The sequence below is a fragment of the Dyadobacter arcticus genome (assembly GCF_011762185.1).
Taxonomy (GTDB): Bacteria; Bacteroidota; Bacteroidia; order Cytophagales; family Spirosomataceae; genus Dyadobacter; species Dyadobacter arcticus.
In genome coordinates this window covers 230,686-288,356 of sequence record NZ_JAASQJ010000001.1, presented here as the reverse complement: position 1 = coordinate 288,356, position 57,671 = coordinate 230,686, and the positions used below count along the sequence as shown (strand labels likewise).

Below are 57,671 nucleotides of genomic sequence, written 5' to 3'. Positions count from 1 at the left end.
AAGCGCATTGGGACAAATGTTCCATGTTAAAGATTCGCTATCAATAAAAACCGGGGTAGCGCCCACGTAAACGATGGGATTAGCACTGGCGGCAAATGTAAGTGACTGACATAAAACGAAATCACCTTCGCCAACACCTAAAACAAGCAAAGCCAGATGAATGGCAGCGGTGCCGGATGAGAGCGCAACTGCGTAGCTGCTTCCAGTATAGGCGCACAGATCGTTTTCGAACGCCTTAATGTTCGGACCAGTCGGGGCTATCCAATTTGTGTCGAATGCCTCCTTAATATATTTTATTTCCGTTCCTCCCATGTGCGGAGGAGAAAGAAAGATTCTTTGGTTCATAGTATGTGCTAAAATTTTATTAGTCTTGCCGGATTTCCGCAAACGGTAACATTATCTGGAATGTCTTTGGTAACCACACTACCCGCTCCAATTATACAGTTTTTTCCAATTCTAATGTTTGGAAGAATGATGGTTCCTGCTCCGATCAAGGTTTTCTCCCCAATCCAGACACTTCCGCAAATAATTGCCCCGGGTGCTATGTGAACAAAATCCCCTAGCCCGCAATCATGTTCTACAATAGCTCCTGTGTTAATAATCACATGGCTGCCGATTGTGGAGCCAGCATGCACGATGGCTGCGTGCATAATAACAATTCCCGCATTCATCCGTACACTTGAATCAATATGAGAAGACGGATGTATAGCATTACCAAAGCGATGATTAATCTTTTCAGATACCTGGCAACGGGCTAAATTATCGCCGATAGCAATGATAATTAGTTCCTCTGACAAAATGGATGGATCATAGGGAATGCTTTCATGGAATCCCTGCTGGCCCTTTTTTGAAATATCATCATCGAAAATTGCTTTCACAGTTTCTCTGCATGCGTGTAAAATACTGAAGACCACCTTCGCGTGACCGCCTGCGCCAAATAGTATCATTGCATGTATATTAGCCTTGAAATTTCTTTACGTAGCCATTATCAGGGTCATTAATCCCCCGCCGAGTTATGATCCTTTCTATTGTCAAAAACAGGATTTTTAAGTCTAGTAAAAAGGATTGATTTTGAACATATTGAAGATCGTATTCGAATTTTTCAGCCCAGCCGATCGAATTTCGTCCGTTAACCTGAGCTAAACCAGTTATGCCAGGTAACACCGAGTGACGAAGACGTTGATAAGGACTATACATTGGGAGATATTCTGTTAACAGTGGTCTTGGACCAACAAAACTCATATCTCCTCGCAGCACATTCCAAAGCTGGGGCAATTCATCCAATGATGTTTTTCTCAAGAAATTGCCAATTGCAGATATTGCGGAATCACCAGATTCTGTGACATGTTCTGGTATCGAGCGGAATTTTAATAATGTGAAGACCTTTTCATGAAGACCTGGCCTGGGCTGACAAAAAAATGGTTTTCCCTTGAAATGAACCCAGAGAATAGGACTGATTAAAATAAAAAGCGGTAGCAGGATGGTCAATCCTGTTACCGCTAAAATGATGTCAAAAGTTCTTTTTCCTAATTTTTGATACATGAAAATCAATGACGTTAAAACAGCTCCGGGAAATGTTCGGGCTCTGCTTCACGCATGATTCGATAAACAGTTTCAAAAATATCGTCCATGTTAGGTTTCGAAAAATAATCACCATCAGACCCATATGGCGGACGGTGATCCTTTGCTGAAATGGTTACCGGGGCCGAGTCAAGCCAGCGATAAGCATCCTGCTTTTCTACAACCTGTTGCATCATAAAAGCTGATGCGCTGCCGGGTAAATCTTCATCTGCAAATACAACCCGGCTGGTCTTTTTAATGGATTCAAGAATACTGTTGTTAATATCAAATGGCAAAAGTGTTTGCACATCAATCACTTCGACGTCAATGCCCACATTTTGCAACTGAGAAGCGGCCTCTATTACTATACGACACATGGAGCCATAAGTCACAATAGTAATATCATTTCCTTCACGAATTATTTCAGGAATGCCCAGCGGAACGCAAATTTCACCAATATTATCAGGAAGTATTTCCTTCAGACGGTAGGAATTAAGGGGCTCAACAATCAATGCAGGATCATCCCCTTTCATAATTGTGTTATAAAAACCGGCTGCTTGTGTGAAATTTCTTGGTACAATCACGTGCATTCCACGTAAACTGCTCAACATCGTCCCCATTGGAGATCCCGAATGCCAGATCCCTTCCAGCCGATGTCCCCTGGTTCGCACAATCACCGGGGCTTTTTGGCCGCCAGCTGTTCGGTAGCGAAGCGATGCCAGATCATCGGTCAATGTGGCCAGTGCGTAGTAGATATAATCAAAGTATTGGATCTCAACAATCGGGCGCAGGCCGCGCATAGCCAAACCTATTCCCTGACCAATGATCGTCGCTTCCCTAATACCGGTATCTGTAATTCTTAATTCACCATATTTTTCCTGAAGTCCAGCAAAACCCTGGTTTACATCTCCAATCATCCCAATGTCTTCGCCCAAAGCCACGACTCTCGGATCTTGTTCGAAAAGAGCATTGAAATAGGAGCGGATAACTTCACGGCCATCAACCATCGGGCTACCCTCTGAAAAAACCGGCGCCACGGCTTCCACCAACATTGGAGAATCGGCTGTGTCACTGTAAAGGTGTGTATTGAAGCGGGCCACATTTTCCTTCAAATGACTACTCAAAAAGTCTTTTAAGGTATCTTTTAGAATGTTATCCTCTCTCCCAATAATCCGGAGCGCTTTACGAACGCTGGCAATCATATCTCTGCGAACCGGCAAGTAAGTTTTGGACAGCTCCAAAACGACATTACTTAATTCACTCGCAAATTTACTTTCACGCCCCGTCTCCTGGATAAGCTGAATCGTTTCCAGATATTCCTTATCAATGTCTTTTCGATATGCTTGCCAGGCCTGGTTTCTTGCCTGCGAAGCTTTTTCCTTCGATTCCGATTCAATTTGTTCCAGCTCTTCGTCCGTTGCGTAACCGTTTTTTAGTATCCAATCACGGAAACGAACATTGCAATCGTGTTCCACTTCCCAATTAAGACGTTGCTTGGATTTGTAACGTTCATGCGATCCGGAGGTTGAATGACCCTGTGGCTGTGTGAGTTCGGTGACGTGAATAACAACGGGAACGTGCTCTTCCCGGCACATATCTGCCGCTTTTTGATACGTTTCGATCAATGCAGGATAATCCCAACCGCTCACTGAGATCACCTCGATACCAGGCTCGTCCTCATTACGCTGAAAACCAGCAAGTGCTTTTGAAATGCTTCCTTTTGTAGTTTGATATTCAATTGGAACCGAAATCCCATATCCATCGTCCCATACCGAAGTTAGCATTGGGATCTGTAAAACGCCTGCTGCATTCATTGCCTCCCAGAACATGCCCTGTGAGGTGGAAGCGTCACCAATAGTCGCAAATACTATTTCATTTCCCTGGCGGGAGAATGTATCCAGGTAATGTAGTTCCTTATTTTCGCGGTATAATTTTGAAGCGTAAGCCAATCCTACGGCGCGGGGGATCTGGCCAGCAGTGGATGAAATATCGCAAACAGAATTGAATAATTTGGTCTGATCAAGCCACTCCCCGTTTTCATCCAGCCACCTGATCGAGAAATGACCATTCATGGATCGCCCGCCTGTACTGGGCTCATGCGCCAGATCGGGATGGGCATACATTTGTGCAAAAAATTGCTGCCATGTAAGATTTCCAAGTGCTGCCTCGATCGTCTGGTCCCGATAATATCCGGATCGAAAATCACCCTGTTTAAAAGCCCGGGAAAGTGCAATTTGAGCTACTTCTTTACCATCCCCAAAAATGCCAAACTTAGATCTCCCGCCCATGGTATCCTTTCGCCCCAGCAAACTTACCTGTCGACTCTCGCACGCAAGACGGTAGTCATTGGTAATATTTTCCTTCGTCAACACATTGGAACCGGTCAAACTATCATTTTCAAGCATAAGCAAAAGTTACTGGTATGAATCCGTAGTTAAATTACATTTTTTTGAATGCAAGCCAAAGTTACGCAGGAAAATGATTGTGCCGCACTCGCGTTTGCAACTTTACAACCACTGTTAATATTGGTTAACGATTATTATATTTAGTTTTTATGCCTTAATCTTGTTTGCTAATTATTTGTTTCACCACTAAATGTACAGTTACAGTTATGAAAGTATTTCTTTCGACATTGGTTCTTCTGGTAGGCCTTACCACCGCTAGCTTTGCGCAAAAAGGTGTTTTGAAATTTAAAGAAGAAACACACAAATTTGGTAAGGTGCCACAAGGAACTCCTGTTACGCATGAATTTACATTCGTTAATACAGGCACTGATCCCGTTGTTCTTTCCAATGTTACGGTGTCTTGCGGATGTACGACTCCGGTTTGGTCAAAAGACCCGGTATTACCAGGAAAGACAGGTTCTGTTAAGGCTACTTTTAATGCGGCTGCTTCGGGTCCGTTTAACAAGCCAGTTACGGTTTTTAGTAACACAGAAGGCGGCTCAATTACTTTATACCTGAATGGCGAAGTGGTTCCAAAAGCTGCCAAGGCCTCCTCAAAGTAATTTCGCCAAAGACATTTCACTGGTCAGTCCTTTTTAGGGCTGGCCTTTTTGTTTATAAAGGGATGTTAATAAGCAGACCGGTCGTAGAATGAACGGCGGCGGGTCACTTTCAAATCCTGCAGAATGGCAGATTTCACTTTTAATGTGAAATTGTAGTTACTGACCCGGGAAGCGGCACCGGCAAAAGGTGTCCAGCTGAAACTCATATCCCAGCAATGCAGATCGCGGTATAAGGTTAAGGAAGTAATGGTTGGAGAAAAAGCCGTGAAGTCAAATCCTGTATTAATGCTGATCTTGAAATTTTTGGATAAGCTCAAATCCCCCGTTGCCTGCACAGCCTGGATGAGCGTCGCTCTTGAAAGGCCCGGTTTGCTCAGGCCGAAGTTATAGTTCAGCGACACGTTCCAGGGAATGTTGAAATCCACGTACAATTCCGGATTTTGCTGAACGAATTCCCGTTGTTCTTGGGTAGCAGCCGAGTTGTTTGCATTAGGATTGTTGGGATTATTGGGAGGCGTTTTATCCTTGTCCGAACTTTTAGGCGAAAAGCTGGTACCCAATGTAAAGCCCAGACTTTGCAAATTGGCCAACCCCTGCCCTTGGGTGATGGCATATTTATTCACCTTATTCCCGACCTGATTGGTCAATATCCTTGGATTTGCTTCGTATGAATATGGATCCAGGTTCATATTGAAATTCAGGTTCAGGTTCCGCCCAATACGTGCATTGGCATTAATGTTGATGTTCGAAAGATTGAGTGAATCGGCCAGCAGGTTATAACTTCCGCCCAAACTTAAATTGTCCAGCAAAGAGACTTTCTCAAACTGGGCAGCAGCCGTATCGCTTTTGGATTTCAGCTTCATTTCAAAAGAATTATTCAAACTGAACGAAACAACGCTGGAAGCCAGTCCATTCCCAACGCCGGAACCGACTCCACGAAACCTTGATAAAGAGTATTCTTTAATTTCGCCCTCCCGACTCAGCACATTGATTTTTTGATAAAAGCCAAAAGCGTCACCCGTGAAATCTGGCGTGTAAGTGAATGATAGTGAGGGTATAACTGTATGGCGAATTGCTTCTAGACGTTTGCCTCCGAAGAAGAAAGTCCCGTAAAAACGCGTGTTCATCCCTGCACCAAAATTATAGGAATACTGTGTTCCCGCCTGGTTTAATGTGTCAATGGTAACCCGGTTATCTTCGCTAACTGAATAATTGTATTGTTTGGTAAAAACTTCGCCTTGTAACGATATGCTCGGCGTAATGTTAACAAAACGCAATACCTTGAAGTTAGGAAGTGAAATTGGCAGGCTATAACGGCCGGTAAATTGTGCATCCCTAAGCATTTCCGGAAGATTTCCTATGTTGAAGGGAACAACTTTGGTGGTGTTCAGGCGGGTGGTGTCAATGTCATTTGCAATGGTAAAGCCCAAGCGGCTATACGTGGTATCAATGGCAGTCAGCGAGTTAGTTAAGGTGTAATTTCCGCTGAAATCAAGACCAAGCCGGAAGCTTTCATACCAGCGGCCTCTACCGCCTTTCAGGGCAAATGGGGCAATTTGGTTTACGCCAAAACTAAAATCTGAGGATACGTTTGTTTTACCACCTTTCCGCTTATTCCCGTCATTCGGATCGGCCTGTCCAAAGTTTTGGTTAACCCGCAAACTGGCCGCCGCACGCATATATTGACCAAAAGTCCGGTTGTACTGAACAGATGAGCTGGCTACGTTAGAAATGTATTTTTGTGTGTCAAACTCCTGAAATTGGTTGTAACTGTTGCTGCTGACATTCACATTGGCGGAGAATGTCGAATTCCCACGCGCCTTAGGTGCATGCGACCAAATGACGCTGAAATCATTGGTTACCCCACGTCCTAAAAGCCTGTCAACTTCATCACTTGACTTGTTTTTGTTAAACCGTAAAGCAAGATTTCCGCTGTATTGGTAACGCCTTATATAAGTGGATTGGAGTCCCAAGCCCCAGCTTCCCGTGGAGTAAATCTGCCCTGTAACAATCGCATTGACATATTCACTGATCGCAAAGTAATAGCCTCCTTCACGAAGATAAAATCCTCGTCCGTTTGGTTCCTCACCATAAGTCGGGAAAATGATACCGCTGGTACCGCTTTCTTTTTTCTTTGGAAAAGGGAAAAAACCAAATGGCAATGCAATAGGCAACGGAACGTCGCTGATCACAAGATTGAAAGGCCCGGAAATCACCTGTTTCTTGTTGACCATTTTTATCTTTGGCGCATTGATGAAGTAATGCGGGTGGGTGAGGTTACAAGTTGTGTAAATCGAATGACGAATGTAAAAGTTGCCTTCCGCATCCTTCTTCACTTTCTCACCCCTGATATTGCCATCGCCTTCCTGCGTTACAATACCCTGGATCAGCGCTTTTTTAGACTGGAAATTGTACCTGATTTCTTTGGTATTATAGGTCTCGCCGCCATCCTGAAAGATGGGCTCGCCAGCCATTTTTTTTGCCGTCGAATCATAAGTTCCGATCGCATACACCTCATTGGTGACCCAGTTGAGCCTGATGTAGTTTGCCTTTAAATTGATCGTACCATAGTTAACCTCTGCATTTCCGTACAAATGCACTTGTTTCAAAACCGCGTCCATAATGGTAGAATCTTCTGCAGTATATTCGACTGCATTTTGAAGGTCATCCGGATTAGAAAGGGTATCAGCAGCGGTTGAATCCGAGGAAGCTAACCCTTTGTTTATGAGAGAAGTATCACCTTTTGCGAAGGATGCATTGGACGTACCTGCCTTACCGGTACCTGAGGTGTCTGTGCCAGCCTTTTGATTTGCTTTAAGAAGAGCATCCGCTGATTGCTTTTCAGAAGCTGAAACATTCTGCTTTCCCTGATTTTTCCCGGACCTCTTGGAGCCCTGCCGCACGCAAGCTAAAGTGCTGAACAGGAGAAACACCACAACTACGGACGATATAATAATCGCCTTTCTTTTCAGTTCTAACAAATAGAGTATTTTTGCATATCGATTTCAAAATTAGCAGAGAAACCTCTAACGAGTTACGCCCCAATAAAAAAATAATGTTAAAAGTTCTTAAATTAGTAATTGCAGCAAGTTTTCTGCTAATAAGCCTCTCTTTTGCAATCCGACAAGAACCGGATACTTCTAAATCTTCCAGCAAAGTTAATACCGTAGTCATCGATGCCGGACACGGCGGTAAGGACCCTGGCACGAGGGGGCGTACGACAAAAGAAAAAGATGTAGCATTGAAGGTGGCCCTGGAACTTGGGCGAAAAATTAAAGAAGAAACACCTGAGGTTAAAGTTCTTTTTACCAGATCAACAGATGTTTTTATAGAACTGGGGGAGCGCTCCGCTTTTGCAAATCGCAATAATGCCGATCTGTTCATATCAATTCATTGCAATGCTACCCCCCGATCCAAAACAGTTCACGGTACGGAAACCTTTGTAATGGGTTTGCACAAAACAGAAGGTAACCTCGAGGTTGCGAGAAGGGAGAACTCAGTAATTTTGCAGGAAACGAACTATAAGCAGAAGTATAAGGGTTTTGATCCCAATTCCCCCTTAGCCCACATCATGCTTGCCAATTATCAGAGTGCTTTTATTTCAAGCAGTCTCCGTCTGGCTGATCTGATAGAAAAGAAATTCCAATCTGTATCTGATCGGGAGAGTCGGGGTGTGAAGCAGGCTGGATTTTTGGTACTTTGGCGCTGTGCAATGCCCGCAGTTTTGATAGAAACGGGTTTTTTGTCCTCTCCTGACGAGGAAGATTATCTTAGTTCGGACGACGGACAGACTGAGGTCGCCGAATCCATTCACCAGGCGTTTACGGCCTATAAAAAAGATATGGATCGATAAATAGTGAATACCAATTAATTTTAGTCCATGAAAATATCAAGAGAAGCAAAAGTCGGGATCATGGCAATTTTGGCTATGGTCATGCTCTATTTTGGCTTTCACATCCTCAAAGGCTCTGACGTTTTTTCCAGAACCTATAAATATTATGTGGTTTACGATAATATTGATGGTCTCACAGCATCCAATCCAGTGCTACTCAATGGTTTAAATGTAGGAAGGGTTCAGGAAATAAGGTTATTGCAAAATCGCAAAAATCATTTGCTGGTCTCGCTGGATGTTCAAAAAGGTGTAGCTGTTCCAAAGGGAACAACGGCAGTACTCGCTGACGGTGGCCTTCTGGGAGGAAAAGTGATCCATTTAACATTAGGTAATGGGGCAACATTGCAAGACGGCGATACCCTACTTGCAAACAAAGAATCAGGCATTTCAGCGGTTTTGCAAGAACAAGCGTTGCCTCTGGTAACCCACGCAGATTCACTAATTAAAAACCTGAGCCAGGTTGTGGCAGGATTTCAGGAAACTGGATTGATCCTCAATCAGGTACTCAGGAATTACAATCAAACGGGAAGTAATCTGCAGGGATTATTAGATGAGAACAGAAGTAACCTGCTCGCGATGACGTCCAACCTGAACAAACTATCCACTTCACTAATCGAAACCGAGAAGGAATTGAAGCCGCTTCTGGCAAAAACAGGTACACTCGCCGATTCCCTGAGTGCATTGAAGCTTGGAGAAACAGTTCAGAACGCAAACCGCACAATTGGAGAATTGCATACACTTCTTGCCAGCGTTGAATCGGGGAAAGGGACTGCGGGGAAATTGATCAAAGATGAAACACTTTATACCAACATTGACCGGACTATTGTAAGCCTCAACAAGCTTCTGACCAACCTCAGGGAACATCCAAAGCGCTACATTAACATTTCTGTTTTTAGTAAAAAAGACAAAGGTCCTTCGGAATCAACGTTAGATACCGCTACAAAAGTCAATTAAGACATACCAAGACGGTCACGTCAAATAAAAATTCAAGTCGTTTGCTTACCGGTGAACGACTTTTTATTTTTGACAACAACACTTCCACATCTTCATCGCAACCCTATGACCAGCCAGGAAAGCTTACCGGAACTAATCCAGACACTCAGGACCAAATATGAAGAAGTCAGACTGGGTGGAGGCATTAAAAAAATCGAGGCACAGCACAAAAAAGGTAAATTAACCGCCAGGGAAAGGATCAATTACCTGACTGATTCGGAATCATACTTTCTGGAAATAGGGGCTTTCGTAGGCGATGGTATGTATGTGGAAGAAGGCGGTTGCCCGTCTGGGGGCGTGGTCGTGGGAATTGGGTATGTGGCCAATAAGCAATGTATGATCGTCGCCAATGATGCGACCGTGAAAGCCGGTGCCTGGTTTCCGATTGCTGCCAAGAAAAATTTGCGCGCGCAGGAAATAGCAATGGAAAATCGGCTGCCTGTCATTTATTTGGTAGATAGCGCTGGCGTGTATCTTCCCATGCAGGCAGAGGTTTTCGCTGATAAAGAGCACTTTGGCAGGATTTTCAGGAACAATGCGCAAATGTCCGCAATGGGAATTGTCCAGATTGCTGCAATCATGGGCAGCTGCGTTGCTGGTGGTGCATATCTCCCTATTATGTCGGACGAAGCTTTTATTGTGGAAGGAACCGGCTCATTGTTTCTGGCAGGGCCATTTTTGGTTAAATCCTCAGTAGGCGAAGATATAGACGCTGAATCGCTGGGCGGGGCAACCATGCATTGCGAAATTTCCGGCGTGACGGATAACAAATTTCCTGACGATAAGTCATGCCTGGACGCAATAAAAAGACATATTGATAAAATCGGCAAACCAATGTCAGCGGGTTTTGATCGGAAAATTGCTTTAACACCAAATCGAAATCCTGATGAAATTTACAACCTGCTGCCAACCGATCGCCTCAAACCTTACGATGTACTTCCAATTTTAGAATGCATCGTCGACGCTTCTGAATTGGACCAATATAAACCGGATTATGGAAAAACATTGATTTGCGCTTATGCCAGGGTCGATGGCTGGGCAGTAGGGATTGTAGCCAATCAGCGGAAAATAGTAAAATCCGGAAAAGGCGAAATGCAGATGGGCGGCGTCATTTATGGAGAATCTGCCGATAAAGCAGCCCGTTTTATTATGAATTGCAATCAAAAGAAAATCCCACTCCTGTTTTTTCACGATGTGACGGGCTTTATGGTGGGAAGCCGCGCAGAACAAAGTGGAATCACAAAAGATGGGGCTAAAATGGTCAATGCCGTAGCCAATTCAGTGGTACCCAAATTCACATTTATCATCGGCAATTCTTATGGCGCAGGTAATTATGCGATGTGCGGAAAGGCGTACGATCCGAGATTGATATTCTCCTGGCCAACCGCGCAAATGGCAGTTATGAGCGGCGCTACCGCAGCGAAAACGCTTCTACAAGTACAGACTGCCACATTGAAAGGGAAAGGAGAAACCTTGACCGAAGCAGCCGAGAATGAGTTGCTTAAACAGATTACAGATCGCTACAATCAGGAGTTATCACCTTATTATGCCGCAGCCCGACTTTGGGTAGACGGCATCATTGACCCTGTGGAAACGCGGCGCATTATTTCAGCGGGTATAGAAGCCGCAGATCAGTCGCCCATTGAAAAGCCTTTCAATGTGGGGATCATACAAGTTTAAAATCACTTAAATATTCGACGTATGTCTGAAAAAATTTCATTTCTTGGTTTGGGAAATCTGGGTATGCCTATCGCCGAAAGTCTGATCAATTCGGGATACGAATTGACAGTTTGGAACAGAACGCAGTCCAAAGCAGAACCTCTTGCCATACTTGGAGCAAAGGTTGCCGCTGAGCCGATGGACGCGATTATTCCAGGTGGTATTGTCATTTCCGTACTGGCCGATGATGCGGCATTGGAGGAAATTTTCTCAATGGAAGTGGTTGAAAAGCTTGGGAAAGGCGGCATCCATATTTCCATGAGCACCATTTCGCCTGAAACTTCCAGGCAGCTTAGCCAAATTCATGAATGGTATGAAGCCACTTATGTTTCAGCCCCCATTTTCGCGAGGCCGGAAGCTGTTAAGGCCAGAATAGGTAATATTTGCATTTCAGGAAATGTGGCGGCGAAGGAACGTGTGAAGCCGATTTTGCAAACATTCGTAAAAGGGATCTTCGATTTTGGGGAAGAAGTGGGTGCAGCAAATGTGGTAAAGTTGGCAGGGAATTTCATGATTGCAGCAAGTCTGGAAATGATGGGAGAAGCTTTTACATTGGCAGAGAAAAATGGCATTTCAAGACAGGGTATTTACGAAATGCTAACCCAAACCTTATTTGCGGCTCCAATTTTTCAGAATTATGGGAAAGTAGTAGCCAGCAATATTTATGAGCCAGTTGCTTTCAGGTTACCACTGGGATTGAAGGATATTAATTTGACATTGAAAACGGCATCTGACTCCAATGTGCCGATGCCGATGGCTGACCTGATCCGCAATCGGTTTATTTCCGCAATCGCTAAGGGAAGGGATAATCTGGATTGGGGAGCGCTTGCGATGGGCGCTTCTGATGATGCCGGGTTGTAAAAAAAGAAACATGACTTACAAAGTTTTCAAAACTTGGCATGTCATGTTTCTTTTTTACTTGGTTATCCTACGCCTCTCTTAATTCTAATAACATCTCATCAGTAATATTATTCTTGGTTTTGAAATCTGCGACCGTTTCAGTAAACGAAGTTTGCAGTCCCTCAACAAGCTCCAAATTTTTATATACTCCGTCGTAAATTTCATTCAAGGTTTTATCAAGATTCTCGACATTGACATTCATATTCTCTGTCTCGATTTGACCTATTTTCTTGATCACGGCTGTCTCACTATTTTTCAAATCTTCTATTTCACGAAGAATCTTCTCCATGGTCTTGAACTTTTCGATCTTATCCATAAGTCAATGTTGTCTGGTTTATAAAGTAAAACCATCAAATATCATACCAGGCATATAGATCTTATCGGTAAATTTTATCCAAAGACTTCTTTGAAAACAATGATGACAAAACATTTAAGGTGCGTTGCAATTGCGGTTTTCTTGATAGTAAATACCTCTTTGCTGGCTCAAGCCCAGGAAAAAACAACATCCTGGAAAGGTTTTGAAAAAGTAGAATTCCAATTCGAAGACAGAGATGCGTGGTATGTTAAGCCACAAAAAGCAATAGCTGGAAATCCGTGGGTTTGGCGGGCACATTTCCCCACTTGGCACACAGAAATGGACAGTATCTTACTTTCCAGAGGTTTTCATATTGCTTATGTCAATACCAATGATTTATTCGCACATCCCATTGCGATGCAGGTTTGGGATCATTTCTATGATTACCTGGTTACGCAGAAGCAATTTGCGCCGAAAGTAGCTTTGGAAGGCGTGAGCCGTGGAGGATTATATGTTTACGGTTGGGCCAAAAGAAATCCAGATAAGGTAAGCTGTATTTATGCCGAGGCTCCGGTTTGTGATCCGAAAAGTTGGCCCGGTGGAAAAGGCAAGAGTAAGGGTTCGGATGAGGATTGGGCGAAATGGCTGAAACTATTTGGTAAAAAAGAGGATGAGATCGCCGATTTTAAGGACATACCCATCAATGACCTGGCTGGACTTGCGTCTTTCAAGGTTCCGATTGTTCATGTTATAGGTTTAACCGACAAGCTTGTTCCTCCCGCCGAAAACAGCGACATACTAGTAAAGAACTATCAAGATTTAGGCGGTCCGATCAGCGTGTATCCGATGACCCGCGGTGAGCAAACTTTGGAAGGACATCATTTCCCGATCGAGCATCCCGAATTCTTTGCCAATTTCATTGAGCAACATAGTGTTCCGGTTGTGAAGCCGATATCTCATCAGCCTTACATTGAGGCCAATAAGGGATTAGGTCATGCTTTTGAAAAATTCAAAACTGCAAAAAAAGGTACAGTAGCATTTCTGGGCGGATCAATCACACACAATCCAGGCTGGCGTAATAAAACAGCTCAATACCTCGAGGAACATTTTCCAGAAACAGAATTCACATTTATTGCAGCGGGTATTCCATCGTTGGGCAGTACACCGCATGCATTCCGGTTTAGCCGGGACGTTCTGGAAAAAGGTACGCCCGATTTGCTATTTGTGGAAGCCGCTGTGAATGATCGGGGAAATGGGTTCAGTGAAAAAGCGCAGATACGAGGCCTGGAAGGTATTCTCCGCCAAATGTATTTAAAGAACCCCAATGCAGATGTAATTCTGATGGCGTTTGCGGAACCTGCTAAAAATGCGGACTACAACAAAGGCAAGGAGCCAGTTGAAGTTTCAGTCCATCAAAGAATTGCCAAACATTACGGTGCGGCTTACATTAACCTGGCAAAGGAAGTTTACGACAGAATCGAAGCAGGAGAGTTTAACTGGAAATACGATTTTAAAGATCTCCATCCGTCGCCGTACGGACAGGAAGTTTATTTCCAAACTATAAAAGAATTGCTTAGAATGGAGGCGGCTCCTTCCAAAGAAGTCAGCCTGCCAGCTCCAATCGATAAATTTCCCTATGAAAAAGCGAGTTACCACGCATTGGGAGAAGCGAAGAATTTAAAGGAATTCACTTTGGTAAATGATTGGAAACCAACAGATAAAGTTTCCACCAGACCGGGTTTTGTAAATGTTCCAATGCTGGTAGCTGAACAGGCTAACGCATCTTTTGACCTGGAATTCAAAGGCCGCGGTGTGGGAATCGCGATCATTTCAGGGCCGGATGCTGGGAAACTTACCTATACCATCGATGGTAAAAAACTGCAAACGCTTGACCTATTTACCCAATGGAGCACGCAATTGCATTTGCCCTGGTACCTGATGTTAGCCGACGAATTAAGTGCTGGAAAACATAGGTTGCATTTAACCATCGATTCAAAAAAAAATGAAGAGAGCGTAGGGAATGCTTGCAGAATTGTGCATTTTTTGGTTAACGAGTGATGGGGAATGAGAGAATGAGTCCGCCGTGGAACGGGAATGAGTGAATGATTGAATGAGTGAATGTGGTCTTACCAATTGATTTTAAAGTAATATGGCTATGAATGATGACGAAGGTGAAGATTTTTGGTTGAGTTTGGATGAGAAAACCAAGGCTAAAGATGAGAAAACCAAGGCTAAAATAGAAGAAGGATTAAGGGATTTTGACCAAGGTCGTCATGTTGATTTTTTTGAATATATGAAATTAACTTACGGCATTAGCAGAACTGAACGCAATGATGAATCCCAGAATTAAAGAGATACTATCGATTGACCCTTTCATTATCAGCATCCTATGGAGCGATGATAAGGTAAGAGTGATTGATTTGGGAGAATTTCTTGGGGAATATTTCGGGAAAAAAGAAAGTCTGTTTTACAAAATACTGCAACCCGATACCTTTGTCAACGCCAAAACAGATGGCAAAACCATATACTGGGAAAATATCACCAAAATGGAAGATTACAATGGAGCGCTTATAGATGCTCCACTGGATTTCGATCCAGATGTACTATTCGAACAATCGGAACTTATATCCTGAAATCACCTCGAAGTCTGCGTCGTGTAAGTACTTTCAAAAATCTTGTCAGCATTAGCGGCTTCGAAACCATCCCTGCGGTGTTTTCTTTTAATTTCCTCGACAGATAAGTCTTTAAATTCTGGTAAAACTTTCCGTTCCGCGAATTCAACATAGGAGCCGGAGATTTTTAAATGTTCTCCATTTGCAAATTCAGCATTGATCATTTCTGCTACCGTGGCACTTTGCAACAGGCCTCCATCCGGACTAATTTTTATTTTCCCTCCCGAAGTATTCAGCTTAATGCCATTTTTCTCCAAAAAGTCATTGAATTGCGCCACAGTATTGTATCCTTCCGGCAAGTTGTGGACACTGATGGTGAAATGGTTGAGATAATATCGGTTGTAGATCACCCAGGCGGCATATTCGCTTTCTTTGAGCAAAGTTTGATAATCTGAAACTGAGGGAGTGCGCCAAAGCGGCCGATGCAGAAATGCATCTACTTCCAATCCATTGTCTAAATCCAGAGAATCTACCGGATCAGTTGCTACTTCATCGGTATAGCTCCTGATGATTTGCTGGCTTTCTCCTGAAAGATCTCCTACACGCAACTCGCTTACGAAAATCCGGGGATCAGTCTCCCGCGGAGGGCTATACCACCAGGCATCCAGCTTTTTACCTTCGAAAAAATAATGATCGCGCTTTTCGTAGCCGTAGTACTGAAATATTTTTTCAAAAGACTGCACCCCCAATTGCGGAACACCCATGGTACGGAATGCAATGTGATCATTTTCAATATGATCCGCATTTGCAACGATTCCTTCACGCACCATCGAATCAAGAATAATGCTGACATCCGGAACCCGCTGTTTGTAGCGGCGCATTAATCCATTCAAAACAATGTCGAGCGTTGCCAATTTATCTGATGAAGTGTTCATGTTCTAACCTTTTGATAATTCAGTCGACCTTACTTGTGCTGCGAGAATACCTTCCTTTAATGTATCATCCAAATGCCCGGCTTCAAATCGCCTCAATGCCGCTTCCGTTGTTCCTCCTTTCGAAGCGACTGCATTGATCAATTCGTCCAATGATTTGTCAGCTGTATTGATTAAATGATAAGATCCCAGCATGGTCTGCTTCACCAGCAAAGCAGCAACCGATTCTTCAAAACCCATTTGCTTCCCAGCCTCAATCATTGCCTTTACAACATAAAAGAAATAGGCAGGCCCGCTGCCGCTCAGGGCCGTAACCGCATTCAATTTATCTTCATCTTCCAAAAACACCGAGCGTCCGGTGGCATTAATCAAGTTTTCGATTTTCCGTAATTGATTCATATCCACCTCGGGAGATGCAGAATAAGCAGTGATGCCCATTCCTAGCATAGCGGGCGTATTGGGCATGGCCCGGATCACCGAATTGTGGTTCAATGCATTTTGAATAATCTCAATTGTAATTCCGGCCATGATCGACAATACAACCTGGGTAGGTTTTATAACAGCTTTCAATGCTTCAGAGACAGATAAGAAATCCTGCGGCTTTACGGACAGAATGATCAGATCGTATTCACCAATTTGAGGTCCGATAATACCAGTCAATACGCCTGGCTGAAAGTTGGTGAGACTTTCCATACGGTCGGTGCTTTTTTCAACCAATAAAAAGTCTTCTTTTTTAACAAGGTCAAATTTCAGGAACGCCCTGGCGAAGGCCATTCCCATATTGCCACAACCGATGATTGCAATTTTCATTACAGATTAATAGATATAGTATTGTAAGGATTTTGGCGAATTACGTAACTTTTAAAGAATAATTAAGTAATATCCCTTTTTTTGGGAACAGGATTTTCTTTTCCATCAAACTATCCAAGTTTATTGTAATACTCCTATTATGGCTATAAAAGTTGCTATTTCACATAAAACAAAATATAAGTACGACCGGAGTGTTTCACTTTCACCGCATATTTTTCGCCTTCGGCCTGCTCCACATTCCAGGACGCCGATCGAAGGTTATTCATTAAAAATTACACCCGAAAATCATTTCATTAACTGGCAGCAGGATCCCTTCGGTAACTATCAGGCGAGGGTCGTGTTTCCTGAAAAAACGACCGAATTAAGCATTGAGGTAGAGGTGATCGCCAAGTTGCAGGTAATTAACCCTTTTGATTTTTTTGTCGAAGACTACGCCGAGAAATTTCCATTCTATTATGAGGATGGACTAAAAAAAGAACTTACGCCCTATCTGGAACCAAGAGAATCGGGGCCGCAGCTCATGCAATGGATTGCCGAAAATAGACCTGAAAATGGCATTAAAATCGTAGACTTTCTGGTACATCTGAACCAGCGGATTTTCAATTCCATCGGCTACAACATTCGTATGGAAGTGGGTGTACAGACTTGTGAGCACACATTATCCATTAAAAGCGGCTCCTGCCGCGACTCTGCCTGGATGTTTGTGCAGGTGTTGAGGCATTTGGGAATTGCCGCCCGCTTTGTCTCCGGATATCTGGTGCAGCTAACGTCGGATATTAAATCCCTGGACGGCCCCTCGGGACCGGAAGAGGATTTTACTGACCTTCATGCCTGGGCGGAAGCTTACGTGCCGGGTGCGGGATGGATTGGTCTAGATGCTACGTCTGGGTTATTTGCAAGTGAAGGGCATATCCCACTTTGCTGTACGCCAGATTATGCGAGTGCCGCGCCAGTTTCGGGCGCTGCGGATGTAAGCGAGGTAACATTTGAATTCGATAATAAGGTTTTCAGGATTCACGAAGACCCACGGGTGACCAAACCATATACCGAGGAGCAATGGGCTGCGGTGATGAAGGTAGGTCATGATGTTGAAAAAGACTTGCAGGAAGGTGACGTACGGCTGACAATGGGCGGCGAACCTACTTTTATTTCCATAGATGACTTCGAATCTCCGGAATGGAACACCGCCGCAGACGGGCCACTGAAAAGACAGTTGGCTTATGATCTTGCGCTGAGGCTGAAAAAAAGGTTTGCGTACGGTGGCCTGCTGCATTTCGGTCAGGGTAAATGGTATCCTGGTGAACCATTCCCGCGCTGGCAATATGCTTTGTATTGGAGAAATGATGGACAGCCTATGTGGCGTAATGATGATTTGATCACCAAAGAAGGGCAAACGAAATATACATTTCACGACGTCGAGCTCTTTACCACCGAGCTAACCAAATACCTGGGTATTGACACCAACAACATTACCCCTGCCTATGAAGACCCGATTTATTGGGCAATGGAAGAGGGGAAAATTCCGGTTAATGTGGATCCTTTGAAGGTTAACCTCAAAGATTCTGTTGAAAGAAGGACATTGGCCAAATTGCTTGAAAAAGGGCTGAATAATCCTGCGGGATTCATAGTACCGATCAAATGGGACGAAGATGGAGGCTATTGGGCGAGTTCGGAGTGGCAGTTTCGCCGAAATAACTGTTTTCTGATCCCTGGAAATTCTGCTATTGGTTACAGGCTTCCGTTGACCGCCCTTCCTGAAATTGCAAAGGAAAGGCGCGAGCGGCCGATTGACCGGAGCCCGTTTGAAGACTTACCTGCACTTGGAGATTACAAATCAACTGTCCAAACCCGCTACGGATCGGTGGCGCCCGCTTACGAATTGCCTTTTAATGCAGAACCGGAAGAAGAGGAGGAAGAGGGAGCGAAAGCGAAAAAGAAAAAAGAGTATGAAAAGGCATTGCTGTTTGACCTGCCTATCATCAAAACTGCCATTTGCTTGGAGGAACGCGATGGTATCATTTACATTTTCCTTCCTCCGACCGATTATCTGGAGCATTACCTGGATTTGATGGCTTCTATTGAGGCTACCGCCGAAAAACTGAAAATGCCTGTGCGGATAGAAGGTTATCCTGCACCTTCCGATCACCGCGTCCAGAAATTGATTGTCACGCCTGATCCGGGCGTCATTGAAGTGAACATTCACCCTGCAAAAAACTGGCAGGAGCTGGTGGATAATATCAGCGCACTTTACGAAGAAGCATTTTTTTCTCGTTTGGGTACTGATAAATTTATGGTGGATGGGCGTCATACCGGGACCGGAGGAGGTAACCACGTTACCATTGGAGGCGCAAAGCCTGCGGACAGTCCTATCCTGCGCCGGCCCGATTTGCTGAGAAGCCTGCTGACTTACTGGCAGCATCATCCCGCATTAAGCTACCTTTTTGCAGGTCCGTTTATTGGCCCGACCAGCCAGGCGCCAAGGATCGATGAAGGCAGGGATGAACGCTTGTATGAAGTTGAAATCGCTTTTGACCAGATTCCAGATAACGAGGAAGTACCATTCTGGATGGTCGACCGGATTTTCAGGAATTTGCTGGTAGATATTACCGGCAATACCCACCGTTCGGAATTTTGCATGGATAAGTTGTATTCTCCCGATTCTTCAACCGGAAGGCTAGGGATACTCGAATTTCGCGCATTTGATATGCCGCCTCACAAGCATATGAATTTGGTCCAGACATTGCTGGTGCGCGCTTTGATTGCAAAGTTCTGGAAAGAACCTTACAAGCATAAGCTCATTCGCTGGGGGACCGAATTACACGACCGTTTCCTGCTGCCCCATTTTGCTTATCTGGATATGGTAGATGTGGTCAATGACCTGAAAGATGCAGGATACCAGTTTGACATTAGCTGGTTTGACCCATTCTTCGAATTCCGTTTTCCACATTACGGAGGAATTAAGGTAGATAACATTCAACTGGATTTGAGGCTTGGGATCGAGCCATGGCACGTTTTGGGGGAGGAATTGTCCAATTCAGGTACAGCCCGTTTTGTTGATTCATCTTTGGAAAGGTTGCAGGTGAAAATTAGCGGGTTTATAGAGGGTAGGCACATTCTTGTTTGCAATGGATGCCGCGTTCCACTCCGTAGTTCCGGTATCAAAGGGGAATATGTTTCGGGAATTCGTTATAAAGCATGGAATCCGCCGTCTGCACTACACCCTACAATCGGAGCGGACGCACCACTCGTTTTTGACATTGTCGATACCTGGAATAACCGTATATTGGGAGGATGTACCTACTTCGTGTCGCATCCGGGCGGTCGCAGTTTTGATACTTATCCGGTGAATAGTTTTGAGGCGGAATCGCGCAAAATCAGCTTATTCCAGGGTTTTGGCCACACGCCTTCTTCTAGACAGGAAGTGCCGATTATGGAGAATACAACCGGTAGTGTGTCAAGATTTATTGCGGAAACCAAGAAGGAAATGAGGGCTGATACGCCTATTGAACTAATTAATCCTGAGTACCCCAATACGCTGGATTTACGCAAATACTGGAAATCAAAATAGATTTTCAGCAAACCCTACTGATTGAAACATGCTTACCGAGGCTTCCGTGAATCTTTTAGAGTCATATACCAGTGGACTGAATTCTTATGACGAGGTTCTGGATTCGAAAGGAGTTGTAAAGCCTCACTGGAAGGCGCTTTTCTCTACCCTTGAAAAATTGGGCATTAGAGAACTCAACAGCAGAAATCAGGAAATCATTGGAAAGCTTCGTGAAAATGGGGTTACCTATAATGTGTATGGTACCGCTGACGGTTTAAATCGTCCCTGGCAGCTGGATCCCATTCCTTTTTTGATTGAACAAAAAGAATGGAATGAGATCACAAAAGGTCTTCAGCAACGAGCTGTCCTTTTGGATCTGATGTTAAAAGACTTGTATGGGCCACGGGATCTGGTGAGGGATGGCATTATTCCCGCAGAATTGGTTTTTGATAACACCGGGTTTTTCAGGCCATGCATTGATATCAGGCTGCCTGCGAGCCAGCAGCTGACATTGTTTGCCGCAGATATGGCCCGCGGGCCAGACGGGCAAATGTGGATTGTAGACAACCGCACACAAGCGCCTTCGGGCTCAGGTTATACACTCGAAAACCGGGTGGTGATGAGCAAGCTGCTTCCGGAACTGGCCCAGGGAATGTATGTAAGTAAACTGGCCCCCTATTTTAATAGTCTTCAAAATACCGTTCTTAGGCTTTCGGATAAAAGTAAAGATGCCCCAAACATTGTTTATCTGACGCCTGGCCCAAACAATGAAGCTTACTTTGAACACGCCTATTTGGCATCCTATCTCGGTTATACATTAGCCCAGGGTGATGATTTGCTCGTTCGAAATGGCTGTGTCTGGCTAAAATCCATTGATGGTTTACAAAAGGTCGATGTGATCATCCGCCGTATCGATGACGACTGGTGTGATCCGCTTGAACTTCGTGAGGAATCCCGCCTGGGCGTTCCTGGATTATTACAGGCAATCCGATTAGGCAATGTGCAGGTACTTAATGCACCAGGTACAAGCGTATTGGAAAATCATGCGTTTTTGGCATTTATGGAAAACATATGTCAGTATTTCTTAAATGAAAAGCTCATTATGCCGTCTGTCGCTACATGGTGGTGCGGGCATGCAAAAGAGCTTCGTTATGTGCTCGCTAACCTGGATGAACTAATCATTAAAAAGGCGAACCGGAAAACCAGGTTCAGGTCCATATATGGAAGGCAGCTCAGTCTTGAGCAAAAAGAGGAGGTAAAACGGATGATTTCGCTCTCCCCGCATGAATTCATTGCGCAACAGGAAGTGAGCCTTTCAACAACTCCATCATTGATCGACGGAAATATTGAGCCGCGATATGCCGTATTGCGGGCTTTTATGGTAGCGGATGAAAATGGTTACCATGTTATGCAGGGAGGTTTGACCCGCAGTTCAGCGGTTAAGGACCGTTTTGTGATTTCGAACCAATATGGTGGGTTTTCAAAGGATACCTGGATCGTTTCAAATAAAACGGAGGAAATTCAGGAAAAGATCATCCTGTCCACACCTGCGACGGTTAACAAGCACGTGTCGCTGCCGAGCCGGAGCGCTGAAAATCTTTTCTGGGTGGGTCGTTATTGCGAGAGAACGATGGCAATCATCAAGTTCATGAACATAACCATCAATGTTCTCAATCTGGACCGGAATTTTGGCGGGTCTGCCAAGCAGGAACACATTAAGGTTTTATTGCAATCATTAACCCATCTGTCAGCGACTTATCCTGGTTTTTTGGATGAGGAAGAAGATAAATTTCTAGATCCCTACAAAGAGATTATTGATATGATTTCCAATACTACCAGACCCGGGTCGGTATCTGCAAACATTGGCGCTTTTTTAAATGCAGTAGGCGCGGTGCGAAATCAATGGGACCTTGAAATCTGGCGGATTGTGGATCTAATCGATAACGGTTTTCACGAAATCCGGAATGCGTCGAGTATGAATAGTAATAACATTCAGAAGACGCTTGACGGGCTGTTTAACAATATGTTTACTTTCCTGGGAGTCATCGCTGAAAGCATGCCACGGGACAATAGTTTCCTTTTGTTGGAAACCGGCAAGCTCATCGAAAGGATACTGTCAAGGATTAGCGTGATACAATCCAACTTTGGTGTACGAAATACGCTTGCTATTGAAAACGAGCTGATCGAAGCCACATTGATCAATCATCATTTGCTGGTTAATTACAGGCAGGTCTACAAGTCTCATTTAAGTGTAGAAGCCATGCTGGATATGGTGCTATTAGAAAAAAACCTTCCTTACTCGCTGGCCTATATGCTGGACGAATTGAGAAAGAATCTCAGCCAGTTACCCTCGACCACAAGAGGCGAAAGGTTGAATGAGGCCGAAAAATATGTTCTAAAAGCGTCTACACTGATAAAACTGGCCAACATTGCGGATCTCAGTAAGAGCAATTTTGAATCAGAGAGGGAGGAGCTTTTTGAATTGTTATCAGAGGTTTCAAAACTGATCAGCTCGGTATCTACGACGTTGACCAACATGTATTTCAGCCACACGTTAATGCAACACTCCTTTTTCGAACCTGTGGATTACGACACCAATGAGATATAAGCTGATCCATAAAACGGAGTATAAGTATGCCCAGGCGGTCAATAACTACCACAGCCTGCTTTGCCTTACGCCGAGAACGCTGAATAATCAGTTCTGCAAAGATTTCAGCATTGAAATAACCCCTGAGCCGTCCCAAATAATCAAAAGGACCGACTTTTACGGAAATACCACACATTACTTTTCATTGCATTCTCCGCACAAGGATCTTACTGTACTTACAAAAGGTATGGTGGAAAGGGTCAGTGAAAGTACCGGCTCACTGTTTATGCCTTCCGATATTACGTGCGCTGAGGTTCGCCAAAGGCAGCGGAATGACCGCACGCTAAAAATCGCATTGCTGGAATATCTGCTTCCCAGTCCTTCGGTGAAATGGGACCTGGAGATTATCAACTATGCCCAGGATTGTTTTCAGGATAACAGGCCGCTTTATGAATGTGTGCAGGCCCTTTGCAGGAAAATTTATAAGGAATTCGACTTTGTACCTGATTTTACAACTGTGAATACGCCAATTAAGGAGGTACTACATGCCAGAAAGGGCGTTTGTCAGGATTTTTCACACCTTGCCATTGCATGTGTCAGGAGTTATGGTTTTGCAGCACGGTATGTAAGTGGTTATCTTGAAACACTTCCGCCGCCCGGAAGACCGAAGTTGCAAGGCTCAGATGCTTCGCATGCCTGGATTTCGGTTTTCATTCCGGATTATGGCTGGTGCGATTTTGATCCTACCAATAACATCATTCCGGGTGAGAGGCACATTGTTACCGCTTGGGGAAGGGATTATAGTGATGTGCCGCCTTTAAAAGGCATTATATTCAGTTATGGAAAACATACATTGAAAGTAGAAGTGGACGTAATTCCGGTTTGAGAATTGGGCTCGTTTCTCTAATTTTACGAGACATTTTGAAATAAGTACACAAAACTTCTTTTGATGTAACCGCGAATGTTCAATCCAACAACAGAAAGCAGGGTTTTGCAATGGGTTCTTCTAAGAATTAAATAATCATAAAATTACGAATGAAAGAATTAGCATTCAGAGATGCCATTCGCGACGCTATGTCGGAAGAGATGCGCCTTGACAAAAGTATTTTTCTGATGGGTGAGGAAGTTGCAGAATACAACGGCGCTTACAAAGCCAGTCAGGGAATGTTGGACGAATTTGGTCCCGAGCGCGTGATCGATACGCCCATTGCAGAGCTTGGATTTGCGGGAATTGCGGTTGGAGCTGCCGGAAACGGACTTCGCCCGATCGTCGAATTCATGACATTTAATTTCTCCCTGGTTGCTATTGACCAAATCATCAACAGCGCCGCGAAAATTCTTTCTATGTCGGCAGGACAATATGGCTGCCCGATCGTGTTTCGCGGGCCTACCGGTAATGCAGGACAGCTAGGAGCGCAGCATTCACAAAATTTTGAAAACTGGTTTGCCAATACCCCCGGTTTGAAAGTGGTTGTTCCGGCTAATCCTTATGATGCCAAGGGACTTCTTAAATCTGCCATACGTGATAATAACCCGGTTATTTTCATGGAGTCCGAAGTAATGTATGGAGATAAAATGCAGGTTCCGGAAGAAGAATACCTGATCCCGCTTGGCAAGGCAGATGTGAAACGTCAGGGAAAAGATGTGACGATCGTTTCTTTTGGTAAAATGATACCTCGCGTTGTGATGCCAGCTGCATTGCAATTAGAGAAAGAGGGTATTGATGTGGAAGTCGTGGATTTAAGAACCGTCCGCCCGATTGATTATCCTGCTGTTATTGAATCTGTTAAGAAAACCAACCGCTGCGTGATCGTGGAAGAAGCATGGCCGCTGGCATCTATTTCCTCGGAAATTACCTATCATATCCAACGTCACGCGCTCGATTATATGGACGCGCCCGTGATAAGGGTTACCAACCGCGATGTTCCGCTTCCCTATGCCCCTACACTCATTGAAGAGATATTACCCAATATAAAAAGAGTGGTTGAGGCAGTTAAATCAGTTCTTTACAAATAAAATATAAATAGATCAGACAAAGCCATTTCCTGTAATAGGTTGTGGCTTTGTTTGTTTAATGTTACAAATAAGCAGAATACTAGTACTTTTGTACTTTGAAACGCTCCTTGATAATAACAAAATCAACCAAGATTATGCAAGAAGAACGCACAAGATATTCGGAGGAAGAGTTAAGAGAATTTGAAGCGCTTATTCGTGGAAAATTGGAAGCTACCATGAACGAGCTCAATTATATCAAAGGAGGGCTGAGTAAGAAAAATGACAGCGGCACGGACATTACAGCTGGTTCTGCAAAGCTGGTTGAAGACGGGGCGGATGCAAGTGAACGCGAGAATTTAAGTCAGTTGGCAGCTCGTTTACAGAAATATTCAATCCAGCTTGAAAATGCGCTGGTACGCATTAAAAACGGCACTTACGGCGTTTGCATCGATACTGGCAAGCTAATACCCAAAGAACGTCTTCGCATTGTGCCTCATACTCAGCAGACGATCGAGGCGAAGCTGAGGAGGGCTAGTTAGGTAGGATTTTAGAAAATTTCTAAAGGACAAGTAATCATAGAAATTGCTTGTCCTTTTATTTTTACCGTCGGATCGCTTCTGGCTTGTCACAATTCAAATCGACGCAATGAAAAAAAATATCAGGCCCAATATTCCCGCCAATCTTTTGTGGGAATTTGATTATGCTAACTACAATTTTATCAAATCTTACAAAATTGTAATTGAGCGCGTTTTGGAAAGAGGTAATCTTGAAAGCTGGCGGGAGATTGTAAGATATTATTCAAAAGAACAGATCCTTGAAGCAATAGAATGGTCGGATCGGCTTTCGGAAAGGGATAAGGATTTTTCGCGTCTTTTTGTTTGCTCAGATATGGTCAATGTTAAATAAAGATCCGTTTGTAATCCATCCGGAAACATTCTCTTTAATTCAGGAGTTACAAAAACTGGCCGAGTTAAAAGATTTCTTTTTAGTAGGAGGAACAGCACTGGCACTGCAATATGGGCATCGTAATTCCATTGATATTGACTTGTTTAGCAGAAATGATTTCGTTACTGATGACCTGATAAGTGTCCTTAAAAACCATTTCGACTTACAAGTTTCTTTCCAGAGAAATTCAGGTACTCTTCTCACCTTTATTAATAATATCAAGACAGATTTCATCCGCCATGATTATGTTTTTTTAAAACCGCCCATTCACGAAGATGGAATATCTTTTCTGTCGACAGAGGATATTGCAGCAATGAAATTGAATGCTATTGTCAACTCTGGCAAAAGGCTAAAAGACTTTATTGATCTATTTTTCCTTCTTGAACATTTTTGTCTAAATGAAATAGTGTCATTTTTTGAAATCAAGTATCCACATATGAATGCGGTGATTGCTTTGAAGGCGATTTCTTACTTTGGTGATATAGATCCACAAATGGATCCACCTAAGATGTTGACTAAGATTTCAATCAGTAAAGTTCAAAAGAGAATTAGAGAGGCCATTTTGAAAAGCCATAAGACATTCTAAGTAAATCACTCTCCCTCCGTTCCCAAAACCTCCCTGAAAACCTCCAGTAACCCTTCCGAAGGTTCCTGTCCTTTGTTTTTCGATTTAAAATACTCCTGAAATAATTTTTCCATACTGAGTGTTAGGTCAATTTCAGAGCTGTTCTCCATCACTTCGGTTTTTTTGATTTGTGGGATGATCTGGATAATGCCGGAATGTGCTTCCATCAGACGTTTTTTGTCCGAAGCTTCGAGGTAATTATCAGAAATGATGGTTAGCTCGATCAGATCTTCCGAATGTTCGTGCAACCAGGAAATAGCTTCATCGATGTTGTGGAAGCTTTTTCGACGTAGTTTTTTACCGTTTAACAATTCAATTGGGTGGTAACTCAAGAGTTTTCCGGCTTCGGCTTCAATCAGCACGACGTACTTCGTTTGATTGGCTTCTGAAAAACTATAAGCAAGGGGGCTGCTGGAATAGACGGAAGGCGCAGGATTTTTGTCGACAACCTGATATCGATGCAAATGCCCCAAAGCGATGTAATGGACCTGTTTTGGGAAATTTTCTGTAAAAATGGCCTGGGCGCCGCCGATGTGAAGGATGGGACGTTCATCATCTGGTTCTTCGGGCATCGGGCCGCCTTTCTGCATTACATATAAATGGGTCGCAAGTACATTGAAACCCTGATCGTCGAGGTAATTGTCGGCAAGTTCTTTCCAATGTTCCTGTAAATGTATTCTCAACGCTTCTTCCGAATCTTCCACGCCCAAAAAGGTTTTTAGACGCTGTTCATTGGCATATGGCGTATGTAGGATCCGGAGCGGAAAATCGCAGTTTGGTAGCATGATTTCAATAAATCCTTTTGCCGTGCGCACAACGTCAACTTTGCCTTGGGTGCAAAAGGGTTTCACCTCTGTATTAGGAAACCCTACAAACAAAATCCCGCAAACTTTGGCGAGCGCATCAGGTACCTGAATGCGTTCCGGCGAGTCGTGATTTCCGGCGATGGCGATGACCGCCCGGCTTCCGCTGGCTGAAAGTCGATGTAATGTGCTGTATAAAAGTTCGGTAGCTTCGGATGACGGATTAAAGTTGTCAAACAGGTCGCCCGCCACAACCACAGCATCAACCATTTCACGTTCGGCTATTTCACAAATCTCGTCGAGTACAAGCCGCTGCTCATCCAGTCGGGAGTACAGGTCCAGCTTTTTACCAATATGCCAGTCCGCGGTGTGGAGAATTTTCATTTTGTGTGGTTAATTTAGCGAAAATAACATTTCATCCCCGAAGTATTGAAATATACATTGTCAAGGTTAATCCGACTCTTTCACATCATATTGGCTGCTCTCTCATTCGGAGCAGTGCTAATTGCCTGTCAGCCTGATACCAAAATTGCTAACAAAAGCGGAGTAGCGATTTCTTTTGATGACCACTTTATTAATGAGTGGTACGCCCTCCGACCATTGTTTCAAAAATACAATGCAAAGGTTACCTTCTTCATTACCTGTCCTGATAGCCTTTCAACGGATGAAATCACCAAGCTCAAACAACTGGAAAAGGACGGCCACGAAATTGGTTTTCACAGCACAACGCACGGGAAGTCAACAGAATTAATAGCAGCTGTCGGCCCTGCGAAATACGCCGATCTTGAACTTAAACCTGGGTTGAAGCATATGGCTGCCGCAGGTTTTTCACCCACATCCTACGCACATCCCGGCGGCAACCATAATGATAAAGTTGACTCTGTACTCACGGCTTATGGATTCAAAATACTGCGTGATGTAGCTGTTTCAAGAAGAAAACTGCTTGGTTTACAGGTTTACGCGTTGGCCCCGCGACTTATGAGTTGGATTTATTACAAATTTGACCACCAAACGTCCGTGGATGCATTGCTTATTGACACGGATTCGGGAGTAACCGAAGTGGGAATGAAAGAAGCGATTCAGAAGGCGAAGGCAAGCAATATAGCATTAATGTTGTTTGGCCACGAGCCCCTATACAATGATCCCAAAAATGGAGAATATGGATTTAGCGTAGCGCTTCTTGAAAAGATATTAAGAGAGGCGCATGCTCAGAAGCTAAAATTCTATACGATGTCTGAACTTCCAAGCCAAATTGACCATTGATTTAAACTTACCGCCCAAATTTCCGGTCTTTGAAAGCAAGCAAAGGCTTTTCGAAGTAGGTATAAGACAAGGACGCAACCAACACAGATCCGACAAATGTCGAAATGTAGAGAACAGCTTGATATACAGGCCCTTCCCATTTCGGAGAATTGGCAGTGAGAAGGTTAATGATTAACACAATCACCACCACGTGGTAAATGTAAAGCCCATAAGAAACTTTGCCCAAATGGTTCATAACAGCATTATCAAGGCTGATAATGGTATTTTCATTGCATGAAACATTCAGTACAAAAAATGCAAAGAACATGGCATATACTTCCAGAAAGCCACTAAAATGTATGCCTGAAAGAAATAGGGAGATCAAAAGGCAGTACACAATCACCTGAACCTCTTTCCTGAAAACCACTTCAAGAATCCTGGTTTTTTCTTTGTAAACCAGCCAGGCACACAGTCCACCAAGTGCCATCGTTTGAATGCGGAACTGGCCCAGGAATGTGGTGATGATGGCATCCTTCATTTCCTCGGAAGGATTGACAAAATACAATCCCAAAAATAAAATTCCAGCCGTAATCGCCAGAAATAGCAAAATGATCTGAATACGCCTTTTCGGGTATTTGATCAACCAGGGCCACAGGTAATAAAATTGCTCTTCAACACCAATTGACCATGTCTGAGCACACCAATAGGGAAGGTCGTAAAGGACAAACGCAAAATTGGGGAGTACCAGCAAAAGTAAAGAAAGGCGCTCAGCGGCATGAATCTGGATTTTTTCGGCCGTACCCGGATAGTCGAGCAAGGTAATGTGGGGAAAAACAAAGAAGGAAAGCCCAATGATCAGAAAGTAAATAGGCCAGATCCGGAATACACGACGCAAGTAAAACTTTTTGGCATCAACATTGCCAAATCGCCCCTTCTCTTCCAGCAGCAAATAAGTGATTAGAAAGCCGCTTAAAACGAAAAACAAGCCTACCCCAAGCCTTCCTGCATGCTGAATAATTGGCCAATCGTAAACATTAGCAATTCCCAGAGCATGCTTTGCTTGTTCCAGGTGATGAAAAACAACAAGAAGTGCTGCAATGCAACGAATGCCGTTCAGGTTAGGGAAATAGCGCTTTTTTTCCACTGATTCTATTCCAGGTTGCTCGTTATCATTCGAACCAGGACATCCATTTTCCCTGAGCTTTCAGAACTTGTTCAATAAGGTCACGAACAGCTCCGTAACCGCCATTTTTTGGAGATATATAATCGGCCAATGCTAATATTTCTTCGGCAGAATCGGCGGGACAAGCTGCAAGTATCCCGGTTCGCATGACTTCATAATCGGGCAGGTCATCACCCATGTATACGATTTCGTCTAACGTTATGTTAGTCTCTGCAAGATACTTTTTGAAGACGGGCAACTTCCCGTCGGGAGATGTTCCGATAAAAATATCGGTTACGCCCAGGTATTCCAGACGCTTGCGGACGCCAAGTTGGCTTTGTGCAGATATGATCGCAACGCGGTATCCTAACCTTACGGCGCGATTGATACCATAACCATCACGGACATTAAAAATCCTGGGTTGCTCTCCTGATTCCAAAGCGATTACGCTACCGTCAGTCATGACACCGTCGATATCAAAAATGAATGTGGTAATGCGCTGAAAACGATCCGTTAACGAGGAATTCATGAAATAATGAAGTAGTGAATCCTGCAAATATAGCCTAACTTTTTCCAGACAGAGTGGGTTTCTATTATTTTGAAATATAGAAGTTTCGAATTTTATCGGTTAAAACTCTGTAAATATCCGTCCAGTCTTCGTTGGTTTCCTGCAGATACTCCAGATGCCGGGCGGTTGTTTTCCAGTCGCCGCGACGGGCGGGACCGGTTTGTCCCAACGCAGGATCGTTGGATAACATGGCCTTATAAATGGTAGTCTGGATCAGGGGTTTGAGCAGATCAAAACTTAATTGCTCGCGATCCAGCATGTCATGTGAAACGGTAAGAAGGTAATTAGTGAAATTACTGGCAAAAACAGCGGCTACGTGCAAAATGAACCTTTCATCGGAATCCATCCGGTTTACATTATCACTGACACTTTGAGCCAATTGGATCAATTTGTTTTCAATCAGCTCGCTTTTGGACTCTACACAAAGGGGAAGTGCTTTGTAATCCATTTCAATTCCTTTGGTAAAAGTCTGCAAAGGATAAAAAACGCCGGTATGCACGTATACGTCACTGTATATTTCTACGAGGTTCTGAAATTCGGCGAGTGAGCGGGTACCGGATGTATGCACCAAAATAACGCCTTCCGGAAGAACGATTCTTTCGAGGATCGTTTCAATGGCATCGTCGCTTACCGCAATAACAATCACTTCGGCCTCGCTTTCGGAGAAATTTAGATCTGGCTGAATATTGGTGTCATACAGAAAGGAAGCAAGTTGTCGTGCCTTTTGTGTGTCGCGGCTGTAAACCTCACAGATCCAGTGACCTGCATCTTCAAATGCCTGAGCCAGGTGCCAGGCCACATTTCCGGAGCCAACGAAGGAAATTTTCATGCAGAAGAAGATTTATCCCGTAAGTTATTGGTAGAAAACCATCTTCGCAAATCAATTCACCACAGGGGCAATTTGCTCTGCCGACGTAATTCCGGATGGTAGTTCAAGAATTCGGATGTTGCGAAAATGAATCTCGGCACCTTCGGCTTCCAGGCATATGTAGCCCTTTTTACGCTCCGAGCCTCGTAAACCATTTACAAATTTGCCATTCACGGAAAGTTTGACGGTTCCGTCGACACAAACAACCACATACTTATTCCATTCGCCTTTTCCTTTACACCTTTTTTCGAGCGATTTGCTTCTTGGACCTCTGGGATTGTCCGGAATTGCCTTCATTCCCATTGTTGGGAAAAGCTCACCGTGGACATAGTCATCGGTTGCATGATGTTGTGGTGCATATTCCAGTTCGAGCATTTGTACTTCGATGGCTTTTGTCAAAGGATCATTTTCTTGTGGCGTTCCTTCACTCCATATAAAAACGCCGGAATTCCCTCCTGCTTCCATATGTTTCCATTCGATTTCCAGGATAAAATTTTCATATTGGCGATCGCTCCTCATGACACCAATTGGTTTTCCCAAACAGATTAATGTTCCGTCTTTAACTTTCCAGGTATCTTTGGAAGTATTAACATCCACCCATCCATTCAGGTTTTTTCCATTGAAAAGTGGTTTGAAGGCAAGCATTTCAAAACCTTGAGCATAGCCAGTGCTGTCATAGAAAAGGATGCTAATTAGTAGTAAGAGTGACTTAAAAATTTTATTGCGGTTCGGCGCGTGTCTCATGGGTGACAGGTTTAGAAGAGTATTTAAATTGAAATGATATGCGTTGAAATGATTCAATATCACAATTCTTCTCATGGCGTAGGCTATATTTACTCTGTTAATGGGTTCATAACTATTTACTTTTTCGCCACACTTATTAAACTTAAATTTTTGAATGAAAAGTCTTTACGCTTTCCTTGTTTTGTTCGCAGTTGCCACTGCTGGTTATGGTCAGAATCAGTCAAATGTTAGCGCCGGAATCGATGTCGGGACAGGTTTTCAACAATATGCCTGGGGCCCTTCAGTACTGTACCATGAAGAAATAGGCTTCAATAAAGCTCCCTGGCTCAAATTTGGCTTGGGGATAAGAGGCTGGGGATATTATGGTGGCCGGACGAATTTGTTTACAAAAGATGAAAACAATTATCTGGAATATGGCGATGTTTCAGCCAACGGTCTGAGTTTTGTCATCGGAGCAAATATCAGCTTTTGGCGGATCGACCTGGGTGTTAATACCGATTTGGCGGGCTTGTCTTTCGGTTCAAAGCGACATGGGTATTATGAAAAAACTACGACCGCGCCTGGCATTGGAGAACCATATTATAATACATGGTTAGCGACCTCCCCGGTATTGGTAAATGCGCTTCCTTTGGCATTGAAAAATTACAATGGACAGTCGGAAGCTTATGCCAGAATACACATTACCAGGAATATAGGAATTAAACTTGGCTATGTCTATGGGCAAATAGCCTATGCTACCAAAAAGATTGACGGCAATAAAGTTTTGCTGGACGATCGCCAAAGACGTTTTTATAATACTTATGGAATGCCATATGCGGCATTATCTTTCGCAATATCAGATTGACATTATTGTTCCCGCCCACCGGTTTTATCACTTGAATCTTCATCCAGACTCTTTGGAGAGCGAAATTTCTCAAACGCGCTTGTTATTCAATTTGTTAAACTCTATATTTGCACTCCCATTTTGCGATGGACTGTCTCGTTGCAGTGTAATATATTGAAAATCAATTAAATTTTTTGTTAATCGTGGATACGTTAAGCTACAAAACCATCTCGGCGAACAAAAACACAGTAAACAAGGAGTGGATTGTTGTGGATGCTAAGGATGCAATTCTTGGTCGTTTGGCCAGTGAGATTGCTAAAATTATCAGAGGCAAACACAAACCAAGTTTCACCCCTCATGTGGATTGTGGAGATAACGTAATTGTTATCAACGCCGATAAAGTAAAGTTGACAGGAAAAAAGATGTCGGACAAAATTTATGTTCGTCATACTGGTTATCCGGGAGGTCAACGTTTTCAAACTCCCCGTGAGTTGCTCGAAAAACACCCAGAGCGTGTAATAGAGAAAGCCGTAAGAGGTATGCTTCCTAAAAATCGTTTGGGACGTCGTTTATTTACCAACCTGTTTGTTTACGCCGCTTCGGAACACCCGCACAGCGCTCAGCAACCAAAAGAAATTCAGTTGTAATTCATGGAAGTGATCAACACAATAGGTAGAAGAAAAACAGCCGTGGCTCGTATTTATATGACGCCTGGTAAAGGAGACATCAAAGTAAACGGCCGCGATTACAAAGAATACTTTCCATTCGAAGTTCATCAGATTGTCCTTCAGCAACCATTTGCTGTTATCAGCGGTGGTAATGGTTATGACCTTAAAGTCAATGTAAGAGGTGGCGGTATATCAGGTCAGGCGGAAGCAATCCGTATGGCAGTTTCCCGCGCTTTGGTTGAATACAACGGAGAATTTCGCGGTGCACTTAAGAAAGAAGGGTTTCTTACCCGTGACCCTCGTATGGTTGAACGTAAGAAATATGGTCGCGCAAAAGCTCGTAAGAGATTCCAGTTCTCGAAACGTTAATAAAAATGGTCATATATGGTCATTTATAGTCATTAGGTCATTTATTGTTCTGTTCTATTTCAAACAACAAATGACTATTAATGACAACAAATGACAATCAATGACTTAAATATTGTCCAGACATTGCTTATCGTGCCCGATGCTTTGTGCTGCGTAATTTCAAACACATTTAAAATTTATTTAGACAATGGCACAATTAGAATATAAGGAATTATTGGATGCCGGTGTCCACTTTGGTCACCTTACCCGCAAGTGGGATCCACGTATGGCTCCATACATCTTCATGGAGAAGAACGGGATTCACATCATTGACCTGAATAAAACTTTGAGCTGTGTTAATGATGCTGAGGCCGCATTGAAGCAGATCGTTCGTTCAGGACGTAAGATCATGTTTGTTGCTACTAAAAAACAAGCTCAGGAAATCGTAACGGAAGAGGCAAAACGCCTTAAAATGCCTTACGTCACTGATCGCTGGTTGGGTGGTATGCTTACAAACTTCGGTACGATCCGCAAGTCTTTGAAAAAAATGCAGACTCTTGAGAAGATGCTAAAAGACGAAACCACGGTTAGCAATATTGCGAAAAGAGAACGCCTGATGCTTACACGTGAAAAGGATAAATTGGAAAGAGTGTTAGGTGGTGTAGCTGACTTAACCCGACTTCCAGCGGCCCTTTTCATCGTTGATGTAAAACGCGAGCACATTGCAGTTTCAGAAGCAAAAAGGTTGAACATACCCATTTTTGCAATCTGCGATACAAACTCAAATCCTGATCTGGTTGACTTCCCTATTCCAAGTAATGATGATGCTTACAAAGCGATTTCATTGATCACGCTGGCGATTGGAAAAGCAATTGAAGAAGGTTTAATGGAGCGCAAACAAGATAAAGACGATCAGCGCATGGTTGAGGAAGAGGAAGCCAAACGTCAGGTCGACAAAGGCAGTGATGAAGCTGCTCCTGCACCACGTGCGGAAGTCGCTCAGGAGGCGGTTGCTGATGGTGGAGAAGAATAATATTAGGGCGATATGACTTGGGTTTTAAAGTCCCACATTTATATCTGATCAGATAAAATAGCCCATAGCCATTTCGCTATGGGCTATCATTTTTTAAGAACAATAATCTATACAAAATAAGATCATGGCAATTACCGCACAAGATGTAAACAAACTCCGCCAAATGACCGGCGCGGGCATGATGGATTGTAAAAAGGCACTTCAGGAAGCTGATGGTGATTTTGAGCAGGCTGTTGATATTCTACGTAAACAAGGACAGAAAGTTGCTGCGAAACGTGCAGACAATGCTGTTTCAGAAGGAACTGTACTTGTACAAATCAGTGCTGACGGGACCAATGGTAAGCTGATCGCTTTCGCCTGCGAAACGGAACCGGTTTCTAATGTTGAAGATTTTAAAATTCTGGCGCAAAGCATTTTGGATAAAGCTGTGTCAGACAACATTACGGATAAGGAATCATTGCTTTCTTCAACATTATCCGATGGCCGTCCAGTTAGTGAGCACATTATTGATCTTGTTGGTAAACTCGGCGAAAAACTTGAAATCACAGCGTACGAAAATGTCACTGCTGATCAGGTTGTTCCTTATATCCACTCAAATGGAAAATTGGGCGTACTTGTTGCTTTCAATGGCGTAAACGGAACGGACGTTAATGAATTGGGTAAAGATGTTGCAATGCAAATTGCCGCTATGAAGCCAATTGCCCTGGATAAAGACGAGGTGGATTCTGCAACTGTTGAACGTGAAATTGAAGTCGGCAAAGAGCAGGCAAGAGCAGAAGGCAAGCCGGAAGCAATGCTTGAAAAAATTGCTCAAGGTAAACTTCAGAAATTTTACAAAGACAATACACTTCTGAATCAGGAGTTCGTAAAAGATTCTTCGTTGACAATTCGTCAGTTACTTGAGAAAACTGCCAAAGGATTAAGCGTAACGTCCTTTAAACGTGTAGCGATAGGCGGATAGGAGTTTTCGCTGTTAAAATAATGTTGACAACGCCTGGTATGTATTTGTATACCAGGCGTTGTTTTTTAATATTTACAAAAAAATCTATTTACCCTACCATTCTTTTACACACTATCAGCGATTTTTAATAAAGAATGATTGAAAAATTGGTTAGCCATTATGTGCCCTATAATGCTTCGGACGAAGAATTAGCACGACTTTTCATAGAATCAAAAGATAATCGGTATTTCGAACAATTGTACGAAAGATATGCTTTCAAAGTTCACCAAAAATGCCTGTTCCTGACACGGGACGCTTCTAAGGCTGAAGATGTTACCCATGATGTGTTTCTTAAACTGATATTCAAAATGAATACATTTAAGAAAGACGCCAAATTCTCAACGTGGCTTTTCTCGATTACCTATAATCATTGCATGGACCTGATGCGGACCAGCAAACGGCGGATAGTTACCGTTCATGAAGCAGATGTCGATCTCATTGACGACGACTTCGATATACATAAAATTTTCGACCTGGAAGAAGTTGACACGACAAGTCTGAAAGTTGCCTTAAAGCATTTGAACCTGGAAGAGAAAGCCATGATTTATTTGAAATATCTCGATAACAGAACAATCCGGGACATTGCTGATATCTTCAACGTTACCGAAAGCGCTATGAAAATGAGGTTGATGAGATCAAGGGAAAAATTAAGAAAGAGATATCTAGAGACGATTCTCTTCGGGTAAGTTTTTTTAAAAGTTGATTAGTCCCTTAGCATCGGATTTTATATTCTTTTTAATTTTATTCAACTAACCTACACTTATTTATGATTCAGGAATTTAAAACCTTCATTGCCCAGGGTAACGTACTTGATTTGGCTGTCGGCGTGGTCATTGGCGCATCTTTCGGTAAAATCACTACCTCTCTGGTAGAAGACATTATTAATCCCATACTTGGCTTGCTGATTGGCGGTGTTGATTTTACTCAACTTAAAATAGTCCTGAAAGAAGCGGTTGACAAGACGCCAGAGGTCGCGATTAAGTACGGTAATTTCATTCAGGTTCTCATCCAGTTTGTCATCATTGCGTGGGTTATTTTCATGATCGTTAAAGTGGCGAACAGGTTAAGATTTACTGAATCATTAAAGAAGGAATAGGTCCATCTTATAGCAAAAAATTTTAGAAAGAGGCATATAAAATGTGCCTCTTTTTTTATTCATGATATTGGTTGGTATGTAAAAAAAGTTTTGAGCAAATGATTTACCTTCGTAGGATACGCGGATTTTTCAACGTTTAAAACAGTTTTTGTGCAAAAAAAGGTGGTGATCTTGGGTGGTGGGGAGAGTGGCGCTGGTGCTGCGATTCTTGCAAAATCCAAAGGCTTTGATGTTTTTTTATCTGATAAAGGACTATTGCATCAAAAGTATGTGGATGTCCTGATCAGGGAAAACATCTCATTCGAACAAAGCCAGCATTCCGAAGCGATCATCCTGGAAAGTGATCTGGTCGTGAAAAGCCCTGGAATTCCTGACACTGTTCCTCTTATCGTTGCATTGAAAGAAAAGGGTGTTGAAGTAATTTCTGAAATTGAATTTGCTGCCCGTTATACCAATGCCCGCCTGATTGCAATTACCGGCAGTAATGGAAAAACCACCACGACGCTGCTTACTTACCATCTCCTGAAAAATGCGGGATTGAATGTAGGCCTGGCTGGCAATATTGGTGAAAGCTTCGCATTACAGGTAGCTGAAAAGGATTTTGATTTTTACGTACTGGAAATCAGCAGTTTTCAGCTTGATAACATTGTCGATTTCCACCCAAATATTTCGATCATTCTTAACATTACCCCCGACCATCTGGACCGTTACGGGTACGACTTTCAAAATTATATTGACTCTAAGTTTAATATTATCAGAAATCAAACCGAAGACGATTATCTAATCTATTTTACAGATAGTGAGGTACTTACATTGGAATTGGACAAGAGAAAGCCAGCTGTAAAAAATTTGGGAATTTCGCTGGAAGAAGTTTTGTCAACTGGATCATATCTGCTGGATCAAAATCTGGTGTCCCATATTAATGGCCAAACTTTTGAGCAGAATTTCTCGCAGCTTCCGATTATGGGGCCACATAATGCAATCAATGCGTTGGCAGCTATTTCAGTTGCGCAGCTTTTGGGAATTAATCAAGATAAAATAGCGGAGGGATTAAAGTCATTCACAAATGCCCCCCACAGATTGGAGGAAGTAGAAATTATTGACGGGGTAACTTATGTCAATGATTCCAAAGCAACTAATGTGGACTCCGTGTTTTACGCTTTGGGAAGCTTTAATCAGCCGGTAGTTCTGATTGCTGGCGGCGTCGACAAAGGAAATGATTACAGCCAGATTGAAGAATTGGTGCGTAATAAAGTGAAGGGGTTGATAGTTTTAAGTAAAAGTTTCGAAAAGCTGAAAGACTACTTTTCGGAAGTGGTACCTCAGATTTACACTACGCAGGATATCCAGGATGCGGTTAACAAAGGAAAGGAATGGAGCGATCCGGGAGATATTGTTTTATTGTCGCCCGCTTGTGCCAGTTTCGACCTTTTTCGCAATTACGAGGACAGGGGAGACAAATTCAAGGCAGCTGTCAGAAATTTAATTAGCCAATAACCATCCAACATTTATGCTAGCGGGCACCAATATGGATTTTTTGCAAAAGACAAGGGAGGACACCCAGGTTTGGTTTGTGAAAAACCTCAAAGGAGATCCCTGGATCTGGGGTATCTGCATTGTGATGCTACTATGGAGTATTGTGGTCGTTTACAGCGCGAGTGTCAAGGACGCTTACAGCCAGATGGATGGGAATACTGAATACTATCTATACAAGCATGTTATACTGTGTGCAGTGTCGCTGGTGGTTATGTATTTTGTGCATAGAATTCCTTATATCAGATTTGTATATGTCACCCGGCTTGCCGTGTGGAGTTCAATTCTGTTACTGATCTTCACAATGTTTTTTGGAACGTCGGTCAACGATGCTTCCAGGTGGATCGAAATACCTGTTATTGGTCAGCGATTCCAACCTTCTGAATGGGCCAAAGTTGCACTGATTGCGCACTTGTCCCTGATTTTGGCAAGACATATTAAAGGTGGCTGGAATACCCGAGAGCTTTTTATGGAGCCGTTATCATTGGTTGGCGTGGTTTGCGGATTGATTTTTACAAGCAATGTATCAACCGCAGTCATGTTAGCAGGCATTTGCTTTCTGCTCATGTTTGTTGGTAAAGTCCCTTTGCATTATTTATTCTTTACGGCATTTGGGCTGGTGTTTTTTGCTACGATCGCCATCCTTCTGAATTCTACACAAAGGGCCGGTACCGCCCAAAACCGTATTTCTGCATTTTTTGACAAAGATGTTGTCGTATACCAGTCCCAGCAATCGTACATGGCTATGGCGCGTGGGGGCCTGTATGGTGAAGGAGTTTCAAAAAGTCGTCAGAGAAGATTTCTTCCCGAACCGCAAAAAGACTTCATTTTTGCTGTCGCCGTTGAGGAGTACGGCACTTTGGGAGGCACAATACTGATCATTTTTTATCTCATTCTGCTTTACAGAGGCCTCAAAGCCATAGAAGCGACCAAGCGTCCATTCGGAGGGCTATTGTCGGCCGGACTCACATTTATCGTGGTAAGTCAGGCATTTTCGGCAATGGCGGTTACGGTAGGTTTGGTACCTGTGACGGGGCAGACATTGCCATTTTTTAGTCAGGGAGGAACCTCACTGATATTTACAGGAATAGCAATGGGAATGATCCTGAGTGTCAGCCGCGGTGAAATCGCGGAAGAGAAACGTATTTAAAATGTCAAGAAAAGTGATTATCAGTGGAGGAGGAACAGGCGGACATATTTATCCGGCTATTGCAATTGCCACTGCTTTACAACAAAAAGATCCGGATCTTGAGGTACTGTTTGTGGGTGCATTGGGTAAAATGGAAATGGAAAAGGTACCAAGAGCAGGTTATAACATTGTCGGTTTGCCCATTGCAGGTATAAAAAGAGCACTTTCTATTGATAACCTTGTGCTTCCGTTCAAGCTTTTGAATAGTTTATTAAAAGCTAAAAAGGTCATTAATGACTTTGGGCCTGACGTTGCGGTTGGCGTTGGCGGTTTTGCTAGCGGACCTTTGCTGATGATGGCATCCCTTGCAGGCATTCCAACTTTGATCCAGGAGCAAAATTCATACGCAGGGATTACCAATAAATTTTTGGGTAAAAAAGCGGCTAAGATTTGCGTAGCATACCCGGAGATGCAGCGGTTTTTTCCACAGGAAAAGATCGTTCTTTTGGGTAATCCGGTGAGAAGTGACATTGTAGATGTGGCTTCAAAAAATAAAGAGGCTTTGGTTCATTTTGGCTTAAAACCGGACAGGAAAACGCTGTTTGTAATGGGAGGAAGCCTGGGCGCAAGGTCGATAAACGAAAGTATCCATGCAGGATTAGATCAAATAATAGGAGCAGGATATCAGGTTCTGTGGCAGACGGGAAGAAGCTACATTGACACAGCTCAGACCGCCATTACGGAGTTGGGAACCAATCGGGTTAAAGCATTTGACTTTATTTATACGATGGACCTTGCATATGCTGTCGCAGATGTGGTGGTTTCAAGGGCCGGTGCATTGTCTGTTTCTGAATTGTGCCTGGCTGCGAAACCGTCCATTTTAGTGCCTTTTCCGGCTGCATCGGAAGATCACCAGACAAAGAATGCCTTAACCCTCGTGGAACAAGAAGCAGCCTGGATGATCAAGGATTCGGATGCGAAGCAAAATCTTGTTCAAAAAGCACTTGAATTGCTTGGTGATATTGGTAAGCAGGAAAGCCTAAAATCAAATATCAGAAAACTGGCCAAGCCCACCGCAGCCGATGATATAGCGGCAGAAGTTTTAAAATTAATTAGATAAAAATCCCAGGATACGGATCATATGTCATCTTCAATGACGAATTGGAAATATATTTATTTTGTAGGAATAGGCGGCATTGGCATGAGTGCATTGGCCCGGTGGTTTAATGCCAATGGTTTCAATGTAGCAGGTTATGACAAAACAATAACACCACTTGTTCAGAAATTGGAAGAGGAAGGCATTGAAGTTACTTTGGAAGATTCTGTTGAAAGCATTCCGCATGCATTTAGTGAAGATCCGGGTCAAACGCTGGTTATTTACACGCCCGCAGTACTCGTCCATCATGTGCAGATGAATTATTTCAAACAGGAAAATTTCCTAATTTTGAAACGGTCTCAGGTTCTAGGATTGCTTACCAAAAATTTGAGAACAATTGGTGTTGCAGGGACTCATGGTAAAACAACTACATCCTCTCTTGTGGCGCATATTTTGAGATATGCTAATGTGAATAGCACAGCATTCCTGGGTGGCATCACTCAAAATTACGGTACCAACCTGCTTTTGAATGAGCCTACGGAAAATCTCGAAGAGGTTTTCTGCGTCGTCGAAGCAGATGAATTTGACAGGTCATTTCTGACCCTTTTTCCCGAAATCGCAATTGTTACTTCTACGGATGCAGATCATCTGGACATTTACGGTAAGCATGAAGCGATGCTGGAATCGTTCCGTGAATTCGTAAGCCAGATTGACGATGACGGTGTGCTTTTTATGAAAACTGGTCTGGAATTGACGTCGGCTACCAATGCGCGAGTATTCACATATTCGCTGAACGGAGGTGCTTATCACGCTGCAAATGTTCGCATTGAGAATTCCCGTTTTGTCTTTGACCTGATTTATCCAGCGGGCATCATTGCGGACATTGCAATGAAAATCCCTGGTTACCATAATATAGAAAATTCTATCGCTGCGAGCGCAGTGGCCCTATATGTGGGCGTTTCGCCTGAAAAAATAAAAGAAGCTCTTGAAACTTATAAAGGAGTAAAAAGGCGCTTTGAATATCAGGTGGAAGAAGAGGATACCGTATATATTGACGACTATGCGCATCATCCCACAGAAATTGAAGCATTCCTTTCGTCGGTAAAAGGACTGTATCCTGGAAGGCATGTGACCGCTATTTTTCAACCTCACCTTTTTACCCGTACGCGGGATTTTGCGGATGGTTTTGCCGAAAGCCTGTCATTAGCTGACCGTCTTCTTTTGCTGGAAATTTACCCTGCGAGAGAGTTGCCAATTGATGGCGTGAATTCTGAAATGATCCTTGCGAAAGTGGCAATTGCCGACAAACAATTGGTTGCTAAGGAGAATGTTATGAGCGTTTTGCAGGATTTAGATACCGATATAGTAGTTACAATCGGCGCTGGTGATATTGATACTTTGGTAGAGCCAGTGAGTAAACTGCTTAAAAATCCATTTGCTAATAATTAGTAAAAGCATTCTTAATATTACTAAGATGTTACGTAAATTTGGTTATTCATGGTTTTTGTTGAAACGTAGTCTGTGGCTGATCCTGCCAATTGCGGGAATCGGTATGGCCGAAAGCAGGCTTGGCAATCAGCGCTGTAACGATCTTATTATATCTATTCAGGGAGACTCGGGAGCACATTTCCTGAATCAAATGGATGTCCGAATGTTGGTTACCGAAAATGGGGGAGATCCTTTGCTCGGCAGCAGGTTGAAGGATGTTGCCCTGAATGATCTCGAGAATAGGGTCAAGAGAAATAAGTTGATCAGGAAATGTCAAATTTATCGTGATCTCAGGGGAAATATAGTAGTTGAAGTAGAGCAGGAAAGGCCGCTGGCCCGTTGGATCAGTACTTCCGAGAACGGGGAAATGCAAAATGCGGCTGGATTTTATATTAATGATGACGGCGCTTCCTTCCCTTTGTCAGACAGTTATTCGGCGAGGGCGTTGTTGGTTTCAGGCTCCTATTTTAAGGATACCAAAAAATTACAGATGGTGAAGGGTTCGGCGATGATGGATCTGCTTCGTTTTCTGAATGCGGATCCCTTCTGGAAGGCACAAGTAGCACAGGTGAATGCAGATAGGGACGGAGAAATTTACCTGTTAACTGTTTTGGGTGATCAGAAAATTGAGTTGGGAATGGCAGAGGACTACCAATCCAAATTTAAAAAGCTCAGGCTATTTTATGAAAAGGTACTGAGTCAGGATTGGAGCAGATATAAAAGAATTAGTATTAAGTTTCAGGATCAAATCGTTTGTGAATAATAATTCACCACCAATATGGCACACGAGAAAATTGTAGTAGGAGTAGATATCGGGAGTACGAAAATAGCCGTGATTGCTGCGCAGGGAGCAGCTTCCGGCTCGCGCCATAGTAGTATTGAAATCCTGGGGTTCAGTGAAGTTGCAATGCCTTCCGGAGCTGTGGTAAACGGCACCGTAGAGAATATAAAACAAGTTGGAAGCGCCATCAGGGAAGCTTTGCAGGAAGCATCTTCCCGCTCGGATCTTGACATTGGGGTTATTAATGTAAGTTTCGGAGGTTCGAATGTGAAGGTAAGTGCGCACAGTGACGGAGTGATCAGGCCTTCGGCGTCATCTGGCGAAGAAGTAACCCAAAGGGATGTGGACCAGCTGGTGGACGATATGTATAGGGCCAGAATTGAGCCCAATTACGATGTGCTGCACGTATTGCCCATGGAATTTGTAGTTGATAATGCAATGGGAGTCCGTGAACCGGTTGGTCGTACCGGAATTAAATTAGGCGGACACTTTTTGATTGTGTCGGCTGAAAACCAGTCTATTGCCAAAACCAAAAAAAGCCTTGCCGATGCGGATAAGAATTTGAAATGCGATAAGATGGTTTTCGGGCCTCTAGCTACAAGCCTTGCAGTTTTAACAGATAATGAAAGAAAAGCCGGCATTGCATTGGTCGATATTGGTGACCATACCACTGATCTGGTCATTTATGAAGATCGCATTATCCGCCATCTTGCAACATTTCCAATTGGCGGCCGCCACATAACCAGCGATTTAGCTGCCGGATGCCTCATTCAAAAAGAAAATGCAGAGCAATTAAAAAAGGAGTTTGGGTCTGCTATCTCAGCAGATGTTCCTTTGAATGTGGAAATTCTGGTGAATTTTCTTGCCGGAAGGACACCTAAGCCAGTTTTAAAGAAAAATGTGGCGTTAATAATTGAGGCAAGGCTGACAGAAATTGCTGCAATGGTATATGCAGAGATTATCAACTCTGGATATCTTGATAAACTCATTGGCGGGGTCGTTTTAACGGGCGGTTCAGCCAATATTGATAATATCGAGGTTCTTTTTGAGAAAGTGATGGATATGGCTGTGAGAGTAGGTTATCCTGAAAACCTCGAAAGAACTGCGAAAGCTGATGCTGTGAGCAACTCCTCCTTTAATACAGCAATAGGCCTTGCCTGGGCCGGCCTAAGGTCCATCGACACCAGGGTGACCTCGGTATGCAAACCCTCTACTGCCTTCAATACCGGTGTTGTTCAAAGAGAAAAGCCAAAAGAAGTGAAAGAAACGATTAAGAAAAACGGGACATTTTGGGATAACATCAACAGCATCATCGGTAAAAAAGATGACAGCATAGGAGACTATTGAAATTTAACAGGAGAAGTGGTACAAACTCAACCCCGGGAATTATGAACACAAGCTTGTTGCAATCTTTGGATCAGGATTACATCGTGAACGAAATCGTGAAGGATCAGCCTGACGGCGGACGGCAGGGTGAACCTGCAATCATAAAGGTGATTGGAGTTGGCGGTGGTGGAAGCAACGCTGTTAATTACATGTTCGAAAAAAAGATTACGGATGTCGAGTTTGCAGTATGTAATACCGACAGGCAGTCGCTTGCAAAAAGTCCTGTTCCGGTCAAAATTCAGCTTGGCGCTACATTGACGCAGGGATTAGGAGCTGGTACAGATGCAATAAAAGGTAAAGAAGCTGCACTTGAAACCATTGAAGAGATCAAAGGTTTGCTTGGAGGCTCTATCCAAATGGTTTTTATTACCGCTGGTATGGGCGGAGGAACCGGAACTGGTGCTGCTCCGGTTATCGCGCAGCTTGCGAGAGAAATGGGAAAACTGACCGTTGCAGTGGTAACAGCGCCATACACTTGGGAAGGATTGGATAAGAAAGAACAGGCACTTGAAGGGATTGAGCAACTCAAAAAATATTGTGATACCGTTCTGGTTGTTCTTAATGATAAGCTCGAAGAACTTTATGAAGATATGACCATTACCCAGGCATTCGCCGAGGCGGATGGCATTCTTCTCAATGCAGTAAAAAGTATTTCCGAAATTATTACAACCAGCGGAAACATCAACACGGATTTTAAAGATGTTGAAAAAGTATTGAAAAGTGCAGGCCAATCGGTGATGGGAACTTCGGAATCCACGGGTATTGATCGAGCCCAGACTGCCATTAAAGAAGCATTGGATTCTCCGCTTTTGAATGACCGGGATATAAGAGGTGCAAAACGGATCCTGGTAACGCTTGCCACAAGCAAGAAGAAAGAGGCGACCATGAAAGAGCAGCGCGAAATATGGAGCTACGTACTTTCTCAGGTTGGAGGAGAAGCCAGAATGTTCAAGCTGGGTACCATTACAGATGATTCGCTGATGGATAAGTTGCGCGTTACCATTGTGGCGGCCGGTTTCGACAGCATTGAATCGCCTATTCCCGGAACGTATTTAAACCATACTTTTGGGGGAAGAAATGAAAATACCTACGTTGATGGGAATTTCATGCAGGATACTACTCAGCCCGATGAAGAGTTGGTACTAACAGCAGAAGTTGAAGAAAATACCCCAACCGGCCCGGCTGAGCTAATATTAGATTTGGATATAGTCGCTCCTCCTTTCCGGCAAATGAATAATTCTCTAACAGAAGTGGACGCTGGCGGAGATTGGGAGGAAGAGGAAATGGAGCGGATCCATACAATGGTCAACTCATTTAAAGACAAACAGGTTAAATTCGCTGACCTCGAAGGCCCTGCCTTTCGCAGAAGCAGGATTGAGCTATGGAAAAAGCCCGCAATACCGGCTTCTGAAATGGAGCAACATTGGTTGAAATAACCATAAAAACAGAAAGGGAGCGATTTGCTCCCTTTCTGTTTTTATGGACTTGCCTCTAAAAGTGAATAATTTGACCAGCCTGTATTTCCAGCAATTCTTTATACAAAGCATTGGAAATGATCTTATCACTATAATGCGAGCGGATCTGTCCCAGTTTAACCCTAAGCGCTAGGGTGTTCATCCCCAGATAACTAAAAACATCATTTAAATGACTCAGGGCTATTGCTGCCCCCTGCATATTGGATGATAATCCTACAAGTGCCGCCTTTTTATTGGAAAAGCTATTGGGATAAGGTAGTCCGTCGATAAAAGCCTTCAGTACACCCGGATAAGAACCATTATATTCCGGTACGATGAAAACAAATTTGTCAGTTTCTTCGAGCAGCGATTTCAGGCTGTTAAAATCTTTATTTTTCCCGGAATTTTCGTATAGCGCCGAGACGGTAAAATCATGCGGAAGATTGATGAGGTCAAGGATAATGCTTGGTGCATGGTGTTGAGTAAGGATGTCCTGATAATATTCAGCAATTTTTCGGGACATTGAGTTAGGTCTATTCGTACCAACAACAATCACTATGGGGGAAATATCTGTATTCATGATTAGCATGTATGAGCCCGGTGCCAGTCAAGGGCTGTGTAAAAGTGGGCTGTTTCAGTAACAAATTATCATCAAAATTGTTCAAGCCGGGTTAATACGCAGTCTCAAAACCAGTACTTCGGCAACCAGGAGCTGTGCCTGTTTTCACGATACCGAACAATTATTGTTATATTTGAATACAATTTTCATTATGAAAATGTGATAAATACTTAAAATTTAGGGCTTTATCAAGATATAACCCACAATAATATATGTCCTGGTTTATTCGGAAAGAAAAAGGTATTAATACGCCAACCGAAATGAAGCGTGAAGCTCCTGACGGCTTATGGTACCAATGCCCTAATTGTAAAAAGATTACTCCTACCAGAGAACATAAGCAGAACGCTTACACTTGTCCTCATTGCAATTATCACGAAAAAGTGGGTTCAGACGTATATTTCAGTTTGTTATTTGATGATGAATTTACTGAACTGGACGAAAATCTTACTTCCGGAGATCCACTGCATTTTGTAGACACAAAAGCTTACCCTGATCGCATTAAGTCCACAATGGCTAAAACTGGTTTGAAGGATGCGGTCCGGACTGGTTATGGACGGATGAATGAAATCGACGTGGTGATCGCCTGTATGGATTTCAATTTTATTGGGGGTTCAATGGGTTCTGTTGTGGGAGAAAAAATTGCGCGGGCTATCAGCTACGCATTGGAGCATAAATTTCCTTTTCTGATGATTTCCAAATCTGGCGGTGCTAGGATGATGGAGGCTGGATTTTCCTTAATGCAAATGGCCAAAACTTCAGCGCGTCTGGCACAGTTGTCTGAGGCCAAAGTTCCTTATGTATCGCTCCTCACCGACCCTACAACCGGCGGTGTTACAGCATCTTACGCAATGCTCGGGGATTTCAATATTTCAGAACCGGAGGCACTGATTGGTTTCGCTGGGCCAAGGGTTATTCGTGAGACGATCGGTAAAGATTTACCCAAAGGATTTCAAAGCGCTGAATTCGTTCTGGAGCATGGGTTTTTGGACTTTATAGTAGACAGAAAAGATCTGAAAGATAAATTAACAAGTCTGCTCACCATGTTACGCTGATATGCGCCTGGTATCCCATCCCGTGCTATGCAATTACTATGTGACTTACCGCTGCAATGCGTCGTGTAGTTTTTGCGACATCTGGGAAAAGCCATCGCCATACATTACGGTCGAAAATCTAAAAGAAAATTTAAGGGATTTAAAAGCACTCGGGGTTAAGGTAATTGACTTCACGGGTGGCGAGCCATTGCTTCATAGGCAGCTTGACCTCCTTCTGAGAGAAGCGAAGGCGCATGGAATGATTACCACTGTTACCAGCAATGGTCTTCTGTATCCAAAGTATGCCGAAAGATTGCGCGGATTGATTGACATGCTTCATTTCTCGCTGGATTCACCGGATCAGGAAGAGCATGACAAGTCGAGAGGCGTGAAGTGTTTTGATAAAGTCATGGAATCCATTGAAATCGCCAGTTCATTTGGAGAGCGCCCAGACATTATTTTTACAGTTTTTGAAGATAACATCGGAAAGATCAGGCAATTGTGGGAAGATATTTGTTTGCCACATAACCTGGTATTGATACTTAATCCAGTTTTTGAATATAATAATGTAGGCTCCAATCTGTCGAAAGAATCGTTAGCCGAATTGCAATGGTGGGCAAAGCAAAAGAACGTTTACCTCAATGAAGCATTTATCCAGCTAAGGTTGGATGGAGGCAATCGGGTCGATAATCCGGTTTGCAAGGCTGCAAGTACTACGATTGTAATATCCCCTGAGAATAAACTGGTATTACCCTGCTATCATCTGGGCCTGAGGGATTTCCCGATTGATGGAAAGCTTTTTGATTTGTATCATTCCGATGAAGTCCAGAAATTGGTTGCCCTGGAAGGACGACTTCCCGCTTGCGAAAGTTGCGCCATTAATTGCTATATGCAGCCGTCTTTTGCAGTGGAAATGAACAAGTATTGGTGGAAAGCTCTTCCCAGCACCATAAAGTACAACCGAATGAAGGGTACCTGGAAACAGATGGTGAGGTTTTAGGGCTACGTGCAATTTCCCTTTCCCGTCATATAATACGCCCATCCCACATCTTTTTGTTTGGCATCCCCACTGCCTTGATAAACTCGGCGATTCCACTTTTATGAAGGATACTCCAACCTGAAATCGCTAAACCTCAAAATTGTCAGCAGACCTTAGGCCAAACACACCGATAGAATGGTCTATAACTTTCATTAGTTGGTATAGTTTTAACAATAAATTAATTTTGAGCCCTTTTCTTAATTCCAGCGATTGACATGTCCGAAAAAATTGTTAAAAAAGTAGATATAAAGAACCGACGGGCTTCTTTCGAATACTTTTTCCTTGAAGAGTTAACAGCCGGAATATCATTAACCGGGACAGAAATCAAATCGATACGGCAAGGAAAAGTAAATTTTCAGGATGCTTATTGCTTATTTATGGATGGCGAGCTCTACATACGCAGCTTGCATATCTCTCCATATACCGAAGGGACACATTACAATCACGAACCCATGCGGGATCGTAAATTGCTGATTACCAAGAGGGAACGCCGAAAATTGATTGAAGGACTAAAGGACCAGGGATTAACCATTATTCCCGTACGATTATTTACAAGTGAGAGAGGCCTGGCTAAATTACATATTGCTTTGGCAAAAGGTAAAAAGCTTTACGATAAACGGGATACGATTAGAGAACGTGATATTAAACGTGAAACAGATCGGGTAAACTATTGATTTAAACCGCTCAGCATTAGGTGGAATTTGGAGCAATCTGATCAATTTTTATGGTAAAAAATTCCTATATTGTCGGAATTAACTACCTCAAGGGCTCATGGGTAAAGTACTGGTTCTTAATCAAGATTACAGCGCATTAAGTGTTTGCACAGTTCCAAAAGCGTTTTTGTTAGTTTACATGAATAAGGCTGAAATGCTGGCCGAATCTCCGGAGCATTATCTTCGGACCGTCAACAGCCAATTCCCAATGCCCGTCGTCATTCGCCTTAACCGTTACATTCACATTCCTTACAGAGGGGTCGTAATGACCAGGCAGAATCTTTTTAAAAGGGACGGTAACCGATGCCAATATTGCGGAACGCATGACAGTCTTACATTGGACCATGTAATTCCTAAATCAAGGGGCGGTAAAACTACATGGGACAATTTGGCAACTGCCTGTAAAAGGTGCAATTCGCGAAAAGGCGATCATACGCCGGAGGAAATTGATATGCCGCTTAGGCAGCGTCCTTTTCGCCCGTCTTTTCTTATGTTCATCAGGGATTTTTCCGGACTAGCGGACGATGAATGGCTTCCATACCTGGGATCTAAGGAAAGAACTTACTAAAATCGCGCCTTAGCGCCATATTAATGCAAGGATGCTTTCCTTGCAATGAATTTTCTCCCCCCAACCTTCCAAAATAAAATTTCCAGATCGTCGCGGAAATTCTTCTCAAAAGGCGTACTTTTGCGCTCTCATTTTCTAAAATACTTGTTTAACTAATTTTCAGCTATTAGCTCGGGAGCTGATGTACATAAGAGCGATAATTCCTATTTATGTCGAAGGAAACACAAAATCAACCACTTCCCGATTTCGATTGGGATAAAGCAGCAGACAAAGGTTTTGGCACAGGGTATTCATCAGCTGACCGTGACCGCTTGGAGCAAATGTATGAGACTACCATTTCTCCTGTTCAGGAAAAAGAGGTAGTAAAAGGAGTTGTTGTAGGTATTACAGACCGTGAGGTGATCCTTAACATCGGTTTTAAATCTGATGGTATTGTTTCGTCCAATGAATTCCGCGATTTGCCCGGTATGAAAATCGGCGACGAAGTGGAAGTTTACGTGGAAAATCAGGAAGATGCACAAGGCCAGCTTGTACTTTCCCGTAAAAAAGCTAAAGTTATTACTGCATGGGATAACATTCAGAAATCATTTGATGAGGATGTTGTGATCGATGCAAACGTGAAGAGAAGAACCAAAGGCGGTCTTATCGTCGATATATTTGGTATTGAAGCCTTCTTACCTGGTTCACAAATTGATGTGAAACCAATCCGCGATTTCGATATTTTCGTTGGAAAACGTATGGAGGTTAAAGTTGTGAAAATCAATTACGCAAATGATAACGTAGTTGTTTCTCATAAGGTGTTGATTGAAAAAGATCTTGAAGCACAACGTCAGCAAATCCTGAATAACCTTGAGAAAGGTCAGGTACTGGAAGGTGTGATCAAAAACATGACGAACTTCGGTGTGTTTATCGATCTTGGTGGTGTGGATGGTCTATTGCACATCACGGATATTTCGTGGGGACGTATTAACCACCCGTCAGATCTGTTATCATTGGATCAAAAACTTAATGTGGTTGTATTGGATTTCGACGAAGAGAAAAAACGTATCTCTCTCGGCTTGAAACAACTTCAGTCCCATCCATGGGATTCATTGGCAGAAGAAATTCAGGTAGGTTCTAAAGTAACAGGCCGCATTGTTAATGTAGCTGATTACGGTGCTTTCCTTGAAATCAAGCCAGGTGTTGAAGGTTTGATCCACGTTTCTGAAATGTCATGGTCACAGCACCTTCGCAATCCTCAGGAATTTATGAATGTCAATGACGAAATCAGTGCGGTTGTACTTACGCTTGATCGTCAGGAACGAAAAATGTCCCTTGGTATCAAACAATTGACCGAGGATCCTTGGACACAAGGTTTATTAAAAGAGAAATATGCAATCGGAACACGCCATAAAGGTGTTGTTCGTAACCTCACCAACTTCGGTTTATTTATTGAGCTGGAAGAAGGTATTGACGGTCTTGTTCACGTTTCTGATCTTTCCTGGACTAAGAAAATCAAACATCCTTCTGACTTCGTCAAAGTAAGTGACGAACTGGAAGTGGTAGTTCTTGAACTAGACGCTGACAACCGTCGTCTTGCTCTGGGCCACAAGCAATTGGAAGAAAATCCTTGGGATACTTTTGAAAGTATCTTTGAGGTTGGTTCAATACACAAATCTACAATTGTTGCAAAAGGCGATAAATTCGCGACACTTGAGCTTCCTTACGGAATTGAAGGCGTTGCTGCCATCAAGAACCTGGCGAAAGAGGATGGTACACTTGCTGAGATTGGAGAAAGTCTTGACTTCACAGTACTTGAATTCTTGAAAGACGAAAAGAAGATCGTTTTAACCCACTCTAAAGTTAAGAGCGCTCCTGTTGAGGAAAAGAAAGAAGAAAAGCCTGCAAAGGCTGCACCTGCGAAACCAGCAGCTTCTTCTCCCGAACCTGCTGGCAAAGAGGCTGAGAAATCAACCTTTGGAGACCTTAGTGTTTTATCTGCTCTGAAAGAACAGATGGAAGAGAGTGAAAAAAAAGGTAAAAAGTAATATCATTAAATGCTGAGTAACTAGTTTTTCGATACTTTCGCACCCGGAATAGCTGTCGGTCTGATGGCAGGCAGCTATTCCAATTTGGTTCCGTGGCCGAGTGGCTAGGCAGAGGTCTGCAAAACCTCGTACAGCGGTTCGAATCCGCTCGGAACCTCCCAATGTGAGCAGCGCTTTTAGCTGATTTAGCGCACAAATATTTAATTAAAAAATACCATTTGACTTGCCTTTTTTAAAGGACTTTCAAATGGTATTTTTTTTGTTAAATGCCTGAAAATCAAGATGAATTGGCAGTGGTATCAAATAGAAATCAATGCGACAAATTAGACAAATTATAAATAAGATAGTGGTTCAAAATATACCCTAAATACTTTTGTGGATAAAAAATCGTGAACTAGTTTTGTCTGCTGAAGAATAATGAACAGTTGATTATGAATATATCATTCCGTACGGACGCTAAATATTGTTCCGACTATCGTTCCTCAAAAATCTTAATAGCTTTTCTTTTAGCTATATTAATAAGCTTACCAAATTCAGTATCTGCACAAGATAGCACAGCTACGGCAGCTGCGGCACCTGCAGGTGGCGGTGATGCTGCCAAGGGTGAAACAATCTTCAAAAATAATTGCGCTCAATGTCATGCTGTAACAGACGAACGCGTAGTCGGCCCCGGATTAAAGGGTGTTAGCGGTCGTCACGATTTCGCGTGGCTGTCCAAATGGGTTCGCAATTCTCAGGCTGTTATCGCATCCGGGGATCCTTACGCTGTCAAAATTTACAATGAGTACTCGAAGGCGCAGATGACGAGTTTTCCTAACTTGTCGGATGACGATATCAAAGGGATATTTGCTTATGTTGACCAGGCAGGAACCGCTGCTCCTGCTGCCGCGACAACTGCCGCTGCTGGCGGTGCCGGAGCCTCCGGGGGGGATGCCAAAGGCGAGGGGCCATCGGATTTGTTTGTACTTGTTCTGGCGGCGCTGGTTGTGGTTATGGTATTAGTCCTGGGCGTTTTGGTTGTGATTGTTTCATTGCTTTCAAAGGCAGTAAACGGCGAGACGGTGGATAGCTCCAAACCCGATTTCATGACAAGCCTCGGAAATTCATTGAGAAAAATTTCAGTGGATCCGGCTATCCGCTCTGCAACGATATGGATTTTTGTTTTGCTAGTTTTAAAAGCTACTCTGGATGGGGCATTTGATATCGGTGTTCAGCAAGGTTATGCCCCAAAGCAACCTATCTCTTTTTCCCACAAGCTACATGCGGGCGAGTATAAGATTGATTGCAATTACTGCCACACTGGTGTGAACCGTGGTAAATCTGCTCACTTTCCTTCGGCTAATATTTGTATGAACTGCCACGGCGTCATTAAGAAGGAATCTCCTGAAATCCAAAAAATTTATACATCCATAGAAAACAATCAGCCAATCGAATGGGTGCGTGTTCATAACCTACCAGATCTGGCATATTTCAACCACGCGCAACACGTCAATGTTGGCGGACTGGAATGTCAGAATTGCCATGGAGAAGTTGAGCAGATGGAAGTGATACAACAACGCTCATCACTTACTATGGGATGGTGTATTGATTGCCACCGGAAAACAGAGGTCAATACGAAGGATAATAAATATTACGACAAGCTGGTACAATTACACGCAACAGAAAGCAAAGAAGCGCTAAAAGTAGCCGATATAGGTGGGTTGGAATGTTCGAAATGCCACTATTAATCAATTGAAATTAATACCTGATACAACTCATTGTATTGAAAAGTTTTATGGAAAATACTAATAAAAGATACTGGCGGGGACTTGAAGAGCTGCGAAATGATGAAAAGTTTGTAAAGGCAGCAACTTCAGAGTTCGGAGTCGGACCAACTGAAAACCAATATGAAAGTTTGGTGGACGGAGCTGGTACACACCGTCGTGATTTTTTGAAAGTGTTGGGTTTTGGAATGGCAGCGGTCTCATTAGCAGCTTGCGAAACACCCGTTAAGAAAGCTATACCTTATATAAATAAACCGGAAGGTGAATTTCCTACCATTGCCAACTGGTATGCATCAACTTATTCTGAGGGCGGAGATTATGCGAGCATTTTAGTTAGGACACGAGAAGGCCGTCCGGTTAAAATAGAACCTAATAGTTTATCGAAGAATTCTTTTGGCATAAGTGCCCGGGTCCATGCATCTCTTCTGGGATTGTATGATAATGAAAAGTTGAAAGGTCCAAAGAAGGGAGAGGATTCAAAAGTGAGCTGGGGAACTGTTGACTCGGAAATCCAGAGCCAACTGACACAGGTTGCGGCCAAGGGCGGTGCAATACGTATTTTATCTTCTACTATTTTAAGCCCATCAACTAAGGCAGTTATTGCTGATTTTACGGCCAAATATCCTACTACGTCCCACGTAGTGTACGATGCAAATTCTTCATCTGCAATACTAAAAGGCAATGAGTTATCATTTGGGAAGGCTGTCTTTCCTTCATACGATTTTAGCAAAGCCAAAGTAATTGTCGGCATTGATGCGGACTTTCTTGGAACCTGGGTTTCACCTGATACTTATTCTGCGCAGTTCGCCGAAACACGACGTGTTAGCAGCGGAAAGGAGGGAAAAAAGGATATGTCCCGTCTTTACCAATTCGAATCGGTTCTTTCTGTGACAGGTTCCAATGCTGACTATCGTACTGCGGTCAAACCTTCACAGCTTGGATTGGTTGCAACAGCCCTTTATAATAAAGTTGCTTCGAAGCTGGGCGGTACTGCTATCTCTTCTTCATCGATTCAAATTGCAAATCTTGATAAAGCAGCCGCTGAGCTGATTGCAGCTAAGGGTCAGGCGTTGGTCGTATGCGGAATTAATGACCCCGCACTGCAGGTGGTTATTAATGCATTAAACAGTCTTTTACTAAGTTACGGATCGACAATTAATTTGGACAAACCAGCCAATTTCCGTCAGGGAAATGACGTGGCCATGAACCAGCTGATTGATGAAATTAAAGGAGGTAAAGTTTCTGCTTTAATTTTATATGGGGCTAATCCGGTTTACGATCATCCACGTGGTGCAGAGCTGGCAGCGACATTGCCGAAAATCGGATTAAGCGTTTCTTTTAACGACCGCGCTGACGAGACGTCTTCTTTATTAAAATATATTTGTCCAGCGCCTCATTACCTTGAATCCTGGAATGATGCCGAGCCTGTATCGGGATCTTATAGTCTTACACAACCAGCGATTAGTCTGATTTTTAGCACTCGGCAGGCGCAATCAAGCCTATTAAAATGGGCTGGGTTACAGTCAGATTATCATGAATATGTGAAGGCATATTGGAGAAAGAATATTTTTACTGGTGGTAATTTTGACCAATTCTGGATTAAGTCTTTGCACGACGGCGTTTATGACGGTACAAGTGTGGCTGTAAGTGCAGGCGCGGCCTTTTCGGGTGACCTGAACGCTGCTGTATCGAGCATTTCCAAAAAATACAAGGCATCTTCGTCCGCTATAGAACTGACGTTGTTTGAAAATGTAGCACTTGGAAATGGCTTTGCTGCTAATAATCCATGGTTACAGGAACTTCCGGAACCTATAACAAAAGCATGCTGGGATAATCATGCATGTATCTCTCAGAAAACAGCCAGGGAATTGGGTGTAGCGCAAGGAGATGTTGTAAAGATTGAATTAAAAGGAAAGTCTGTTGAAGTTCCGGTTATTGTGCAGCCTGGTCAGGCAAACGGAACGGTCGCCATTGCCATTGGATTCGGGCGTGAAAAGGCTGGCAAATCAGCAAATGGTGTAGGTAAAAATGTTTATCCATTAGCTGTATTCTCAGAGGGTTTTTTGTCTTTTGCGCCAGGTGAAGTAACCGTTTCTAAAACTGGCGCTACCAGGGAAATTGCCCAGACTCAAACACACAGTACGGTAATGAACCGTAAGTCGGTTTTACAGGAGACTGTTTTAGCTCATTTTCAGAAGGATCCGTTGGCAGGTAGATTTATTCCAAAAATACATACTTCGGAGGGTTCTGTGGATGCTACCGACCTTTCTCTCTGGAACGGGCATAAGTATAAGAACCACTCATGGGGAATGGTTATTGACCTTAATACCTGTTTTGGGTGTGGTTCGTGTGTAGTGAGTTGTCAAGCTGAAAATAACATTGCAGTTGTTGGCCGTCAGGAGATTATTAACAGTCGCGAAATGCACTGGTTAAGAATTGACAGATATTACAGCAGCGATGCAGATGCGGAAGATTTGAGAGGGTTGGAAATTGCTTCTGAAAATCCTGAGGTTACCTTTCAGCCAATGCTTTGTCAGCATTGCAACAATGCACCTTGCGAAACGGTTTGCCCCGTTTTGGCGACAACACATAGTTCTGAGGGCTTAAATCAAATGGCTTACAACCGTTGTGTCGGAACAAGATATTGTGCGAATAACTGTCCATATAAAGTTCGTCGCTTCAATTGGTTCAAATATTTCGATAACGATAATTTTGACTACAACTTTAATAATGACCTCGGTAAAATGGTCATTAATCCTGATGTAACGGTACGTTCAAGGGGTGTTATTGAAAAATGCTCCATGTGTGTTCACAGAATTCAGGATGCCAAGCTTACAGCGAAAAAAGAGAGAAGACGCATGGTTGACGGTGACGTCAATGTTGCTTGTGCATCATCTTGCCCTACAAATGCAATCATATTCGGGGATATGAATGATCCTGAAAGCAGGATTTCTAAGTTACTGGAAGTCGAAAGAGAAGGAAGGGCTTTTCATATGTTGGAAGAAATCAACGTGAGGCCACAAATTGCTTATTTGACTAAAATTCGTAATAAGGATGCTGTTGCTAAGGCCGCTGCGGAAAAGGAGCACGCATAATTCAGTAGATCAATTTTTGAAGATTAAATCATTAAAAATAACAGTAATATGCATGTTACTTCACCTGTAAGAGAACCACTGATCCAAGGTGGGAAAACGTACGCAGACGTAACGGAAGATATTTGCCGCCAGGTAGAAGGGGCTCCAACCAAGGAGTGGAAGATTGCTTTCGGCATCTCTCTGCTCGTACTGGCTTATGGCTCCGCTTGTCTTGCCTGGACTTGGTGGGAAGGTCTTGGAGTTTGGGGTTTGAATAAAACGGTAGGCTGGGCTTGGGATATTACTAATTTCGTTTGGTGGGTTGGTATTGGTCACGCTGGTACATTGATCTCCGCAATTCTATTACTGTTCCGCCAGAAATGGAGAACTTCGATTAACCGTGCAGCAGAGGCAATGACGATTTTTGCAGTTCTCTGTGCAGCATCGTTCATTTTAATGCACATGGGCCGTCCTTGGATGGCTTATTGGGCATTACCGTTACCAAATGCTTTCGGATCTCTTTGGGTTAATTTCAACTCACCACTGGTTTGGGACGTTTTTGCGATTAGCACTTATTTTTCAGTTTCCCTGGTATTCTGGTACATTGGCCTAATACCCGATCTCGCTACCATTCGTGACCGGGCAACAAGCAAAGTATCTCGCTTCATGTATGGTACTTTCGCCATGGGCTGGGATGGATCTGCAAAGACCTGGTCAAGATACGAGTACATTAGCTTAATCCTGGCCGGTCTGTCCACACCACTCGTACTTTCGGTTCACACCATTGTAAGTATGGACTTTGCCACGTCCGTAATTCCAGGATGGCATACAACGATTTTCCCTCCCTATTTCGTGGCAGGTGCTATTTTCTCTGGATTTGCAATGGTTCAAAACCTGATGCTGATTACCCGTGTTGTGTATCGTCTCGAGGACTACATCACACTGGAACACATCGAAACAATGAATAAGGTGATTACGCTTACCGGTTCAGTGGTGGGTGTGGCTTATATAACAGAATTTTTTATTGCCTGGTACAGTGGGGTGGAATACGAATATTATGCGTTTTTCAATCGTATGACAGGGCCATATTGGTGGGCATACTGGGCAATGATGACTTGCAACGTAATTTCACCTCAGCTTTTCTGGTCTCGTAAATTACGCCGCAGCATCACATTTACATTCTTTATCTCCGTGGT

52 protein-coding genes and 1 tRNA gene (2 of these 53 only partly in view) are annotated in these 57,671 nt (G+C 43.3%); 39 read left to right on the top strand and 14 right to left on the bottom strand.

Annotated features, from left to right (window positions below):
• The 4 genes in view from FHS68_RS01290 to FHS68_RS01275 are tightly spaced (at most 14 nt apart) and all read right to left on the bottom strand, a layout consistent with a single transcriptional unit that may run on beyond the window.
• On the bottom strand, nucleotides 1-345 hold the 5' end (the start) of the coding sequence (locus FHS68_RS01290; RefSeq protein WP_167266473.1) for a DegT/DnrJ/EryC1/StrS family aminotransferase. The gene continues 783 nt to the left of window position 1, outside the view; 345 of the gene's 1,128 nt are visible here — the first part of the coding sequence; it begins with the start codon at nucleotides 343-345; the stop codon falls past the left edge of the window.
• 8 nt (nucleotides 346-353) lie between these two features.
• Nucleotides 354-947: an acetyltransferase gene (locus FHS68_RS01285; RefSeq protein ID WP_167266470.1), complete on the bottom strand. Its 594-nt coding sequence runs from the start codon at nucleotides 945-947 to the stop codon at nucleotides 354-356.
• A gap of 10 nt (nucleotides 948-957) precedes the next feature.
• Nucleotides 958-1,542 carry a sugar transferase gene (locus tag FHS68_RS01280; RefSeq protein ID WP_167266469.1) on the bottom strand — a complete coding sequence of 195 codons (585 nt, stop codon included), beginning with the start codon at nucleotides 1,540-1,542 and terminating at the stop codon, nucleotides 958-960.
• Nucleotides 1,543-1,556: 14 nt separating this feature from the next.
• The gene (locus tag FHS68_RS01275; protein WP_167266466.1) at nucleotides 1,557-3,965 is read right to left on the bottom strand and encodes a thiamine pyrophosphate-dependent enzyme; all 2,409 of its coding nucleotides are present in this window, start codon (nucleotides 3,963-3,965) and stop codon (nucleotides 1,557-1,559) included.
• A 206-nt stretch (nucleotides 3,966-4,171) separates the two neighbouring features.
• On the opposite strand from FHS68_RS01275, the gene FHS68_RS01270 reads away from it, so the two are divergent.
• Entirely contained in the window at nucleotides 4,172-4,567 is a 396-nt protein-coding gene (locus FHS68_RS01270; RefSeq protein ID WP_167266463.1) for a DUF1573 domain-containing protein, read from the top strand.
• A gap of 65 nt (nucleotides 4,568-4,632) precedes the next feature.
• On the opposite strand, the gene FHS68_RS01265 is transcribed toward FHS68_RS01270, so the two are convergent.
• On the bottom strand, nucleotides 4,633-7,548 hold the full coding sequence (locus tag FHS68_RS01265) for a putative LPS assembly protein LptD (RefSeq protein WP_167266460.1): 2,916 nt from the start codon (nucleotides 7,546-7,548) through the stop codon (nucleotides 4,633-4,635).
• Nucleotides 7,549-7,622: 74 nt separating this feature from the next.
• Here FHS68_RS01265 and FHS68_RS01260 point away from each other — a divergent pair, with 74 nt between their 5' ends.
• The 4 genes from FHS68_RS01260 to FHS68_RS01245 all read left to right on the top strand — a co-directional run bounded on the left by FHS68_RS01260 (nucleotide 7,623) and on the right by FHS68_RS01245 (nucleotide 12,032).
• Complete coding sequence (locus FHS68_RS01260) at nucleotides 7,623-8,420, top strand: N-acetylmuramoyl-L-alanine amidase family protein (protein WP_167266457.1); 798 nt, start codon at nucleotides 7,623-7,625, stop codon at nucleotides 8,418-8,420.
• Between the two features lie 27 nt (nucleotides 8,421-8,447).
• Nucleotides 8,448-9,413 carry an MlaD family protein gene (locus tag FHS68_RS01255; protein ID WP_167266455.1) on the top strand — a complete coding sequence of 322 codons (966 nt, stop codon included), beginning with the start codon at nucleotides 8,448-8,450 and terminating at the stop codon, nucleotides 9,411-9,413.
• A 105-nt stretch (nucleotides 9,414-9,518) separates the two neighbouring features.
• Nucleotides 9,519-11,132, top strand: coding sequence for an acyl-CoA carboxylase subunit beta (locus tag FHS68_RS01250; protein WP_167266452.1), 1,614 nt, complete (start codon nucleotides 9,519-9,521; stop codon nucleotides 11,130-11,132).
• Between the two features lie 21 nt (nucleotides 11,133-11,153).
• Nucleotides 11,154-12,032, top strand: coding sequence for an NAD(P)-dependent oxidoreductase (locus FHS68_RS01245; protein ID WP_167266449.1), 879 nt, complete (start codon nucleotides 11,154-11,156; stop codon nucleotides 12,030-12,032).
• A 67-nt stretch (nucleotides 12,033-12,099) separates the two neighbouring features.
• Here the strand turns inward: FHS68_RS01245 and FHS68_RS01240 are convergent, their stop codons facing one another.
• A complete protein-coding gene (locus FHS68_RS01240) occupies nucleotides 12,100-12,387 on the bottom strand; it encodes a hypothetical protein (protein WP_167266447.1) in 288 nt (95 codons plus the stop codon).
• A gap of 99 nt (nucleotides 12,388-12,486) precedes the next feature.
• On the opposite strand from FHS68_RS01240, the gene FHS68_RS01235 reads away from it, so the two are divergent.
• From FHS68_RS01235 to FHS68_RS01225, 3 genes are all read left to right on the top strand, one after another.
• The gene (locus FHS68_RS01235; RefSeq protein WP_167266444.1) at nucleotides 12,487-14,424 is read left to right on the top strand and encodes an SGNH/GDSL hydrolase family protein; all 1,938 of its coding nucleotides are present in this window, start codon (nucleotides 12,487-12,489) and stop codon (nucleotides 14,422-14,424) included.
• A gap of 97 nt (nucleotides 14,425-14,521) precedes the next feature.
• Complete coding sequence (locus FHS68_RS01230; protein WP_167266441.1) at nucleotides 14,522-14,716, top strand: hypothetical protein; 195 nt, start codon at nucleotides 14,522-14,524, stop codon at nucleotides 14,714-14,716.
• A complete protein-coding gene (locus tag FHS68_RS01225) occupies nucleotides 14,697-14,999 on the top strand; it encodes a hypothetical protein (protein WP_167266438.1) in 303 nt (100 codons plus the stop codon). Before FHS68_RS01230 ends, FHS68_RS01225 begins: the two co-directional genes overlap by 20 nt.
• Nucleotides 15,000-15,001: 2 nt before the next feature.
• Here FHS68_RS01225 and FHS68_RS01220 read toward each other — a convergent pair whose 3' ends face one another.
• Nucleotides 15,002-15,913, bottom strand: coding sequence for a DUF1338 domain-containing protein (locus FHS68_RS01220; protein ID WP_167266436.1), 912 nt, complete (start codon nucleotides 15,911-15,913; stop codon nucleotides 15,002-15,004).
• Between the two features lie 3 nt (nucleotides 15,914-15,916).
• Nucleotides 15,917-16,720, bottom strand: a complete 804-nt coding sequence (proC, locus tag FHS68_RS01215; RefSeq protein ID WP_167266433.1) for a pyrroline-5-carboxylate reductase — start codon at nucleotides 16,718-16,720, stop codon at nucleotides 15,917-15,919.
• A 139-nt stretch (nucleotides 16,721-16,859) separates the two neighbouring features.
• Between proC and FHS68_RS01210 the strand changes: the two genes are divergently transcribed.
• From FHS68_RS01210 to FHS68_RS01180, 7 genes are all read left to right on the top strand, one after another.
• On the top strand, nucleotides 16,860-20,288 hold the full coding sequence (locus FHS68_RS01210) for a transglutaminase family protein (RefSeq protein ID WP_167266430.1): 3,429 nt from the start codon (nucleotides 16,860-16,862) through the stop codon (nucleotides 20,286-20,288).
• 28 nt (nucleotides 20,289-20,316) lie between these two features.
• Entirely contained in the window at nucleotides 20,317-22,875 is a 2,559-nt protein-coding gene (locus tag FHS68_RS01205) for a circularly permuted type 2 ATP-grasp protein (protein ID WP_167266428.1), read from the top strand.
• A complete protein-coding gene (locus FHS68_RS01200; protein ID WP_167266425.1) occupies nucleotides 22,865-23,740 on the top strand; it encodes a transglutaminase family protein in 876 nt (291 codons plus the stop codon). Before FHS68_RS01205 ends, FHS68_RS01200 begins: the two co-directional genes overlap by 11 nt.
• Before the next feature lie 149 nt (nucleotides 23,741-23,889).
• Nucleotides 23,890-24,870, top strand: a complete 981-nt coding sequence (locus FHS68_RS01195; RefSeq protein WP_167266422.1) for a pyruvate dehydrogenase complex E1 component subunit beta — start codon at nucleotides 23,890-23,892, stop codon at nucleotides 24,868-24,870.
• A gap of 131 nt (nucleotides 24,871-25,001) precedes the next feature.
• On the top strand, nucleotides 25,002-25,388 hold the full coding sequence (locus FHS68_RS01190; RefSeq protein WP_167268658.1) for a TraR/DksA family transcriptional regulator: 387 nt from the start codon (nucleotides 25,002-25,004) through the stop codon (nucleotides 25,386-25,388).
• A 106-nt stretch (nucleotides 25,389-25,494) separates the two neighbouring features.
• Entirely contained in the window at nucleotides 25,495-25,755 is a 261-nt protein-coding gene (locus FHS68_RS01185) for a DUF6922 domain-containing protein (RefSeq protein ID WP_167266420.1), read from the top strand.
• Entirely contained in the window at nucleotides 25,745-26,380 is a 636-nt protein-coding gene (locus FHS68_RS01180) for a nucleotidyl transferase AbiEii/AbiGii toxin family protein (RefSeq protein ID WP_167266417.1), read from the top strand. Before FHS68_RS01185 ends, FHS68_RS01180 begins: the two co-directional genes overlap by 11 nt.
• 5 nt (nucleotides 26,381-26,385) lie before the next feature.
• On the opposite strand, the gene FHS68_RS01175 is transcribed toward FHS68_RS01180, so the two are convergent.
• A complete protein-coding gene (locus FHS68_RS01175; protein ID WP_167266414.1) occupies nucleotides 26,386-27,606 on the bottom strand; it encodes a metallophosphoesterase family protein in 1,221 nt (406 codons plus the stop codon).
• Nucleotides 27,607-27,651: 45 nt separating this feature from the next.
• On the opposite strand from FHS68_RS01175, the gene FHS68_RS01170 reads away from it, so the two are divergent.
• On the top strand, nucleotides 27,652-28,485 hold the full coding sequence (locus tag FHS68_RS01170; protein WP_167266412.1) for a polysaccharide deacetylase family protein: 834 nt from the start codon (nucleotides 27,652-27,654) through the stop codon (nucleotides 28,483-28,485).
• 7 nt (nucleotides 28,486-28,492) lie between these two features.
• Here the strand turns inward: FHS68_RS01170 and FHS68_RS01165 are convergent, their stop codons facing one another.
• The 4 genes from FHS68_RS01165 to FHS68_RS01150 all read right to left on the bottom strand — a co-directional run bounded on the left by FHS68_RS01165 (nucleotide 28,493) and on the right by FHS68_RS01150 (nucleotide 31,806).
• Complete coding sequence (locus FHS68_RS01165; RefSeq protein ID WP_310588487.1) at nucleotides 28,493-29,608, bottom strand: acyltransferase family protein; 1,116 nt, start codon at nucleotides 29,606-29,608, stop codon at nucleotides 28,493-28,495.
• 25 nt (nucleotides 29,609-29,633) lie between these two features.
• Nucleotides 29,634-30,155: a KdsC family phosphatase gene (locus FHS68_RS01160; RefSeq protein WP_167266409.1), complete on the bottom strand. Its 522-nt coding sequence runs from the start codon at nucleotides 30,153-30,155 to the stop codon at nucleotides 29,634-29,636.
• A gap of 64 nt (nucleotides 30,156-30,219) precedes the next feature.
• The gene (locus FHS68_RS01155) at nucleotides 30,220-31,023 is read right to left on the bottom strand and encodes a Rossmann-like and DUF2520 domain-containing protein (RefSeq protein WP_167266406.1); all 804 of its coding nucleotides are present in this window, start codon (nucleotides 31,021-31,023) and stop codon (nucleotides 30,220-30,222) included.
• A gap of 51 nt (nucleotides 31,024-31,074) precedes the next feature.
• A complete protein-coding gene (locus FHS68_RS01150) occupies nucleotides 31,075-31,806 on the bottom strand; it encodes a 3-keto-disaccharide hydrolase (protein WP_167266404.1) in 732 nt (243 codons plus the stop codon).
• A 154-nt stretch (nucleotides 31,807-31,960) separates the two neighbouring features.
• Here FHS68_RS01150 and FHS68_RS01145 point away from each other — a divergent pair, with 154 nt between their 5' ends.
• From FHS68_RS01145 to ftsZ, 14 genes are all read left to right on the top strand, one after another.
• On the top strand, nucleotides 31,961-32,650 hold the full coding sequence (locus FHS68_RS01145; protein ID WP_167266401.1) for a hypothetical protein: 690 nt from the start codon (nucleotides 31,961-31,963) through the stop codon (nucleotides 32,648-32,650).
• Nucleotides 32,651-32,832: 182 nt separating this feature from the next.
• The gene (gene rplM, locus FHS68_RS01140) at nucleotides 32,833-33,276 is read left to right on the top strand and encodes a 50S ribosomal protein L13 (RefSeq protein ID WP_167266399.1); all 444 of its coding nucleotides are present in this window, start codon (nucleotides 32,833-32,835) and stop codon (nucleotides 33,274-33,276) included.
• Nucleotides 33,277-33,279: 3 nt separating this feature from the next.
• A complete protein-coding gene (gene rpsI, locus FHS68_RS01135) occupies nucleotides 33,280-33,666 on the top strand; it encodes a 30S ribosomal protein S9 (RefSeq protein WP_167266396.1) in 387 nt (128 codons plus the stop codon).
• Nucleotides 33,667-33,853: 187 nt separating this feature from the next.
• Nucleotides 33,854-34,678 carry a 30S ribosomal protein S2 gene (rpsB, locus tag FHS68_RS01130; protein WP_167266393.1) on the top strand — a complete coding sequence of 275 codons (825 nt, stop codon included), beginning with the start codon at nucleotides 33,854-33,856 and terminating at the stop codon, nucleotides 34,676-34,678.
• Nucleotides 34,679-34,802: 124 nt separating this feature from the next.
• Nucleotides 34,803-35,639 carry a translation elongation factor Ts gene (gene tsf / locus FHS68_RS01125; protein ID WP_167266390.1) on the top strand — a complete coding sequence of 279 codons (837 nt, stop codon included), beginning with the start codon at nucleotides 34,803-34,805 and terminating at the stop codon, nucleotides 35,637-35,639.
• Nucleotides 35,640-35,773: 134 nt separating this feature from the next.
• Nucleotides 35,774-36,364: an RNA polymerase sigma factor gene (locus tag FHS68_RS01120; protein ID WP_167266389.1), complete on the top strand. Its 591-nt coding sequence runs from the start codon at nucleotides 35,774-35,776 to the stop codon at nucleotides 36,362-36,364.
• An 80-nt stretch (nucleotides 36,365-36,444) separates the two neighbouring features.
• Nucleotides 36,445-36,774, top strand: coding sequence for a large-conductance mechanosensitive channel protein MscL (gene mscL, locus FHS68_RS01115; protein WP_167266386.1), 330 nt, complete (start codon nucleotides 36,445-36,447; stop codon nucleotides 36,772-36,774).
• A gap of 150 nt (nucleotides 36,775-36,924) precedes the next feature.
• Nucleotides 36,925-38,271: a UDP-N-acetylmuramoyl-L-alanine--D-glutamate ligase gene (gene murD / locus FHS68_RS01110; protein ID WP_167266384.1), complete on the top strand. Its 1,347-nt coding sequence runs from the start codon at nucleotides 36,925-36,927 to the stop codon at nucleotides 38,269-38,271.
• A gap of 13 nt (nucleotides 38,272-38,284) precedes the next feature.
• Nucleotides 38,285-39,457, top strand: coding sequence for an FtsW/RodA/SpoVE family cell cycle protein (locus FHS68_RS01105; RefSeq protein WP_229211733.1), 1,173 nt, complete (start codon nucleotides 38,285-38,287; stop codon nucleotides 39,455-39,457).
• Between the two features lies 1 nt (nucleotide 39,458).
• Nucleotides 39,459-40,556 (top strand): undecaprenyldiphospho-muramoylpentapeptide beta-N-acetylglucosaminyltransferase, encoded by a 1,098-nt coding sequence (gene murG / locus FHS68_RS01100; protein WP_167266381.1) that lies wholly within the window; start codon nucleotides 39,459-39,461, stop codon nucleotides 40,554-40,556.
• 33 nt (nucleotides 40,557-40,589) lie between these two features.
• Nucleotides 40,590-41,981, top strand: a complete 1,392-nt coding sequence (gene murC, locus FHS68_RS01095) for a UDP-N-acetylmuramate--L-alanine ligase (RefSeq protein WP_208408120.1) — start codon at nucleotides 40,590-40,592, stop codon at nucleotides 41,979-41,981.
• 25 nt (nucleotides 41,982-42,006) lie between these two features.
• Nucleotides 42,007-42,783, top strand: coding sequence for a cell division protein FtsQ/DivIB (locus FHS68_RS01090; RefSeq protein ID WP_167266372.1), 777 nt, complete (start codon nucleotides 42,007-42,009; stop codon nucleotides 42,781-42,783).
• Between the two features lie 15 nt (nucleotides 42,784-42,798).
• On the top strand, nucleotides 42,799-44,148 hold the full coding sequence (gene ftsA, locus FHS68_RS01085; protein WP_167266369.1) for a cell division protein FtsA: 1,350 nt from the start codon (nucleotides 42,799-42,801) through the stop codon (nucleotides 44,146-44,148).
• A 41-nt stretch (nucleotides 44,149-44,189) separates the two neighbouring features.
• Nucleotides 44,190-45,623, top strand: coding sequence for a cell division protein FtsZ (ftsZ, locus tag FHS68_RS01080; protein ID WP_167266367.1), 1,434 nt, complete (start codon nucleotides 44,190-44,192; stop codon nucleotides 45,621-45,623).
• Nucleotides 45,624-45,678: 55 nt separating this feature from the next.
• On the opposite strand, the gene FHS68_RS01075 is transcribed toward ftsZ, so the two are convergent.
• Nucleotides 45,679-46,221 (bottom strand): NADPH-dependent FMN reductase, encoded by a 543-nt coding sequence (locus FHS68_RS01075; RefSeq protein ID WP_167266364.1) that lies wholly within the window; start codon nucleotides 46,219-46,221, stop codon nucleotides 45,679-45,681.
• A 251-nt stretch (nucleotides 46,222-46,472) separates the two neighbouring features.
• On the opposite strand from FHS68_RS01075, the gene accD reads away from it, so the two are divergent.
• From accD to nrfD, 9 genes are all read left to right on the top strand, one after another.
• A complete protein-coding gene (gene accD, locus FHS68_RS01070) occupies nucleotides 46,473-47,312 on the top strand; it encodes an acetyl-CoA carboxylase, carboxyltransferase subunit beta (RefSeq protein WP_167266362.1) in 840 nt (279 codons plus the stop codon).
• Between the two features lies 1 nt (nucleotide 47,313).
• Nucleotides 47,314-48,291 carry a radical SAM protein gene (locus FHS68_RS01065; RefSeq protein ID WP_167266359.1) on the top strand — a complete coding sequence of 326 codons (978 nt, stop codon included), beginning with the start codon at nucleotides 47,314-47,316 and terminating at the stop codon, nucleotides 48,289-48,291.
• Nucleotides 48,292-48,545: 254 nt separating this feature from the next.
• A complete protein-coding gene (gene smpB, locus FHS68_RS01060) occupies nucleotides 48,546-49,004 on the top strand; it encodes an SsrA-binding protein SmpB (protein WP_167266356.1) in 459 nt (152 codons plus the stop codon).
• A 97-nt stretch (nucleotides 49,005-49,101) separates the two neighbouring features.
• Nucleotides 49,102-49,611 (top strand): HNH endonuclease, encoded by a 510-nt coding sequence (locus FHS68_RS01055; RefSeq protein ID WP_167266354.1) that lies wholly within the window; start codon nucleotides 49,102-49,104, stop codon nucleotides 49,609-49,611.
• A 209-nt stretch (nucleotides 49,612-49,820) separates the two neighbouring features.
• A complete protein-coding gene (gene rpsA, locus FHS68_RS01050) occupies nucleotides 49,821-51,638 on the top strand; it encodes a 30S ribosomal protein S1 (RefSeq protein ID WP_167266352.1) in 1,818 nt (605 codons plus the stop codon).
• A gap of 86 nt (nucleotides 51,639-51,724) precedes the next feature.
• Nucleotides 51,725-51,795: transfer RNA gene (locus FHS68_RS01045), tRNA-Cys, on the top strand.
• Between the two features lie 274 nt (nucleotides 51,796-52,069).
• On the top strand, nucleotides 52,070-53,365 hold the full coding sequence (locus FHS68_RS01040; protein ID WP_167266350.1) for a c-type cytochrome: 1,296 nt from the start codon (nucleotides 52,070-52,072) through the stop codon (nucleotides 53,363-53,365).
• A gap of 47 nt (nucleotides 53,366-53,412) precedes the next feature.
• On the top strand, nucleotides 53,413-56,496 hold the full coding sequence (locus FHS68_RS01035; protein ID WP_167266347.1) for a TAT-variant-translocated molybdopterin oxidoreductase: 3,084 nt from the start codon (nucleotides 53,413-53,415) through the stop codon (nucleotides 56,494-56,496).
• Nucleotides 56,497-56,544: 48 nt separating this feature from the next.
• Nucleotides 56,545-57,671: the 5' portion of an NrfD/PsrC family molybdoenzyme membrane anchor subunit gene (gene nrfD, locus FHS68_RS01030; RefSeq protein WP_167266344.1), read on the top strand. 307 nt of this gene lie beyond the right edge of the window; only the first 1,127 of its 1,434 coding nucleotides appear in the window; its start codon is at nucleotides 56,545-56,547; its stop codon lies off the right edge, out of view.

What these genes read in the sequence shown, in the direction of transcription:
- rpsB (WP_167266393.1), top strand. Translation starts at nt 33,854, where the DNA reads ATGGCACAATTAGAATATAAGGAATTATTGGATGCCGGTGTCCACTTT.
- FHS68_RS01250 (WP_167266452.1), top strand. Translation starts at nt 9,519, where the DNA reads ATGACCAGCCAGGAAAGCTTACCGGAACTAATCCAGACACTCAGGACC.
- FHS68_RS01200 (WP_167266425.1), top strand. Translation starts at nt 22,865, where the DNA reads ATGAGATATAAGCTGATCCATAAAACGGAGTATAAGTATGCCCAGGCG.
- FHS68_RS01245 (WP_167266449.1), top strand. Translation starts at nt 11,154, where the DNA reads ATGTCTGAAAAAATTTCATTTCTTGGTTTGGGAAATCTGGGTATGCCT.
- FHS68_RS01065 (WP_167266359.1), top strand. Translation starts at nt 47,314, where the DNA reads ATGCGCCTGGTATCCCATCCCGTGCTATGCAATTACTATGTGACTTAC.
- FHS68_RS01090 (WP_167266372.1), top strand. Translation starts at nt 42,007, where the DNA reads ATGTTACGTAAATTTGGTTATTCATGGTTTTTGTTGAAACGTAGTCTG.
- FHS68_RS01210 (WP_167266430.1), top strand. Translation starts at nt 16,860, where the DNA reads ATGGCTATAAAAGTTGCTATTTCACATAAAACAAAATATAAGTACGAC.
- FHS68_RS01160 (WP_167266409.1), bottom strand. Translation starts at nt 30,155, where the DNA reads ATGAATTCCTCGTTAACGGATCGTTTTCAGCGCATTACCACATTCATT.
- tsf (WP_167266390.1), top strand. Translation starts at nt 34,803, where the DNA reads ATGGCAATTACCGCACAAGATGTAAACAAACTCCGCCAAATGACCGGC.
- murG (WP_167266381.1), top strand. Translation starts at nt 39,459, where the DNA reads ATGTCAAGAAAAGTGATTATCAGTGGAGGAGGAACAGGCGGACATATT.
- FHS68_RS01120 (WP_167266389.1), top strand. Translation starts at nt 35,774, where the DNA reads ATGATTGAAAAATTGGTTAGCCATTATGTGCCCTATAATGCTTCGGAC.
- FHS68_RS01235 (WP_167266444.1), top strand. Translation starts at nt 12,487, where the DNA reads ATGATGACAAAACATTTAAGGTGCGTTGCAATTGCGGTTTTCTTGATA.
- FHS68_RS01220 (WP_167266436.1), bottom strand. Translation starts at nt 15,913, where the DNA reads ATGAACACTTCATCAGATAAATTGGCAACGCTCGACATTGTTTTGAAT.
- ftsZ (WP_167266367.1), top strand. Translation starts at nt 44,190, where the DNA reads ATGAACACAAGCTTGTTGCAATCTTTGGATCAGGATTACATCGTGAAC.
- FHS68_RS01240 (WP_167266447.1), bottom strand. Translation starts at nt 12,387, where the DNA reads ATGGATAAGATCGAAAAGTTCAAGACCATGGAGAAGATTCTTCGTGAA.
- FHS68_RS01260 (WP_167266457.1), top strand. Translation starts at nt 7,623, where the DNA reads ATGTTAAAAGTTCTTAAATTAGTAATTGCAGCAAGTTTTCTGCTAATA.
- FHS68_RS01075 (WP_167266364.1), bottom strand. Translation starts at nt 46,221, where the DNA reads ATGAATACAGATATTTCCCCCATAGTGATTGTTGTTGGTACGAATAGA.
- FHS68_RS01255 (WP_167266455.1), top strand. Translation starts at nt 8,448, where the DNA reads ATGAAAATATCAAGAGAAGCAAAAGTCGGGATCATGGCAATTTTGGCT.
- FHS68_RS01285 (WP_167266470.1), bottom strand. Translation starts at nt 947, where the DNA reads ATGATACTATTTGGCGCAGGCGGTCACGCGAAGGTGGTCTTCAGTATT.
- FHS68_RS01225 (WP_167266438.1), top strand. Translation starts at nt 14,697, where the DNA reads ATGATGAATCCCAGAATTAAAGAGATACTATCGATTGACCCTTTCATT.
- FHS68_RS01230 (WP_167266441.1), top strand. Translation starts at nt 14,522, where the DNA reads ATGAATGATGACGAAGGTGAAGATTTTTGGTTGAGTTTGGATGAGAAA.
- FHS68_RS01185 (WP_167266420.1), top strand. Translation starts at nt 25,495, where the DNA reads ATGAAAAAAAATATCAGGCCCAATATTCCCGCCAATCTTTTGTGGGAA.
- FHS68_RS01105 (WP_229211733.1), top strand. Translation starts at nt 38,285, where the DNA reads ATGCTAGCGGGCACCAATATGGATTTTTTGCAAAAGACAAGGGAGGAC.
- FHS68_RS01040 (WP_167266350.1), top strand. Translation starts at nt 52,070, where the DNA reads ATGAATATATCATTCCGTACGGACGCTAAATATTGTTCCGACTATCGT.
- FHS68_RS01145 (WP_167266401.1), top strand. Translation starts at nt 31,961, where the DNA reads ATGAAAAGTCTTTACGCTTTCCTTGTTTTGTTCGCAGTTGCCACTGCT.
- FHS68_RS01275 (WP_167266466.1), bottom strand. Translation starts at nt 3,965, where the DNA reads ATGCTTGAAAATGATAGTTTGACCGGTTCCAATGTGTTGACGAAGGAA.
- FHS68_RS01035 (WP_167266347.1), top strand. Translation starts at nt 53,413, where the DNA reads ATGGAAAATACTAATAAAAGATACTGGCGGGGACTTGAAGAGCTGCGA.
- FHS68_RS01155 (WP_167266406.1), bottom strand. Translation starts at nt 31,023, where the DNA reads ATGAAAATTTCCTTCGTTGGCTCCGGAAATGTGGCCTGGCACCTGGCT.
- FHS68_RS01175 (WP_167266414.1), bottom strand. Translation starts at nt 27,606, where the DNA reads ATGAAAATTCTCCACACCGCGGACTGGCATATTGGTAAAAAGCTGGAC.
- accD (WP_167266362.1), top strand. Translation starts at nt 46,473, where the DNA reads ATGTCCTGGTTTATTCGGAAAGAAAAAGGTATTAATACGCCAACCGAA.
- ftsA (WP_167266369.1), top strand. Translation starts at nt 42,799, where the DNA reads ATGGCACACGAGAAAATTGTAGTAGGAGTAGATATCGGGAGTACGAAA.
- smpB (WP_167266356.1), top strand. Translation starts at nt 48,546, where the DNA reads ATGTCCGAAAAAATTGTTAAAAAAGTAGATATAAAGAACCGACGGGCT.
- rpsA (WP_167266352.1), top strand. Translation starts at nt 49,821, where the DNA reads ATGTCGAAGGAAACACAAAATCAACCACTTCCCGATTTCGATTGGGAT.
- FHS68_RS01195 (WP_167266422.1), top strand. Translation starts at nt 23,890, where the DNA reads ATGAAAGAATTAGCATTCAGAGATGCCATTCGCGACGCTATGTCGGAA.
- FHS68_RS01270 (WP_167266463.1), top strand. Translation starts at nt 4,172, where the DNA reads ATGAAAGTATTTCTTTCGACATTGGTTCTTCTGGTAGGCCTTACCACC.
- FHS68_RS01280 (WP_167266469.1), bottom strand. Translation starts at nt 1,542, where the DNA reads ATGTATCAAAAATTAGGAAAAAGAACTTTTGACATCATTTTAGCGGTA.
- FHS68_RS01180 (WP_167266417.1), top strand. Translation starts at nt 25,745, where the DNA reads ATGTTAAATAAAGATCCGTTTGTAATCCATCCGGAAACATTCTCTTTA.
- mscL (WP_167266386.1), top strand. Translation starts at nt 36,445, where the DNA reads ATGATTCAGGAATTTAAAACCTTCATTGCCCAGGGTAACGTACTTGAT.
- FHS68_RS01150 (WP_167266404.1), bottom strand. Translation starts at nt 31,806, where the DNA reads ATGAGACACGCGCCGAACCGCAATAAAATTTTTAAGTCACTCTTACTA.
- FHS68_RS01055 (WP_167266354.1), top strand. Translation starts at nt 49,102, where the DNA reads ATGGGTAAAGTACTGGTTCTTAATCAAGATTACAGCGCATTAAGTGTT.
- murC (WP_208408120.1), top strand. Translation starts at nt 40,590, where the DNA reads ATGACGAATTGGAAATATATTTATTTTGTAGGAATAGGCGGCATTGGC.
- rpsI (WP_167266396.1), top strand. Translation starts at nt 33,280, where the DNA reads ATGGAAGTGATCAACACAATAGGTAGAAGAAAAACAGCCGTGGCTCGT.
- FHS68_RS01205 (WP_167266428.1), top strand. Translation starts at nt 20,317, where the DNA reads ATGCTTACCGAGGCTTCCGTGAATCTTTTAGAGTCATATACCAGTGGA.
- proC (WP_167266433.1), bottom strand. Translation starts at nt 16,720, where the DNA reads ATGAAAATTGCAATCATCGGTTGTGGCAATATGGGAATGGCCTTCGCC.